Origin of the sequence: Chryseobacterium sp. JV558, from assembly GCF_033712365.1 — a bacterium.
Classification (GTDB): Bacteria; Bacteroidota; Bacteroidia; order Flavobacteriales; family Weeksellaceae; genus Chryseobacterium.
Window position 1 is genome coordinate 1 of sequence record NZ_WJHU01000005.1, and the last position, 57,671, is coordinate 57,671.

Genomic DNA, 57,671 nt, shown 5'->3' on the forward strand with positions numbered 1-57,671 from the left:
TAAATTTAAACTTATCAAAAACAAAACGAGTAATAATACTGTTGCAGCCTATTCTTTTAGATTATTTTCTTTGTAGATGGCACTCAAAAATTCGGCATAAGACTTTTCCAGACCAATAATATCTCCGGATTTAAGATTCAAACCTCCTACTCCTGAGTTATCCGGCTTTACTTTTAAAGATGAAACCTGAAAGTATAGGTTGTCATCATTCGCTTTGGGCTGAACTTTTATCGTAGAGCCTAAAAGTTTTTTAGTTGAAATTGTATAGACTTCGCCAGGAACAATTTTTAATTTTAAAAATGATCTTGGAGAGATCGTATAATCTTTACGATTGATACTTATTTTCTGATCTTTTTCAGAGGATGCAAATACATACATCATTCCATGCTGGGCTGCCAACTTTTCTTTAGGTGTATAGTATAAAGCAATCTTATAATTGGCAACATTGAATGACTGAGCTGTCCCATCCACATTTTCGAAAGGTTTTAACTCAAAGGTATTAGCACCGATTTCTTTTGCTTTTTTATAGACTAAGGAAAAAACGAGTGCATCGTCTTTTGAAAATCCCTGGACTTCAACTTCTCCTAAATATATGACATCTGTAGTGGCTGCTTCTTTTTTATATAAGAATTTATCCTGGTTATCATTTGTTTTTTCAACCTTAGTGAGATAAACATTCTGTGCATTCCATAGCTGGATACACAATACGGAAAAGATGATTGCAATATTCTTCATATATATTATTGTTGTGAAAGTGTTTCAACACATTCTTCAAGACTGTTTTCCCAATGTTTGGGTTCTATTTTGTAAGTCTCTTCTATTTTGTCTAAAGACATCGTACTTCTTACAGGCCTTTTCGCGGGTGTTGGGTACTGTTCGGTTGTTAATGGATTCAATTTTACTGAAGATTTTGAAAATTCAGCAATTTTTTTTGCAAATTCAAACCAGGTTGTCTCCGGATAGTTTGAGAAGTGAAAGACTCCATAGGTTTTATGATGAGCTGCAATGATCTCCATAACAGCTTCTGCCAGATCGTTCGCGTTGGTTGGCTGTCCGAACTGATCAGCAACAATTCCCAATTCTTTTTTCTGAGAGAACAGATTCAGCATTGTTTTCACAAAATTCTTATTGAACTCAGAGTACAGCCATGAAGTTCTCAGAATAATTGTTTTAGGATTCAATTCAAGTGCAAGTTCTTCTCCTTTTCTTTTTGATTCTCCATACACACCTATTGGGTTCGTAAAATCGTCTTCAGAGTATGGAAGGTTTGTAGTTCCATCAAAAACATAGTCTGTAGAAACATGAATCAGGGTAGATTTATTATCTGCGCACGCCTGGGCAAGATGAGCTACCCCGTCAGCATTTACTGCAAAAGCTTTTTCTTTTTCAGTTTCTGCGAGATCTACTGCTGTGTATGCTGAAGCATTGATGCAGTAATCAGGTTTGTTATCATAAAAGAAATCGTTTACCTGGTCTTCATTGGTAACATCAAGAGTGGATGAGTCTGTAAATAAGAATTCATATTGATGTTCAAAGTCCGGGGCTATTTTTCTAATGCAGTTTCCTAATTGTCCGTTGCTTCCTATTACTGCTATTTTTTTCATTTATATATTATTAATTTTTAAGTTGGAATCTTCAATAAGAGTTGCTGATTAAGAATTTTTCGCGTTTTGACTTCTTAAAAACTTCACTCTCGACTGGAAGTCTTTCTGTATCAAATCTACATAAAACTTATCGAAAATTTCTTTGATATCTTCCGGATGAACTTCAGATTTTCTTGTTTTGACATTGAAATAGATAATAGTTACCCAAAGTACAGCATGAGTTGTCTTTTCATCTAAACTTTTCATCAGGATTTCAACTTTTGCAGTTCTATCCTGTACATCGATGGTTTTGCTGCTGATGACAACCTGCGTATTATATCTTACTTCTTTTAAGTATGCTATTTCATTTTGAATCGCAATCCAGGTACAGCCGGTTTTCTTGGTATATTCTTCGTATGTAAATCCATAAAATGTTTCTACATGATCTTCTCTGGCATTGAACATATAATCAAGATATTTTACATTATTCAAATGTCCTATCGGATCACAGTCACTAAACCTAACTTTTACCGTAGTTGATACTTCTTTTTCCATTCCGCAAAAATAAAAAAACCACCTCTAAAAGAGGTGGTTAGTTTTATAAATCTTTGTTAATTTGCTGAAATTATTGAATTCCTAATTCTTTCTTTACAGCTGCAGTAGCATCAGCTCCTGCTTTATAAAGGAATGCAGGTGAATTTGCATCCATAATGTAATCGTATCCACTAGCTTTAGCTACTTTCTCTACTGCATCATTTAACTTTTTCTCAACTGGTCCGAAAGCCAGGTCTTGCTTAGCTTGTAGATCTTTTTGAGCTTTGTCCTGCATTTGCTGGATTTCTTCAGCTAATTTTTTCATTTCAGCTTCTCTTGCTGCGTTTTCATCAGCTGTTTTTTTCGGAGCTTCTGTCTGATATTGCTGATATTTAGTCTGAGCAGCATCTGCTTTTTTCTTAATCTCAGCTTGTTTTGTATCTAAGAATGTTTTAAGATCAGCATCTGCTTTCTTTTTCTCCGGCATAGCGTTAAGAACTCCCATTACATCTAAAGTAGCAATTTTTTGAGCTTTTGCCATACCTACAGATACAACCATCATTACTGCTGCAAATAATACACTTAATTTTTTCATAACTGGTAAATAAATAATTTAATTTGTTTTTAGATTTTAAAATATAGCAAAAGTTAATTTTTATAATTTATTTTTTGCCTTTGCTATTTGTTTTTTCCTTCTTATCTGTTCCTTTTAGCAAAACAGACAATACTTTCTCGGTGTAATCATATTTTGACTGAAGGAAAATAACACTAATGTTATTGCTTTTATCAAGAACTATGCCCAATCCATTTTTCTCGGACATTGTTTTGATGGCTCCCCAGATCTGATCCTGAAAAGGCAAAACAAGGTTTGTTCTCAGTTTTGTAATTTCACCGTTAGCTCCAAAACGTAAGCTAGTAGTAGTTTTAATATTTTTATCAAGGTCTACAACTTCTTTTTCTCTTAGTTTAAGCTGATCTCCTATTAATAATATTTTTTCGCTTTCAAATGCAGCCTTTTTTCTTTCATATTCAGATTGAAGACTTTGAAGTTCAGACTCCCAGGTATCGATCTGAGAATTCAGTCTTGCTTCTGCTTCTTTATACTGAGGTAATTTATTTAAAATTTCATTAGTATCCACCACTCCTATTTTCTGGGCATTGCTGAATCCAAAAAACAAAAGTAATGCGAATGTAAAAGTTATTTTAAGGTGCTTCATATCTGTAATTATAATGTTTGGTTCATCAAGAAGTGGTTACGCCATCCTGACTTATCACCTGATAACGTTTTATCAAGACCAAGTGCAAAGTCGAATCCGATCAATCCAAATGCTCCCATATATACTCTTACTCCGATTCCGACTGATCTTTTCAATTGGAATGGACTGTAAGAACTCCACGAGTTCCATACGTTACCTCCTTCAGCAAATGTCAATGCATAGATTTTTGCAGTCTGGCTCATTGAGATCGGGTACCTTAATTCTAAAGTAAATCTGTTATAGATTGTACCACCACCTGTCTGAGTAATATCTTCTGCCTGCCCACCTTCTGTAGTAGCATTTTCATATCCTCTTAAAGGGATCAATTCTCTACCGTCATATCTACCTCCGAAAAGACCTGTACCTCCCATATAGAATCTTTCGAATGGCGGAGCTCCCAATTTACTGTTATATCCATCCATGAATCCCATTTCTGCAGAAGATCTCAAGACAAGTTTTCCAATGATTTCATTATAAACATCTGCCTTGAATTTAATCTTATAGAATTCCATCCACTTATACTTGTCAATAGCTGACATTGTGGAGTAATCTTTCTTTTTAAACAATGAGTATGGAGGCGTCAGTTTTGCTGAAAGCTCAATATTGGATCCCATTGTAGGGAAAATCGGGTCGATACCTGCTGAGTTTCTGCTCAACCCTAAGTTGATACTGAAGTTATTGGCAGTACCATTATTTTCTGTTGTATTTCCAAACTGGAACGGATAGTTATTGAAGTCATACTTCTGGAACTGTAATCCTGTATAAAGTGAGAAATAGTCATCCGGCCAGTTCAATAGTCTGTTTAAACCTGCTGAAGCTGAGAAAATGTTCAATTTCTGAGCTGCTCCGTATTGATCTGTATATCTTACTCTGGAGTTATTCAAACTTACTGAAAGGGCTGTTGCTCTTGTACCAAATAACCATGGTTCTGTGAATGACACTCCATAGTTCTGGAAGTACTGTCCTGCCTGAACCTGAATAGAGAAGGTTTGTCCGTCTCCCTGAGGTACTGGTTTGAAGTCTTTAAACTTAAGGAAGTTCTTTAATGAGAAGTTATTGAAAGTTAATCCTAAAGTACCAATGAAGCTGTTACCACCGTAACCAGCCTGCAGCTGCACCTGAGAAGATCCTTTTTCTACCAGTTTCCAGTTAATATCAACGGTATTATCTACCTGATTTGGCTGAATATCCTGTCCAATCTGCTGAGGGTCAAAGAATGACATCCCTGCCAGATCGAAGTATGTTCTTTTAATTTCCGTTTTCTTGAACAGCTCTCCCGGTTTTGTTCTTAATGCTCTAAGAATTACGTGGTCATGAGTTGTTGTGTTCCCCTGCCATGATACTTTGTTCCAGGTAGCCTGTTCTCCTTCGTTAATTCTAACTTCAAGGTTGACGGCATCTCCTGACACTGATTTTTCAACAGGTGTTACATTGGAGAAAAGGTAACCATTGTTCATGTAAACAGATTTGATATCTGAATCATCTTCTTTACCACCGTCTTCTCCTACTTTTTTGTTGAATCCTACAGCATCGTAAATATCTCCTTTCTTATATCCCAGCAATCTTTGTAAATATTCTGTAGCGTATACTGTATTACCTGTGAACGTAACGTCCCCGATGTAATATTTTTTACCCTCGTTAAGTTTTACATTGATTTCGTAGTTATTTCTTTTGTTTCTCCATACTGAGTCTGAAACGATTTTGGCATCTCTATATCCCAAGGAGTTATAATAATTGATAAGACCTTGCTTATCTTCCTGATATTTATCTTCAATGAATTTTGAGGATTTCAAAATACCACCAATACCGAAACGTTTTTGCTTCGTTTCTTTGAAAGCTTTATTTCTAAGCTTACTATCGGTTACACTTTCGTTTCCTTCAAATTCAATATGATCAATCTTAATTCTTTTCCCTTTCTCTACATTAATAGTCCAGTCTACTAAAGCAGGATCTCCTGCGTTTACTTTATCCTGAATACTGATTTTAGCATCTGCAAAACCTTTTTTAATATAGTCTTTAGGGACATTCGTTTTAAGGCTAGAAACTAAGTTTTGAGTAATCTTAGTTCCTGGTTTAAGGTTGTTATCCTTTGCCAGTTTTTCACTTTTAGATTTACCAATTCCTTTTCCTGCGAATTTCACTTCTCCAAGTTCTTTCAGATCCTGCAGGTGAAATTTCAGAACGATTGTCTGTCCTTCAATGCTTTGAACATACACTTCCACTTCAGAAAAAGATTGGGTATCCCAAAGTTTTTTAACAGCATTGCTGATTTTCTGTCCTGGAATATCTACACTTTCTCCTTTTGTAAGGCCTGTAAATCTTAAGATCTGAGCTGGTGTATATTTTTTTACCCCATCTACGACGATGTCTTTAAGTGTATAAGTGCCTGCCTCATTTTCTGCATGAACAGCATTATTTACTTTTGTGCTGTCTTGTGGAGTTACTTGTCCATAAAAATGTGCAGAAGCAGCAAACATAATGATGGGTAATAGTCTAAACTTCATTTTATCGAGTCTTTCTTTTCTTAAAATTTTATTGGCCTTTTACTTGCTCACCGGTTAAACCGTATCTTCTTTCTTTGTTTTGATAATCAACAATACATTGGAAGAAAATATCTTTGGTAAAATCCGGCCACAGAACATTTAAAAACTGTAATTCTGCATAAGCGATCTGCCAAAGCAGGAAATTGCTTATTCTTATTTCACCGCTGGTTCTGATCAGTAGGTCTACAGGAGGAAAATCTTTTGTATAAAGATAGCTTTCAAATAAACTTTCGTTAATATCATTTATCTCTACTTTTCCTTCTTTTACATCAGAACTTATATTTTTAACGGCTTCCAACATTTCATTTTGTGAGCCATAGCTTATAGCCAATACAAGGTTCCCCTTTGTGTTTTCTTTTGTGAGTTCTACCACACGTTCCAACTGCTCTTTTACTAAAGTGGGCAGTTTTTCCAGATTCCCTATCACATGCATTCTCAATCCTTTGCTGAAGATCTCTTCTGCCTCAAGCAGTAAGGTCTCTACCAACAGATTCATCAGTGTATTCACTTCTTCAGTTGGACGGCTCCAATTTTCTGAAGAGAATGTATAAAGTGTTAGGTAAGGGATATTAATCTCATTACAAGCATTAATGGCATTTCTTACTGCATTAATGGCATTTTTGTGACCGAAAGTTCTTTCTTCGCCACGAGATTTTGCCCATCTTCCATTACCATCCATAATGATGGCTACGTGTTTTGGTAAATTCTCAGAATTTATTTTATCTTTAATCAACGACATATTATTCACAATAACATGGAGGTCTTCCGAACGAATACGTGAGTCCTAAACTGAAAGTATTCATCCAGTCGTTCGATCTCGTATCTCCAATATTTCTCTTTTTAATAAACTCTGCTTCTCTTTCTTTAGAAACTGCATAATAATTTCCTGACTGCAATAATGAACCTCCTGTAGCAGGGTCCAAAATATCCGCATTAAAGGAAGTCTTTACATCTTTGTCAAGGATCTTACTATGATCCAACTGATCTGTCAATGTATATCTTAATGTAGCTTCTGCAAATATTGCCCAAGAATGGTTGAATTTATACTTCAAACCTACCCCAAAAGGAATATGCATGGTTACTTTTTTTCCTAATGAATATTCTGTTTTCGTAGTAAAATCCAATTCATTGATTGGAGCCTGCGCAACACCATCTGCATCTCTTCTGAAGTCATTCACAAGATTTGCTTTAGGAGCATCAAACATTAAAGCACCAACACCTCCAAAGATATAAGGGCTTAGCATGCTGATCTGCTCATTATTCACCGGGAAAAAGTTATATTCAAACATTAAACTCGCCTCATACACGTTATTTTTTCCGTATGAGTTTCTATTTCTTCTATAATCCTCTTTGGCAGCTTTATCACTAAACTGAACCTGGTTGTATCCTAAATCCAATCTAACGGTCTGATGTGGGTTAAAATTAAATCTATATAACAAACCTCCATAAAATGGGACGCCCAAATCTGACACTCTGTTTAAATCCAACGGCTTCTGTAAAATATAATTTGTCCTTCCTACATCTCCCACTAGGTTACTCATACCTAGACGAACTCCCAATTCGTTTCTTTGTGCTTTAACACTTACCACTCCAAGGAAGGCAAGGAAGCTAAACAATAGTTTTTTATTCATAAAAGAATATGGATTTATGGTTATTTTAAAATTTAATTTTTGCAAATATAAAACTTTTTTATATTAATGATAATCTTAATGTTTAGTTAAAAATAAACAAAAAAACATAATTTGTTATAAAGTAAACGGCAAAGTGGCAAAAATATTCTTTTTTTCATAGAATGAAAATACATTAAATATGAAAAAACCCCCATTAAATGAGGGTTTAATGCTTTATTTTTTATTAAATAATACCTGTACCTTATTTCTGATCCTTATTAATAAAGGCTCTTTATAATTTTTATCTTCATCAAAATATCCGTAACCATAACCATATCCGTAGCCATAACCGTAACCTTGTTTCGTATTATAATCATTATAAACAAGTCCCAGATTTTCAATTTCATCATTATGATACTTTTCCGTAATCATTTTCAGCATGTACTTTTCTGTGTATTCATGACGTACAACATAAAGGTTGGCATCAGAATACTTCATCAGTTCATATGAGTCTGCCACTAATCCTACTGGTGGTGAATCTATAATAATGAAATCGTATCTTTCTTTCAGTTCTTCTATAAATCTGATATTTCTCTGGCTCATTAAAAGCTCAGAAGGGTTTGGCGGGATAGGTCCTGAAGTGGCAACATCAAGATTCGGGATTCTTGTTTTATTGACAATCTGATCAATTCCTACTTCTCCTGTCAGATAATTTGAAATACCATATTTATTATCAATCTTGAAGTCTCCAAAGATTTTTGGTTTTCTAAGGTCCATCCCCAATAAGATAGTTTTTTTATCACTTAAGCCTATTACGGATGCCAGATTAATGGAAATATAAGTTTTTCCTTCTCCTCCGATGGAGGATGTAATTAATATGACTTTGCCTTTTTGATCATCGTTATCCATCAAAAATCTCATATTCGCTCTTATTCCCCTGAAGGCTTCTGATACTGACGATTTTGGTTGTTCCAGAACAGTAAGCATATTTTCATTATTGTTATTTCCGATAACCCCAAGAAGTGGAATTTTCGTAGCACTTAAAAGCTCTTTGATATTTCGGATCTTGTTGTCAAACACTTCACCAATCAAGATAAACAATAGTGGGAGCAACAACATTCCTGAAACAATAGCTGTTTTTGCCAGTTTTACATTAGGGCCAATTGGTCTTTGTCCTAAATTTTTAGCCGGGTCAATTACTGTTATATCAGACTGATTGGTAGCCATTCTCATCTGGGTATCACTCTGTCTGCCCAAAAGACTGTTATAAGTAGCTTCAATCATGTTATAGCCTCTCTCTGCATCCAGATATTTTCTTTCTTTTTCAGGATAAGTTGCTAAATCAGAATTGGCACCAGCCATTTCACGATCTATTTTATTGATCTCTTCATAATATCTGTTATAATAGCTTCTCAAACTATTAGATGACCCCATTCTTGCTTCATCAATAAGCCTGTTGATTTCTCTCATAGGCTCTGATGACGGCTTATAAATGGTAGCCATCTCCGCTTTTTTGGTATATAAAGCTTTAAGTTCAGAAACCGTTGCTGAGAAAATACCATCTTCAAAACCGGCTGCATTTGTTCCGATCATTTTATCGAAATTCTGAGACTGAAGCGTGTTCTTGATATTATTTAGAGAACTGATTTTGCTTATAATATCAGCTTTTTTAGCTTCAAGTTCTTTTATTTTTTCAAGAGATTTTTCGTCTCTGTCTTTAATATTATAAAGTTTTTCTGAAGTCTTTAAATAATTAAGCACATTTGCACTTGAATCAAGTTTTTTACGGATGTTCGCAAGGTTGTCTTTTAAGAAAATATCTGTATTCTTATTAACAATATTTTTATCAGCAAGTCTCTTTTTCTGTAGTTCTGCAACAGATTTATTAAGAAAATTAACTGTACCATTAAGGTTATATCCTTTTTTAGTAATAATCATAATAGACCTGATTTCTTTATCAAAGTCTACTCCTGTTGTAGAAACAATTTCATCTACACTCTGGTTTACAGAGTTTAGATTAATAATAATATTATCCAGCTTAATTTTGGTAGCAACAGGGTTTTGAAGCAGCCTGAATCTCAGGTTAGGAGAATTATACCACTCATTAATTTTGATGACCTTATCTGCTGGTCTGCTATAAGAATTAATACTCTGGAATCCTTCCACTTCATAACTATATAAACTTGTAGATTCTCCTTCTTCAGGCAAAACCACTTCATAAGTCCCATTCCCTTTCGGTATCAGAGTAATAGGATAATTAATCTGCTGAAGGTGCTTTTTATCAATCTGAAGAAAGACCGGTGAATCATCTTTGTCCAGATAAGTAGATTTTATAAGTCCTTTGGTAGAATAGTTCACAAAAAGGTCTAATTCTTTTACCAAAAATTCGTTATGGGATCTGGATAGAAGCATTTTCTTTAAATAAAGCCCATCCTGATTTCCTGTATCTCCCCAAATGAAGTTAATAGATTGGTTAGACTGAGTGGGTAGAAACTCGGAAGCTTTACTGGAAGTACTTAATGATAAGTCTGATGCATAAATATTTTGTGCATAATATTTACTGTACACCCAAGATATGGCATAGCCAATGATCAGCATCAATACAAACCAGTACCAGTTTTTTAGAATCCTTCTTAAAAAGTGCTCTAAATCAAATAATGCGAATGTCCCAGATTTATCTTTCTGAGAATTATTCTTCTCTGCAGCGTTTGCTCTTTCCGGAATCATGACTAAAGATTTTTAAGGAGTAAATAAATAGACAATGCAGTAGTAATTACAGAAACTCCTGTAGTCAAAGTCTGGATTGGGTCTTTTCCGAATCCATTCAAGCTTTTCGCTCTTGTATTCAGATAGATCTCATCTCCGTTTTGTACATAGTAGTAAGGAGAGTTCATAAGATCTTCGCGGGTAAGATCTATTTTGGCAATTTTGATTCCTTCCGGAAGTTTTCTGTGGATAACGACTTCTTTTTTATCAATCGTTCTGTTTAATCCACCATTAATCGCCAATGCTTCAGTAATGGTAAGGGTATTTTTGTGGGCTACTTTTTCGCCTGACAGTCCTGTAGTTTCCACATCCCCAAGAATATAATAAGTAATACCGTCCGTATTCAGTCGTACTTCAGATTTACCTTCCTGGAAGTTTTCGTTTACTTTATCCTGTATCTCTTTTGTAATATCATCAAGGGTTCTTCCTTCAGCTTTTATATATCCTATTCCGAAAACATTGATATCACCATTGGAATCAACTTTCAGTCCGTTAAAATAAAAATTCATATTCCCACCTCTGTTTCCTCCGGAGTTAGCACCAATTACACCTCCTACGGATCCTCCTCCTGATATAGCAGAACTTGTTGCACCTCCACCAGAAATTCCGCCTGAAACATTGTAAGAGGAATAAAATTGTGCTGCATCACCTTTAGGAGTTGTCACAATATTAAGATTAAGGATGTCATTTTTGGTAATCCTGTACACGGGAATATTGTAAGGAATAAGACCTTCTTCGTTAATGACAAGGCTTTCGCTTGGCTGCAAATATCTCACATCCTTTGTTGTGATACATGAGGTAACTAAAAAAGGGAATATTAAAAATAAATACTTAAAATTCTTCATCATATTTGAATATTGTTTACAAAAGTAATATTTAATTGTTAATTTTTGTTATTTCTTAATCGATATAGCAAATCTGGAAGATAAGCTCCGAAAAAGCCTAATGAAAGAATCACCAATAATAAAAGATTGACATTAATATGTCTTAAATAATAAGCAGCCCCCACAATCATTAAATAGTACAGAATGATATAAAAAGTAGATCTTCTGTGGGTAAGATTTAGCTTCAACAGCTTATGGTGAATGTGATTTTTATCTGCATCAAACGGTGATTTCTTGTTGTAAAGTCTCACCACTATTACATTTAATGTATCTACAATGGGAAGAATAAGGATAGCTACAGCGACTACTGGAGCAGACTGAAGGTGATACCGTGGCACATCTGCCAGGTTTTTATCAATAAAAATATCTATAAAACAAATGGAGGTAAAGGCCAGTAAAAAGCCAAGCAGCATGGATCCGGTATCTCCCATAAATATTTTAAGGGTACGATAGTTGGACAGGTTATAATACAGGAAAGCCAATACAGTCCCAATAATAATAACAGACAATACTACCAGCGGATAATTATATTCTCCCAACCGATAATAGCTTATTCCAAATAAAGCACTGCAGATTACAGAATAACCACCTGCCAAGCCATCAATCCCGTCGATCAGGTTGAAAGCATTAATCAGAATAATAAAGGTGATAATACTGAACAGGACACTTACAAAATACTCCAGCTCATACACGCCCAATATTCCAAACAAGCTTCTGATTCTAATATCCGAACCAATAACCACCAGTGAAGACACCACAATTTGTGCAACAAGTTTTTTATAAGCCCTCATCACAACAATATCATCCATTACCCCTACATAAAGCAGAATAATTAATGAAGCAAATAAAAATTTGTAGAGATCAAAAAGCTCATAAGCAAAAATAGAAGCACAGATTCCTATTGAATAGAAGATGGCTATTCCGCCAAGATTAGGAATTTCTCTAAGGTGCGAACTTCTTATTCCAGGCTCATCCATCAGGTTCTTTCTTCTTGAGATCTTGACAATGGTAGGAATGGAGAAAAAGGTAATTAAAAAAGCGAATACGAAACCAAGTCCTATTTTTATGTAGAAAATAGGTATTCCTGATCCGCTTAAGAACAATTCAAAATTTTTCATTCTTTTCTTATTCAGCACTTGTATCTCCCAATAAAACTCACAATGCAGAACTTATAAAGAACTTCATCATCATTTTTCTATTGCTCGAAACAACAGTACATACATTTGTGTTTATTAAACCAACTTTCTTATCAATCTTTTCTGTCCTCCAAAAAACAAGAGATAAAAAATTTTTTTCTTCAAAGGCAAAGATAAAAGATAATTCTTACCAAAACGACTATACTTCAATATATCTTGAATTTTTATTTGTCTTTCCTTCATAAAAAGAACCAACTGATCAGACATACTATAAAATAATTCTTCTTTTTTCACAAACGCCAGATAGGCCAGAAATGAATAAACTCCTTCAAAGATCTGGAAGTTTTTCAATTCCTCTTTTTTGTGGGAATATTGAGATTCATTGAAAATATTTTCTACATCAGCCACTGCCTTCAGCATATCAAGTCCCTTTTCTGTATGGGTTTTTGTAATAGAATCAGTACGTTCAAGATATTGATAATGGAAATTCTGGGTTTGAGCGATGGTATCACATTCCAATAAAAGCTGCGGAATCAACTGAATATCTTCAAAATGAACTCCTTTTTTGAATCTTCTCTGATTAAAAAGTTCTTTTTTGAACAGTTTATTGCATGCAAAGTAACTGATATCTGAGAATACTGAAAAATTACTTTCAAGAGCAATTTTCTCGGGCATGTTGGGAAGCTGAGTTAGTTTTTGAGTAACCTTCCCATTTTCATCCACTTTCTGAATATTGCAGATTACCATTTTTGCCTGATGTTTTTCTGCTAACAAAAACATTTCTTCAAACATCGTTTCGGAAACATAGTCATCGCTGTCTACGAAACCTATATAATCTCCAGCAGCTCTATCAATTCCAAAGTTGCGGGCATCACTTAATCCTCCGTTTTCTTTGGTAAAAGCTTTTATTTTTTCCGGATACCTTTGTGCATATTCTTCAATGATTTTTTCAGAATTATCTTTGCTTCCATCGTTTACTACAAGAATCTCGATATTAGGAAGACTCTGCTTCACCAGGGAGTCAAGGCATTTTGTCAAATAATTTTCGACATTATAAACAGGAACAATAATGGATACTTTTGGGGGAACATTTGTCATACATTAAAATTTCGTCAGTCTTGCATTCAGCCATCCTTTTTTAGCTTCATCAAAATCTTTTCTGGAGCATGGAATGCAGTTTTCTATATTTTCATCATCACCAAAATACCACAAATTACTGAAAGTATCACGCTTGAAAGCATATTGTCTGTCGTCTATCAAAACATAGAACAGTTCATAATGTCTTTCCTTCGGATGCGAGTGCTGGATATTGATTCCTTCAATCAGATACCATAACATTTGGGCTAAAAGCTGGTGGTTCAGCTGATTTTCTGAATAAATATTATAATTAAAAATCCCTACGGATTTCAGATTTTCACTTAATCCGATTTCTTTCATGTAAGCGCAAATTTCTCTTCTGTTTAATCCATTTACCTGTGGATTCATAGAAAAAGGTTCACTGAAGCTTTCCACAGCATCACAGTTTAAGGTAACCAGATCTGTTTTTCTGAAGAAAGGTTCTGTCTTTTCTGTAGAATTCATCATTTCAGCAAGACGGATAATATCAAACTCTACTTCTTTGATCAATCTTACAGAATCCATTTCATTCAAATGTTTTTGGTATCCTAAATGATGATAATTTTTAATGGAGAAATTCTTGGCACCGAAAATTTTGCCTAGAAAAGTATGTTCATTGATTGTTTCCCCTTGTTGAAGGGAGATAATATTACTGATCTGGGTATAATTGATATTTTTCTGATGAAAATTCAAGGCAGAAAATAATGAAAAGGCAAAATCATTGGATCCGCCTACAATCACCGGAATTGCTCTTTTGTAATGACATGCCGAAAGGACTTCCTGCAAAATATAATGGGTATCCTGAACAGATTTTCCAGACACCAGATCTCCAAGATCCACAACAGGAATTTCGAAGTCCATCTGTGAAAGTTTATAAAACTCATTCCTTACGGCTGTAAAATCCTGCACTTCTGCATCTCCGCCCACTCCTCTGTAATCTGACACAAACAAAAGAACAATACTGTCTTCTTTGATCTCTTTTGTAATCCGATTTCCTATCTGCCAGCTTTCTGTTTTGAAATTCCTTGGTGAAATGATAAAGTCTTCGAAATCCATATTTTAATTTGAATGTAATAATTTATTAATTGCTTGATGTAACAAACATACAAAAAACATAGGAACTTAGTGAAGCGTGTTTCTTTCTGTTCACAAAAAAGCCGTCAACAAATTGTTAACAGCTTTGCATTTTCATCAACCTTGTCAAAGTTTAAAACTTTGAAGGTTTCATTCATGAAACCTGTAAAAACAAATCCGCCTCATATATGACATGAGGCGGACTTTTATTTTAATTCGTGTACTTGTTAATTAGCACTTTCCGAATGACTGGCTAATAATCGTTATTCCCGCTATAATAATAGTAACTCTGATTCCTGTTGGAATTCCCCAGGTAGTACAAATAGATAAACAAGCCTGACCAGCCGTTCCATTAGGAATACTTAATGGTATACTGAAACAATATTTCCCGAAACCTAATGGTAAGTTGATACAAACTTTGTTGTTCTCAACAGTAATTGAAATACACTCTGCTGTTACAAGAAGATAACCTGCGCTGGCGTTGGCAAGGCTTAAGTCTGATTCTGCCCCAGATGAACGGCGACTTGCCTGACTGTCTTCGTGTGATCTTTTTGCTGCTTCTAATGCGTGCGAAATAGCTTCTTCGCTAAATTTAAATTCTGCCATGATTTTATAGTTTTGTTTTCTTACTCGTTTGGCTTTTCAGAATCCGCCTCGTTTTTAAAGTGGTTTCTGAACTCCACCGTTTGTAATATTACGATGTAAAACTAAAGAATTAAAACACTGAAAATCATAGTTTTATTACTTATTTTTCAATTTCCGTATTTATACTTAGAGCTAAGTAATCATCGTCATTCACAAGATTAAATCCCAGTAAAGGGAAATTAATTTAACATATTATCCTATGTAGTTTTATTTTTTTTAAACGATTTCAATGAAAATCATAAGACAGAAAACTATGTTATCACTTAGCAGCTAACTTTATAAAAACAAAAAAAGCACAGACCTAAATCTGTGCTTTCCTATTTTATTAAAAACTATTTATTTTTTAGCTGCCGGTTTCTTAGCCGCAGGCTTTTTCGCTGTTGTAGCTGCCTTCTTGGTTGTGGCTGCTTTTTTCGCGGCAGGTTTTTTCTTTTCTGCAAAGGCTTTAGGATCCTGATCTGTAATCCATTTTTTAACCTCATCTAAAGAAAGTTCTTTCAAATCATCAGCTTCGTATTTTGTATCGTCTGCTTTCTTCGGAATTTTGAACATTGCTTTTCCGAATTTGATGAAAGGTCCCCATCTTCCATTTTCAATGGAAATTTTTTCTTTTTCCCACTGCTGGATATATCGGTTGGCTTCTTTTTCAAGCTTTGCATCAATTAATTCATTGATATCGCTTTGAGAAAGATTTTCAAAGTCATATTTCTTTGGAACATTTACGAAGATAGCTTTATACTTAATAAATGGCCCGAATCTTCCTGTTCCTTTCGTTACCGGCTCTCCTTTATAAGTTGCGATAGGAGCATCTGCAATTTTCTTTTCGTTGATAATTTCCTCTGCACGTTTCTGATCTACAGAAAGAGGATCTTCCCCTTTCGGAATGCTGATATAAGTTTCTCCCCATTTCACATAAGGTCCAAATCTACCAACCCCCACAGAAACCGGCTGTCCGTCAACTTCACTTAAATCGAATGGCAATTTGAATAGTTCTAATGCCTCTTCAAAAGTAATCGTTGCAATATTCTGCCCTGTCATTAATGAAGCAAAAACTGGTTTTTCTTCATCATCTGTTTCTCCCATCTGGATCATCGCTCCAAATCTTCCGATTCTTGCATGAACATTTTTACCCGTCTTTGGATCTACTCCTAATAATCTGTCTCCTGTTGCACGGTCTGCATTTTCTTCTACGTCTTCAATTCTCGGGTGGAATTTTGAGTAGAAATTCGTCATCATTTCTTTCCATTTCTGGTCACCACTTGCAATTTCGTCAAAGCTTTCTTCTACTCTCGCTGTGAAACCGTAGTCAAGGATTTCTCTGAAGTTATCTGTCAGGAAATCATTCACCACTTCACCTATATCTGTAGGAAGGAATTTATTTTTATCTCCTCCAAATTTCTCTTCAAGAACTACTTTTTTGATCTTATCTTTTGCTAAAGACATTTTGACCACTTCACGGGTATGCGGTTCAACTTCTCTCTTATCCACATATTCTCTGTTCTGAATCGTTTGAATCGTTGGAGCATAAGTAGATGGTCTACCAATCCCTAATTCTTCAAGTTTTCGCACCAATCCGGCTTCAGTATATCTTGCACTTGGTCTTGTGAATTTTTCAGTAGCGGTAATGGTTTTATAGTTTAAAACCTCTCCTACGCTTACTTTTGGCAACAATTTATCATTGTTCTCTTCATCTTCATCCTCTGTCTTCACAATACCGTAAGCTCTCAGGAAACCATCGAATATGATCACCTCTCCCTGTGCTTCAAAATGATGGGGTAATGATGCATTTCCAATTTCGATCACAGTCTTTTCAATTTTGGCATTAGCCATCTGAGAAGCTAGTGTTCTTCTGTATATAAGTTGATATAATTTATTCAGCTGTACATCACCAATGCTTTTTACTCCAAAATCCGTAGGTCGGATTGCTTCGTGAGCTTCCTGTGCTGAAGCAGATTTTGTAGTATAATTTCTTGGAGAAGAATATTCTGCTCCGTATTCTGATGTGATTTGTTTTTTTGCTCCTTCAATTGCTTCCTGAGAAAGGTTTACGGAGTCTGTTCTCATATAGGTAATGTACCCTTCTTCATACAGCCTTTGTGCCATACGCATGGTATTGGTTACATTATATCCAAGTCTTGAGGAAGCCTCCTGCTGTAATGTAGAAGTTGTAAATGGAGCTGAAGCGGAACGTGTACCCGGCTTGGTTTCAACATTCAGAACTTTAAATTCTGTAGTTTTTGCCTGCTCCAGGAATTTTTCTGCATCTTCTTCTTTTTCGAAGTCTTTCTTTAGTTTAGCAGCTATTTCCTGCTCTGTTTTATTTAAAAAGATTCCGTCAAGTTTAAAACTTGCTTTTGGCGTAAACTCACGGATCTCCTTTTCTCTTTCAACGATTAATCGTACTGCTACAGATTGTACTCTTCCTGCAGATAGTCCCGGTTTTACTTTTTTCCATAAAACAGGTGACATTTCAAAACCTACAATTCTGTCCAGCACTCTTCTGGCCTGCTGGGCATTTACTAAGTTCTGATCTATATCTCTTGGATTGTCGATTGCTTTTAGAATGGCGTTTTTGGTAATCTCATGGAAGACAATTCTTTTTCTGTTTTCAGGCTTCAATTTCAATTCATCCGCCAGGTGCCATGCAATAGCTTCCCCTTCACGGTCCTCATCGGAAGCGAGCCATACCATATCGGCTTTCTTTACTGCAGCCTTTAATTCGGTTACCAATTTCTTCTTGTCTGCTGAAACTTCGTAATCAGGACTGAATGTAGTAAGGTCTATCCCCATCCCTTTTTTAGGAAGGTCTCGGATGTGCCCGAAACTGGATTTCACTTCAAAATCCTTTCCTAAATATTTCTGAATAGTTTTTGCTTTTGCCGGGGACTCTACGATTACTAAATTTTTCGACATTCTAACTAAAAATTTTTGCAAAAGTAAAGCTTTTTTATTATATACTTTTTGTAAAACGGGTTTAATTTAACAATTCAGATGGTTTATACCTCTTTTCAACACCCATTTTTTAAAGATTCAAGTCCTTTGTAGTATAGGTTTTAGACCTTTATGTAGATTAAACATTTATTATATAGAATTTTTCATCAACCATAATAGATGTAAGGTATATGCCTATATATGAAAAAGCAGAACAAGAGACCTTATTCTGCTTTTTGAATCCTCATATTCAGGATTTATCGTTTTATAATTTTAACAACTGCTTCTGAATTATTTATTCTTATCAGATACACTCCTGCATTCAAAGATGACAAATCCGCCTGATTATTTATAAAATGTCCGGATTTTACAAGCTGACCCAATGCATTAAAAATCTGGAAATGATATTCTTTATTTTGCGTAGCCTTGATATACAGAACATTGGAAACCGGACTTGGGTATAAAGTAATCCTGTTCTCCATCTCTTTAATCTTGGTATTAGCAGTACTCAATGTGGGACTATCAGGGATTACTGTAATTCTGGAAGCAGGCCCTTCTTCATTACCATTGGCATCATATTCTATTTTCACACATCGGCATCCCACAGCAAAATACGGATCATTATTATCATGAAAGACCATAATCCTGTTGGTAGTAGAAGCTGCATCAAAAAGTACATTAACCGGTCTTCCCAGATAATTTGAAGTTAAAGCAGCCGTCCAGACAGCCGGATACTGAAAATTGAGAACATTGAATCTTCCCTGTGCGGTCTGATTGGCAATCACACTCCTGAATCCTCTTGATCCTGAATCCGGATAGTTTCCTAAAGGATAGACAGGATTATTAAATAGATATCCTATGGTAGAATTGGTAGAATTTCTCACTCTGGTTCCTGAATAATCTGTAGCAATACTATATGATGTGGCTACATTTTTATCTTTCTTATACCAAGGTGTCTGCCCAAAATCATTTCCTGAAACCAAAGCTGCATTCGTCAGGTCAGGAATTCGCCAGCCTTCCGGACAAGGATCGAAAGGAGATTTTTCACCTCCTCTTCCCCATCTGTCAGGAGCCAGGCTTGGCTCTGTGGCCAGCCAGTCTGTCCCGTTGGTATAATTGGGTGTTGCACTGTTAAAAGGAGCAAACGTACTTGGAATCATATACACCAAAGGGTTTTTAACGGAATAAGACAGTATCTTGGAAATCTTATCTCCCAGCTTGTCTGTAATCTGTACATTTGATGCAGCAGCATAGGTATTGTAAGGAACTATATAACTACCTGAAAGATTGTTGTAATCAGCTGGAGTAAGGACAGCGTATGAAACTGTTCCATTGGCGGCAGCAGTTCCTAAAGAAATATTGTAGAAGCTTCTGTTATCTGCATTCTGGAAGGCAGGAATAGGATCTTTTCTTCCCCATTGATAGTGCAATCCCGTAGAAGCGCGTATCTTCAGGAGTTCATCAGCACTAGGTGTAAGGGGATTTGCAACATTGGGAAAAGCATCTGTTGCCCCAAGATTACGATCCATAAAAGTAGTCTGCAATATCACATCCGCTTTGTTTACATAATTCACATAATTCGATACTAATACAGGAGGTTCTGTAGTATAGGTGTAAGATTGTATAGGAGAATCTGTAACCCAGATATGCCAGCTCCAATATACCGGAGCTGATATACTGCCGTTATGCAATGTCACTACAGCATTTCCACTCTGATCAGGAGCTATTTCTACAGCTATTTTTGAACTAACAATGTTTTGCACTGAAGAGGGTGATGGATTTATTATTGAAATTCTATTGATAAGACCAGTATTTGTAGTCCAGAGAACGTTTCCTTTTAAATTATTAAAATTGGAAGGGTTTAATATCTCTGAATTATTCAGCAATTGACTTTGTACCGAAAATGCCTTACTCACTGGAATTTCAATAACAACCGCTGTTCCGCTTTTTACAATCTGGTAGGTATTTGGATTATCAATTCCTTCTCTATATTCTGTTACTGCAGGCAGATATTCCGTAGGAAAATCATAATCATTCACGAGATATAAAGGATCTTTTATACATCTGCATCCATTCGCATCTGAGGTATACATTACTGACATAGGAAAGTAATAATAACGCCCTTTAATATTGGGGTAGTTAGCATCCGGAATATCAGGCTGTGTCTTATCCGGAATCATAGAAAGTCCTCTAACGGTAACAGCAGGGGAAGCATCAAACTGCCGGGCCATGGTAGCCGTCCACAATGCAATATGATGCTGGTCACTATACTGTCCCAAATGCGCTCCTCTGATAAGCTGCCCGTTTCCCGGAAAGATTCCCATATTGTAACCTCCAACTGCAGAAAGATCAAAACCGAGGTTAGGATACACCTTAACCCCTGTCATAAATGCGGGAACTCCGGCATTAGTAGGCTTTATAATATGGTATTTATTGGTTTCAAAAACATTTTTCTCCATATTGGTTTTCACTCCGAATGGTGAAAAGTCTATTCTGATATCATCAATATAGGATCCTGAGGCCAGATTCGCAACCAGCATAGACGGTATACGCCATCCGTTGGGACATGGGTCATAAGAAGATTTATCCCGATAAGGTTTTGCTTTGTCATCGGTATTATAAACAGCTTCTATTTTCCCTTGTGCATTATCAGACCAAAGATTAAGCTCTGAAAGCCGGTTGGTAGGCAAAGTTGTAGACTTCCCAAACCAATTGACAGGTAAATTAACATTATTATTGTAGTAAGCCTGACCGGAGTTATCCTCTTTATTGACATAGATAAGGCTGAGTGGATTTTTTACAGAAAGTCTTAAATTATTGGTAACCTCTGCACCAGAAAGTAAAACGAATTTTCTAAGATCATCAATACTTACAGCATTGGTCATATTTTTTGCTCCTCTATGTCTGACTCTTCCTATAGATCCTGAAGCTTCGTAGAAATCATTCCCTCTGGTGACCAATGGTGGAATTGGGTCTTTTCGTCCCCATTGATACAGAAGTCCTATACTTCGATTCCAGTCTGAAGCGGTGATAGAACTGGTAAGTGCGCCAAGATTTCTATCCATCCATTTCCAATCTGTATCGGGGATGACTTCAGTTGTGCCGTCTGATTTCATCCTTTTAATGTTATTGAAGCTTCTATAGACTGTTCCATTGGTAGGATCATCAGTAACCCAGATATGCCAGCTCCAATAGATTTCTCCATTTACTTTAAAGGCAACCACGGCATTTCCTTGTTTTGTTTTGTTGATGGGAACTTTTATTTTAGCATCCTGCCCTGTTCCTATTATTTCGAGAGCATAATTTACTCCTGATTTTATCAGGCCATGAACATCTTCCCACAATACATCTGCAGTCACGGTTCCTGCCGGAATACCATTCCCGTTGAGATAGCCACCTCCTTCCCACATCGCATATGCTTTCTTTACCGGAACAAGCAACCCTTCACTATTCTGATTAGGGTCAAAGATGTAGCTGTTAGGTGCTTTTTTCCAATCCGGAAGTAATATTTTTTTCAATTCACTCACTGGTCTGGTGAGTGAGTCTATACGATGATTAATTAATACATTATGCTCAGCTGAGGGAATACTTTTCCTGACACTACCTTTAGAATATATCCCCAACGATATCAGGCAGATAGCTGCCGCTAATTTTCCAACTAACTTTTTCATACCTTATTGATTTGAGTGCTATTAGCAAAATGCAATTTTTAAGCCCACATCAACAAAAATAGATTTATTTTATAGATAAAAATAAAATATTTAAATTATGTTATTAATAACCCAAACAAAACCCTTATAAACAGTACAAATCCCAACAATCTCATTCCACAAAAAAAAGACAGCTAAAAAGCTGTCTTTATATTTTTACTACCAAAAATCTTATGGAAGAATATGATTTCTATAACGCTCTATTGAAAATCGTCCCGCCTTGATATTATTGAAGAGTGAGAAGACAACAAAATTGAAGACAACGAGCGAAATAATAAATGCATAAATCATGTTTTTGGTCCTCGCCGAAACCACATACATCGCATTCGGAATAATGATATACGAGAATCCAATGAACGCTCCTGCAAGTCTCGATGAGAAAATAGGGTTATTTCTAAAGATAAAGTACAGACAAATACCTATCACAGCATAGTTTCTATGGTATTCATAATAAGGGTAAAGCTCTTTCATCTTGGTATCGAAAACAAAAAGGAAAAAGGTCAGGATCGCCATCATTACCTCCGGAATCCCGATACCACCATTCAATCGCTGTACTGTTTCATCGATATATCCGTTGAAACCTTCTACAAGTGTACTATTCGACGCCATCCCATCCAGGAAACCACCAAAGCTCCTGTATATCTCAAACGGGGACAGAAAGACAGAGCCAATGATCATAATCAGCATTATTGTTTTGTTCAGCGGAACACGGGCCAGCCAGTACATTGGCAGGAATAAATAACAGACACTGTGTATACCAGATCCTATGAATATGAAAAATAAGTAATGCCAGAATTTCCGTTCTTTGATATACCGTATCGCAAAGTAAACGATAAAGGTTCCCAGGTTTTGTCTGATCTGCCCGCTTTCTCCGATAAAGAAATTGGGAATAAACATAAAAAGGGTAAAGGTAAATGGATAAAATGTATTGTCTTCTGTATATTCTACTTTAAAGATCATCGCAACAATAGCAATGACCAGAGTCAGCATATAAAAAGGTGCATTAAAAAAATTGAGAAGTATTTTATTAATCAGCGTATACAGCCACTCTACATCCAGGTTTTCAGACCCTTCCATATGGAGCATCTTCATAAAGATACTGTAATAGCTTTTGGTGTCAGAGTAAATATAAATCCCTTTGTAACTTCCGTAGTCAGGACCTACCTCATTTCTAAGCCCGACAATAATAATAAAATAAACAGCAAGGAACCAGAACCATTTTTTATCAACCTTTTTCCCATACACCTCCTGAATACTGAAGAACAGCATATAGAGGATTGCAATAATATAATATGGATGTAGTAAACTCATGCTAATTCTCTGATGTTTTTTTAAACTGATGATATGCTGTGATAATTCCTGTCAGAACTAAAGGCAGAAAAAGCCTCACCTCCCAAAAAAGACCTACTAAAGTGATCATGATAAGGTAAGGAATTGAAAAGAAGAAATATTTTCCAAAAACGTTTCTGTTTTCCTCGTCAGTACAAAGCCTGTATATAAAGTAAATCACTATGATCGCAAAGACCAATCCTGCAAGATTGAAGGGACTTGAAAAATTTCTATTAATATAAAACCCTTCTACAAAGGTAGTTTCATCCTGTACAAGCAGAGCTCTCAATCCCAGATAAGGAACAATAAAAGCAATAACCAGAGGTATTATTTTCCAGATCACCTGATAATTTCCTTTCTTCAATTCGTCAATATTGAAAAATACTGCAGCAAAAAAAGCAATATTCAGACAGGCTGTCTCTCTTACCAAAGTGGAAATTCCGATAAGGCCAATGAGAATAAAATAGAAGATTTTTTTATTGGTATCTAAATATTTCAGGGTTAAAAACACACCTGCCAGATAGCAGAAAAGTGCAATCGTATCACAATTTGTTGGTGCATACTGAGTTATTACGATAAAAAAAACGGATAAAAGATGGATAATCCTTCTTGCATTAAGATTCAGAAGAAGACCTGTCGACTTCAGTTTAAATACAGCATTTAAGATCAGTGAGCATCCAATAAAAAACACACTATTCATAAGGAAAAGCCCGTGATAGAACGGCGTTCCGTTTTTTGATAAAAAATCTTTAAAGAAAGAAAAAGGGCCGTTGATCAGATGGTACATCAAATCTGTCATCTGCACACTCAGGTAATTGGGAATCACCCTGTAGGCATATACCGAGGAAAATAAGAAGTCGGGAGTTGTTTCTGATGTTTTCAGTCTTGTATAGGAAGATTCAAATCCATAATAAGACATCGCAAACAGAAGAAGCGGAAGTACTATTACAAATAGAAATCCGTTTATTTTTTCATCATTTCTTTTCAACATATCTAAAACAGATTCTTATTTTTTAATAATAATTGTGATTTAAAATACATTTTTTTAAAGGGGAACTTTTGCAAAAGTAGAATATTTTTTCATTCTTCCTAGAATATTTTATTGATTTTCAGTCAAAACTTATCTCTAACTATTTTGAACTAATGCTTAAAAATTTAAATTTGCAGACTTGATTTACATGCAATGCATCGCTTTTTTATATTTTTATATTATCTGATTTCCAGAAATAAAATCCTATCTGTAGTTACAGCCTTAGGAATTGCTGTTTTATGCCTATTTTTTGCTTCCAAAATCAATTTTGAGGAAGACATTAATCAGATCATTCCTAAAAATGAAAAATCTGATCTTACAGCAAAAGTTCTTAAGCAGCTTAATTTTTCGGATAAGATCATCGTTATTATTGAGAATAAATCTGGTGAAGACAGCTTCCAGCTTTCTGAAACGGCAGATACTTTTTTGAAAAAGATAGAACCTTTACAAAAGTATATAGGTTCTGTTCAGGGCAAAGTGAATGATAATGAAATATCGGAAACATTTGATTTCGTCAGCCAAAATTTACCATTATTCCTCAATGAAAATGATTATAAGGAAATTGACAGAAAGCTTCAGAAAGACAGCATTGCCAAACAGGTAGAGAACAATTACATCTCATTGGTTTCTCCCACAAGTCTTGTTACAAAAGAATTTATCAAAAAAGATCCTTTGGGGCTTACTTTTTTAGGAATCAAAAAACTGAATGCCTTAAACATCAGCAAAGATTTCAAGCTTGAAGACAGCTATATTGTAACCAAAGACGGAAAAAATCTCTTACTTTTTATTGATCCGAAAAACAAAAGTAATGACACGAAAGCCAATGAAGTTTTCGTAGATCAGCTTAACTTAATAAAAGACGGCATTAATAAACAATTCAAGGGAAAAACAGAAATCAGCTATTTCGGTTCTCCGGTGATTGCCGTAGCCAATGCCAAACAGATCAAAAAAGATATTCAGAATACGGTAGTAATTTCTATGACGGTTCTTTTGATCCTTCTGATCTATTATTTCAGGAATTTCTTTACTCCCATCATTGTCTTTTTACCAACAGTATTCTCGGTACTTCTCGCCTTATTGGTTCTGTCTTTTATTAAAGATAAAATTTCAGCAATTTCATTAAGTGTGGGAGCCGTTCTGATCGGGATTACGATAGATTATGCCCTGCATATTCTTACCCACTACAAGCACAATAATAATATTGAAGAGCTTTACAAAGAAATTACCCAGCCTATTATACTGAGCAGTGCAACGACAGCTGTTTCATTCTTATGTCTGGTTTTTGTACGTTCCGAAGCATTGAAAGACCTCGGGCTCTTTGCAGCAATCACCGTCATTCTCTCTTCAATTTCGGCATTGATTATTGTTCCTCAACTATATAAACCAAAAGAAAAGGGAAAAGATCTCAATACCAATTTCATCGACAAAATAGGATCTTATCCTTATGAGAAAAACAAACCTCTGATCATAGGATGCTCTATTATCATTCTTGCCTGTCTGTTTGGATTCAGACATGTAGGTTTTAATGAAGATATTGGTGATCTTAATTATATTCCAAAAGACCTGAAAATCAGTGAAGCCAAACTACAGAAGCTTTCGGATATTACTTCAAAATCTATTTATACAATTTCTTATGGAAATTCTGAAGAGGAGGCATTAACCAGAAATTCTGAACTAAGCAGCTTCCTTGAAAAAGAGAAAAAAGAAGGAAAAATATTAAGCTACAATTCTATAGGAAGCATTGTACTCTCAGAAAAAGACCAGCAAAAAAAGATTGAAAAATGGAACAGCTTCTGGAATGACTCTAAGAAAAATCAGACTATTTCTGAACTGATCAGCAATGGAAACAAATTTGGGTTCAATGGTTCAGCATTTGACAACTTCAATGAAGCTCTGCATAAAAATTACACTGCATTAAGCCTTAAAGATTATGAAAAGGTAAAAGCTCTTCAGATTTCAGAATTCATGAGCAGTGAAAATGGTTTTTACACCGTTTCCAATGTAGTAAAAGTAGACGAAAATAAAAGAGATATTTTCATTAAAGATATCGAAAAGAAACATGATGCTCTTGCGATTGACCGCCAGCAGATGAACGAAAATTTTCTGGGCCTGCTGAAGAGAGACTTCAATACGTTAATCAATTATTCTCTTTTAGCAATTGTTCTTACGATTATTGTGTTCTTCAGAAATCTTGAATTAACTATTCTTACGATGTTCCCGATTGTTCTGACGGGAATTGTAACAGCAGGAATCCTTTATTTCTTAGGATTAGAACTCAATATTTTCAGTACCGTAGTATGTACATTGGTCTTTGGAGTAGGAGACGATTTCAGTATCTTCCTCACACAAGCTATGCAAAAAGAGCACACAACGGGGAAAAATGAATTACCAACCTATAGAACATCCATTATTCTTGCGGTTTTCACCACCATTCTCTCTATTGGATCTCTGATCTTTGCCAAGCATCCGGCGCTGCATTCATTAGCATTAGTAGCTCTTATCGGAATGTTCTCTGTCATTATTATTACGTCTACCCTCTATCCTTTCTGGTTTAGATTATTCATTACCAACCGGGCGAGAAAAGGTCTCTCTCCCATTACTTTCAGATTATTTTTACGGGCAGTATTTTCGTTTTTATATTACGGATTGGGTGGATTGGTATTTTCAGCTTTCGGAAGTTTATTTATTAAAAATTCGAAAGGAAAAACGTTAGATATTATCAAACTGATCCTGGCTAAATTTTTAACATCAGTACTTTATTTAAGTCCTTTTGTAAAGAAAAGAGTCATTAAAAATACAGCTGAAGATTTCAGCAAACCGGCTGTTATTATTGCCAATCATACTTCTTTCTTAGACACACTGGCCATTGCCATGGCAACCCACAAAATCATCTATCTGGTGAATGACTGGGTATATGAATCTCCCGTTTTCGGAAAACTGGTAAAAGCACTGGGCTTCTATCCAGTTTCACAAGGGATTGAAAATGGAATGGATAAGCTGAAAGAAAAAATTGCACAGGGATATTCTTTGGTGGTTTTCCCTGAGGCAGAACGTTCATATACCAATGATGTTAAAAGATTCCATAAAGGAGCATTCTATCTTGCTGAGCAATTCGAGCTGGATGTCCTTCCGCTTTACATTCATGGAAATTCTGAAGTATTACCCAAAGGAGATTTCATTATTTATGACGGAAGTATTACCGTAAAAGTAGGCAGCAGAATCAGCAAAGACGATATGAGTTTTGGCAAGAATTATTCTGAAAGAACAAAGAAGATCAATGCTTATTTCAGGGAAGAATTTGCCAAACTGAGAGAAGAGATTGAGGATGAGAATTATTTTAAAAAGAAACTGTTCCTGAGCTTCCTTTATAAAGACAGTGAAGTGGTAAAAGAAGTAAAAGAAGACTTCAACACCAAAAAATCAGTATATTTCGAACTGAATAAGCATATTTCCAATGAAGCCAACATTCTTCACATAGCAGATGACTTCGGACAAAAAGATGCTTTATTGACTTTATATCAGGCCAGCCGAAGAATTTTTTCTCTGATGAAAAATGATGAAAAAAGAGCAATAGCGGCGCACAGCTATCTGGTAAAAAGAAGAAAGATACAATATATAAAAGACCTTTCGGAAGTGAGTAAAAAAATTGATGTTCTTTTGATCTCAGATGATACCTTTACCATGAATGATATGCAGGACCTTCCTGAGACCATCATTTTTGTCAATACAAAGAACTCTTCTTTTGAAAATGATAATTATACATTGGAATTTAGTTCTGAATCATTAAAAGTATTTAAAACTAAATAATAAATATGAAAAACATATTTTTGTAAACGCTAAAGAAAACTAATGAAGAAAAATATACTTGTCATATATTATTCGCAAACCGGACAACTCGAAGATATCGTGAGGAACATTGCTAAACCTTTTGAAGCTCAAAAGGAGAAATACGATGTAACCTATTATAACATTCAGCTTAAGGAAGATTTTCCTTTCCCCTGGCCAGGTGATGTTTTTTTCAATACTTTTCCAGAGTCTTATTTACAGATTCCGAATGAAATTCTGCCGCCTTCGGAAGAAATTCTGAACAAAAAATACGACCTTATCCTTTTCGGGTATCAGGTATGGTATCTCACACCATCCATTCCTATCATTTCATTCTTAAAGAGTGGTTATGCAGAACGCATCCTTAAAGATACACCTGTAGTCACAATCTCCGGAACCAGAAATATGTGGATGCTTTCCCAGGAGAAATTAAAGGTATATTTAAGAGATTTACAGGCTAAACTTATTGGGAATATTGCACTGGTAGACAGACACGACAATTATACGAGTGTATTGACTATTCTTCGATGGCTTACAACAGGCCAGAAAGAAAAATCAGGAATGCTTCCTGCAGCAGGGGTTTCTGACGAAGAAATTACAGGCTCAGTAAAGTATGGCGAGATTATTGAAAGACATTTTAATAATAATGACTTTAATAATTTACAGCCGGAACTCGTTAAAAACGGAGCCATTGAAATCCGTGCGTTTTTGGTACGGGTAGAGAAGGTAGGAAACAAAATTTTCACAGTATGGTCTAATCTGATTATCAAGAAAAAAGAGAAACGTCCATTGCTGATAAAATTCTTTAAGGTATATTTGATGGCAGCGATATGGATTATCTCACCTGTCGTTTTGGTTTTACACCTGCTTACAACCCCTATATTTTGGTTTAAAAGACAAAAACAAAAAAGATATTTACAAGGAATTAATTTAAAATAGAATGTACGACGTATTTATAACAAAAGCATCAAAATACTTACCCAATGAGCCGGTAGCGAATGATGAAATGGAGACTTATCTTGGGCTTATCAATGATGCGCCATCTAAAGCAAAATCACTTATCCTAAGAAATAATAAAATCACGACAAGATACTACGCTTTAGACAAAGAAGGAAACCCTACACACTCTAATGCGCAGCTTACTGCAAAAGCAATTGAAGGACTTTTTGATGAGAATTTCAAAAAGGAAGATATGAAATTATTATCCGTAGGAACTACTTCACCAGACCAGATCCAGCCTTCTCACGCTTCTATGGTACATGGTGAACTGAACATCGGAAAATCTATTGAGATTAATACTTCAACGGGTCTTTGCAACTCTGGGATGAATGCACTTAATTATGGATTCCTTTCTGTAAGAGCTGGTGTACAGGAAAGTGCTGTATGTGCAGGTTCCGAAAGAATGTCTGCATGGATGACTGCTGATAAATTCAACCATGAAGCAGAAAATTTAAAATTACTGGAAGAAAGACCTATCATCGCTTTCAAAAGAGAATTCCTGAGATGGATGCTTTCTGACGGTGCAGGTGCTTTTCTGCTGCAAAATAAACCAAGAGAAACCGGTATTTCTTTAAAAGTAGAATTCATTGATTTCTATTCTTACGCTCACGAAATTGAAGCATGTATGTATGCAGGATGTGACAAACTGGAAGACGGAAGCCTGAAATCATGGGCAGATTACCCTTCTGATGACTGGTTGAAGCAATCTATCTTCGCCATCAAACAGGATACTAAAATCCTTGATAAATATATCCTTGTAAAAGGAGCAGAAAGCTTAAGATCTTCTTTTGATAAACATAATCTGGATCCAGAAAAAATTGATCATGTATTGGCTCATATTTCTTCAGGATACTTCAAAGACGGACTGAAAGAAGAGTTTGCTAAAAAAGGAATGGATTTCCCTGCAGAAAAATGGTTCTATAACCTGTCTGACATTGGAAACATTGGTGCTGGATCTATCTTCGTTGCCCTTGAAGAATTAATGAATTCCGGGACATTGAAAAAAGGAGAAAAAGTACTTCTTTGTGTTCCTGAAAGTGGAAGATTCGCTTATTCTTGTGCTTTATTAACAGTTTGCTAATGGAAAACAGACTGCCGACCTCCGATAGAGATTTTGTAGAAAGTCTAATCCCGCAACGTTTTCCTTTTGTGATGGTGCATGAACTATCAGAATATTCTGAAAGCCATCTTTTATCTGGTTTTGAGATCAAAAAAGATAACCTTTTCATCCAGGACGGATTATTTCAGGCTTCCGGACTGATTGAGCATCAGGCACAGAGTGTAGCGCTGCATACCGGATACAAATATTATCTGCTGGGAAAAGATGCTCCTACCGGATATATCGGAGCCATCAAATCTTTTGAAGCTGAAATATTGCCCAAAATAGGAGACCATCTACAATCTGAGGTAACCATCCTCAATGAAGTAATGGGAGTTACTCTGGTAGATATCGTTACCAAACTAAACGGTGAAGTGATTGCAAAATCTCAAATGAAAACCGCTGTAAAATAAACTGGAAATGGAAATAAAGGAAGAGAATATCATCAATATACACAACTTTTTACCACATCGCGAACCGATGCTTATGGCAGACTATATTCTGGAACTGACCAAAGAAAAAGTAGTGACTTCCTTTGAAATAAAAGAAGACAATATATTTGTTCACAACAATGAGTTTGCTGAAGCCGGATTAATTGAAAACCTGGCGCAGACCTGCTCATCCATCCTTGGACAAAGCTTCTTTGAAAATCCTGAAGCAGATACAAAAGTGATCGGGTTTATTACCAATATCAAGAAAATTGAGGTTTTTGCCCTTCCAAAAGTGAAGGATAAAATCATTTCCAAGGCATCTCTTATTTCACAATTTGAAAACATCTGTCACATCTTCTGTGAAACATTTCATAATGATGAATTATTGATCAGGGCGGAAATCAACCTGTTTATTCAGGAGGTAAAGTCGTAAAGATCAATTCAACATATAATAAAAGCTGTACCAACGTACAGCTTTTTTGTTTTTAAGCCATTCAGTATTTAATGCTTTCAATAGATCCGTGAATATTTGTATAATTTATTGGTGTCATTTGTGTTTAAAATATAAGTTTAGGCTAAAGCCAGTTGATTTTTCCATCTTTTGAAAGTGGGCTTAGCCCACTCCTATTGAGTTGATTACAACCGCCTTAGAATAAAAAAATATTCATTTTTTATTTATTTTCAAACTTATAAAACCCATCATAACATCACTGATAACCAATTTGATACAAACAAAAAACCTCATCATAAGAGGAATTATTTCACGTGAAACATTTTACAAATCCGTGAAACTCTGATCATCAGGGAGAAACAAATTTAAATCAAAAAAAAAGCGGAACATTTCTGTTCCGCCTATAACTTTCTACTTGAAGGTTTTATTTTTTATAAAACAGTAAAAGTAGGACGAGATTTAATCTAATGCCTAAATACTTTCTTAGATAATCACTTCATAGTCATTCCCGCCACAAATCTGTTCCGCCGGAGTAGCAATATCAGTATTGACATTCACATTACGTATTTGACCAGTAGTTCCATTAGCACATGAAATGTAAACAGTTATTCCTCCTTTCACTTGCTTTAACTCATTCTTTGTAAGTAACTTCAAATTTTTCATGAAATTTAATTTGTTTTTAATTATTAGTTTTTGTTGTTTAACACAAACAAATATAAATAAAACAATCAAATAATAAATATATTCTCCATAATTAACAAAACTTTATAAATATTCGCAATTTAACATCATTGCATCTGGCCATCAGGATCTGTAGAATATTTTTGATAGAGCCTCTGTTTCAAAGCAATAGCGCTCTCAGATTTAATATGATTTACATATAATGTATTTTCACTATTTTAGCCACCTGATTAAAAGAATCAAAAAACAGGTGAACTTTATTTCATCTGGAATCTAAAAAAATTGACATTATTTAGATGAAAAAACAAGACCTGCCTCAAGACGAAAGTAACCTAAAATCCGCCAACATGACTGAAGTTCTGTATGTGACGGATGAGAATGACAACTACACGACAGCAAACAGTACAGGCTGGGATGCCAAGAAAGCTGCTCTGGATGAATCAATGGAGCTTATTTATGAAAGAATTGAGGAAGCAAAACAAAATGTTGCCAATCAAATAGTAAGTCCTATTGTTTATTTTATGGAATTGAATAAAATGGACCTGGGTGTTCTTGCATCTTATGTAGGAATGTGGCAATGGAGGGTAAAAAGACATTTTAAACCCAAAATATTTAAGACACTAAGCGAAACTGCACTGAAAAAATATGCCGAAGCATTCGGGATTTCAGTGGATGAATTAAAAAACTTCAACGGGAAATAAATGAAATGAGGTATATAAAGTGCCGGATTCCATTTTGCCAATGAAAAGATACAATCTGCAAATGAAATTAAACTTTGAACACCATCAGACTGCGCATTGCGAAAACGGTGTTGCTTCTAATCTACTGCTTAATAAAGGCCTGAAACTAAGTGAGCCGATGATCTTTGGGATCGGTTCAGGATTGTTTTTTGTCTATCTTCCTTTTTTAAAGGTAAATTTCGCTCCGGGCTTCAGCTATCGTCCGATGCCGGGTGCTATTTTCAGTAAAGCAGCCAAAAGATTAGGAATTAAAATCAAAAGAGAAAAATTCTCAAATCCTAAAGATGCTCAAAAAGCTCTTGAAAGAAATCTGGATCAAAATATACCTACAGGACTTCAGGTAGGCGTTTTCAATCTGACCTACTTCCCGGAGGAGTACAAATTCCACTTCAATGCCCACAATCTTGTGGTATACGGAAAAGAAGACGGAAAATTCCTGATCAGTGATCCGGTAATGGATTATACAACATCCCTTTCTGAAGCAGAACTGGAAAAGGTAAGATATGCCAAGGGAGCACTTCCTCCAAAAGGACATATGTACTATCCTATTTATGTTCCTGAAAATGTAAACCTTGAAGAAGCCATAAAAAAAGGAATTAAAGATACCTGCAAAAATATGCTGGCTCCGGTACCGCTTATCGGCGTAAAAGCAATGAGATGGGTGGCTAAAAGTATCCCGAAATGGGCTGAAAAGAAAGGTACAAAAGTGACCAATCATTATTTGGGACAGCTAATCAGAATGCAGGAAGAAATTGGAACCGGAGGCGGAGGCTTCAGATTTATCTACGGAGCATTTCTTCAGGAAGCATCCGTTATCCTTAAAAATGACGAGCTGAAAGAATTATCAAAAGAAATCACTTCTATTGGTGACCTTTGGAGAGATTTTGCCGTGGATATTGCCAGAGTGTATAAAAACAGAAACTCAAAAAGCAATATCTACAATGAACTTTCAAAAACGATGCTGCACATTGCAGATCTGGAAGAAGCTTTCTATAAAAAACTGAGAAAAGCGATCTGATATGGCAGAAAATATGATTGAGATCAAAAACCTATATAAGAAGTACAAAAATTCTGATGATTTTTCTGTAAATGATATTTCTTTGAATATCAGCAAAAATGAAATTTACGGAATTCTCGGACCTAACGGAGCTGGAAAAACGACTTTGATTTCCATGCTTTCGGGACTGATAAAACCTACTTCAGGCCAATTTACAATCAATGGATTATCTCCCCATTCGGATGGATTCAAAATAAGACAGATTATCGGTATTGTACCCCAGGAATATGCATTGTACCCAACACTTACAGCTAAAGAAAATCTGATGTTTTTCGGAAGCCTGTATGGTTTGAAACATAAACAGCTTATCAAAACAATTGATGAATCTCTGGAAATTATGGGACTTTCAAAATTTGCAGATAAGCAGGTAGGACAGTTTTCGGGAGGAATGAAGCGCCGCTGCAACCTCATCGCCGGCACCCTTCACAATCCTAAAATTCTATTCTTAGATGAACCCACCGTTGGTGTAGACGTTCAATCTAAAAAAGCAATTATTGACTATCTTCTGGATTTAAATAAGCAGGGAACGTGCATTATTTATACTTCCCATCACTTGTCGGAAGCAGAAGAATTCTGTACAAAAATTGCCATCATTGACCATGGAAAAATTCATGCTGTAGGAACTCCTGAAGAGCTGGTTTCACAAATTGCCAATGCGGAAAACCTTGAAGATGTTTTCATTTCATTAACCGGAAAAGAACTAAGAGATGTTGTTGTATAAACTATGGAGAAGCTTTATTAAAGAAATTCTTCTGCTAAAAAGAGATATCGGAGGGATTGTCATCATCTTTGTGATGCCGCTGCTTCTGATTGTCACCATTACCCTTATTCAGGATTCTACCTTTAAAAACCTTGAAGGATCAAAGATTCCGATTATTTTCATTGATAATGACAAATCTGATGTTTCAAAGAATATAAAAGCGGAACTGGAAAACAGCAAAACATTCCAGCTGCTGACCAATTTCAATGAAAAGTCTGCTCAGGATGCTGTTTTCTCTGGAGATTATCAGATGGCAATTGTTATTCCTTCCAATTTAACAAAAGATTTAAATTCCAATATTGATTCTAAAGTTCAAACCATTGTAAGTTCATTTGGACTGGAAGGAGATTCAGCAAAAGTAAAAGCGGTTGCTCCGAAGACAAAAGAGATTCATTTGTACTTTGACCCGGCCACCAATGCAGGATTCAAAAACTCAGTGATGAATTCTGTCAACAAAATGGTTTTTGAGATTGAAAATAAAAAGATCTACAAAGCATTCCAGGATCAGCTGGGAACAACGGAGAATCTTAATGAAAATAAAAACCTGATCAGCTTTAAAGAAATCACACCCAAGAAAGGAGCAATGGACGTCATGCCGAATTCCGTTCAGCACAATGTTCCTGCATGGACTCTTTTTGCGATTTTCTTTATTGTAGTTCCTTTATCCATCAACCTGGTGAAGGAAAAAAGTCAGGGAACAAGTGTAAGAGCAAGAATAAGCCCTACTCCCTATTTTGTACATATTTTAGGAAAAACATTTACCTATCTTATCATCTGTATCATTCAGTTTTTACTGATGGTAGCGGTGGGAATTTATCTTTTCCCTTACATGGATCTTCCGGCCTTTGATGTATCCGGAAAAATGTTCCAGCTTATCACTGTAACGCTGTTTGCAGGATTGGCGGCCATCGGATTTGGAGTTTTATTGGGAACTATTGCTGATACACAGGAACAATCTGCCCCATTTGGAGCTACTTCTGTAGTGGTTTTGGCTGCTATCGGCGGTATTTGGGTTCCTGTATTTTTAATGCCGGAATTCATGCAGACCGTAGCCAAGTTCTCTCCAATGAACTGGGGACTAAATGCTTATTATGATATTATTTTAAGAAATAGCGGAATTGGTGGAATAGCTAAAGAATTAGCATTCTTATTATTATTTTATTTTGCCACCGTAGCAATTTCCATTTTTTACGAAAGAAAACAAAATGCAGTCTAAAGAAAATATATTAACCTGTACTGAAGAAGTCAGAGTACGATTCAATGAGACAGATCCACTGGGAATTGTCTGGCACGGGCATTACATTGTTTATTTTGAAGACGGAAGAGAAGCTTTTGGCCGCGAGCATGGCCTCACTTATCTTGACATTCAGAATGCAGGATATGTGACACCAATCGTAAAAAGTACCTGCGAACATTTTCTTCCTTTAAAATATGGAGAAACCTTCAGAATTGTAACGACTTATGTAAATTCGATATCTGCCAAGCTGATCTATAGATATGAAATCTTCAATAAGGAAGACCAATTGGTATGCAGTGGTGAGACCATCCAGGTATTTCTGGACAGTAACGGAAGCTTATGTTTGTACAATCCGGAATTTTTTCAAAACTGGAAAGATAAAATGGGATTATCATGAAGAAGGAAATTTATATCACAGACTACAATTGTGTAACTCCCCTGGGTTTCGATGCAGATTCCAACTGGAAGGCACTTTCAGAAGGAAAATCGGGAGTTGCTTTACATAAAATTATAGACAATCAGGAGGCTTTTTATGCTTCTAGGATTGATTCTGAAAAACTGAACGAAGAATTCAGCAGATTCTTTGCTCAGAATACTATTGATTTTACAAGACTGGAAAAGATGCTTCTTTTAAGCCTCCTTCCTCTTGTTGAAAAACACACCATTTCGGAAGACACAGCTTTTATCCTTTCAACAACAAAAGGAAATATCAGCCTGTTAAAAAAACAGACTGAATTACCGGAAGGCGTTTATTTATCAAAATTAGCACAGAAAATAGCAGACTTTTTTGGGTTTAAAACAAGACCAATCATTGTCTCCAATGCCTGTGTTTCAGGGGTAATGGCAATTGCAGTTGCCAAGAATATGATTCAGGCAGGGAAATATAAAGATGCTTTCGTTATTGCGGGAGATGAACTTTCTGAATTTGTTATTTCAGGATTCAATTCATTTCAGGCTATAGGATCAGGACATTGCAAGCCTTATGATAAAAACAGAGACGGGATTAATATTGGTGAAGCAGCAGCAGCAGTTTATGTAACTGGATGCCTTTCTGACGAAGGAGGAATCTCACAAAACGAAAAATTCAGGTTTAAAGTTCTGGGAGATTCTGCTATAAATGATGCTAACCACATCTCCGGACCTTCAAGAACGGGTGACGGTTTGTATGCCAGTATTAAAAATGCAATGACAGAAGCCAATGTTTTGTCAGAACAGATTGATTTTATCTCAGCTCACGGAACAGCGACTTTATATAACGATGAAATGGAAGCCATTGCCTTCAACAGAATGGAACTTCAAAATGTTCCTCTCAACAGTATGAAAGGCTATTACGGCCATTGTCTGGGAGCATCAGGACTTCTTGAAAGTATTATTTCTATGGAAAGTGCTCTTCATAGCACGCTGCTTCCATCAAAAAATTTCGAAGAAACAGGAGTTACCCAACCTTTGAATATTATCAAAGAAAACCAAACTTCAGATATTAAATATATTCTGAAAACAGCTTCAGGTTTTGGAGGCTGCAATGCCGCAGTTGTGCTGGAAAAATGTTAAAATGAAAGTGATGAAGAAAATAAACAGCTGTACTATAGAACATTCAAAAATAACCGTTGACGGAAATCTTATTTTTGAAAGCCCAAGCGAAACTTTTCAGGAATTTGCTAAAGAAGCTTATAAAAGTTTAGACCTTAGCTATCCCAAGTTTCATAAAATGGATCATTTGAGTAAACTGGCTTTTCTTTCTGCTGAAACCATATTGAAAGACGAAGATCACAGCAGAACGGCCATTGTTTTCGCCAACAGATCTTCCAGTCTGGATACTGATTTCAAATATCAGGAAAGCATCAACGATCAGGATAACTTTTATCCGAGTCCGGCAGTATTTGTCTACACTCTTCCTAACATCTGTGTAGGGGAAATCAGCATTAAACACAAAATGCAGACAGAAAATGCTTTTTTCGTTTTGGATGAGTTTGACGAAAAATTTTTAAACGATTATTCTGAACAAATCCTCTTGTCTGGGAAGGCTGACAAAGTATTGTGTGGCTGGGTAGAATTGTATCAGGAAAATTATAAAGCTTTTGTATATTTGCTAACCTTATAAAAATGCAACAATATAACAGTGTAATTAGTTAACAGGCTTCATTGCTGACTGACACGTAGATTACACTGATAAATCAACTAAATTATGAAAAACTTAAAAACAGAATTGAAACACAAAATTATTGAAGTTCTTAATCTTGAAGATGTATCTGTAGAAGAAATCAAAGATACTGATCCATTATTCGGAGGAGGATTGGGACTAGATTCTATAGATGCTTTGGAACTGATCGTTCTTCTTGATAAAGACTACGGAATAAAATTAGCTGATCCTAAAAAAGGAAAGGAAATCTTTCAATCTATTGATACGATGGCAAAATTCATCGAAGACAACAGAACGAAATAAATTAATATAACAATCTAACAGTGCAGCAATGTAGCAATTATTGATAGGTTGGTACACTGTTACATTATTTAATACCATGAGTCAAAAAATTGCCATAACGGGAATGGGCATCATTTCCTCCATCGGAAACAATGTGGAGGAAAATTTTATTTCATTGCAATCCGGAAAACATGGAATTTCAGATATTGAAATGTTTGAAACCAGACATGCCGGAATCATTAAAACAGGTGAAATAAAATTATCCAACGAAGAACTTGTACAGAAACTTCAGCTTGATGAAGACAACAACGTAACAAGAACTTCTCTATTGGGTATGATTGCTGCGAAAGAAGCTTTAGAAAGTGCAGGAATTTCAGATATCAATGGTTACAGAACCGGATTGATCTCTTCCACCAGCGTAGGTGGGATGGATATTACTGAAAAATACTTCTACTCTTACGAAGACTTCCCTGAAAAGCAAAAGTATATTGACGCTCACGATGCCGGAAGCTCCTCATTGGCAATTGCTGATTATTTGGGATTAAAAGGCATGGTTTCTACCATCAGTACAGCCTGTTCATCAGCAGCTAATGCTATTATGATGGGTGCTAAGCTGATCAAAAACGGAGTTCTGGACCGTGTCATTGTTGGAGGAACAGATTCTCTTTCAAAATTCACTTTGAATGGATTCAATACGCTGATGATTCTTACGGATTCTTACAATACTCCTTTTGACAACGACAGAAAAGGACTGAATCTTGGAGAAGCTGCGGCTTTCTTAGTTCTTGAGTCCGAAGAAGTAGTCAAAAAAGAAAATAAAAAGGTTCTTGCTTATCTTTCCGGATACGGCAATGCTAATGATGCACACCATCAGACGGCTTCTTCCGAAAATGGGCAGGGAGCATTTTTAGCCATGCAGCAGGCTTTAAAAATCTCAGGATTAGCTAAAGAAAATATAGATTATATCAACGTTCATGGCACAGCAACTCCTAATAATGATCTATCAGAAGGAATTGCTATGATCAGAATCTTTGGAGAAAACCAGGTTCCTGAATTCAGCTCTACAAAAGCATTTACAGGACATACGCTGGCAGCGGCAGCAGGAATTGAAGCGGTATTTTCAATTTTAGCGATGCAAAACAGCGTTATCTTCCCGAACCTGAATTTCAAAACAAAAATGGAAGAATTTGATCTCACTCCTGTTACCGAATTGAAAGAGAAAAACATCAATCATGTGCTTTCCAATTCATTTGGCTTTGGAGGAAACTGTTCAACCTTAATTCTTTCAAAATCATGAGTTCAGTATACATCAACAGTGCATCCTGTATCTCAGTTCAGGACACTTTAAACGAAAATATTCTTCAGAACCTTACCCCGGAGAATTCTTCCAATATCATCAAAGCGATAGAACCTAATTACAAAGAGTTCATACCACCTGCCATGATCAGAAGAATGTCCAAAACGGTAAAAATGAGTTCTGTAGCATCACAATATGCCTTAAAAGAAGCAGGTATTGAACAGCCGGATGCCATCATCGTAGGAACCGGAATGGGCTGTTCTCAGGATTCTGAAAAGTTCCTGAAAAATGTGATTGATAATCATGAAGAGTTCCTTACGCCAACTTTTTTCATCCAGTCTACCCACAACACGGTAGCAGGACAAATTGCTCTGGGATTACAGTGTCATGCTTATAATTTTACCTATGTAAATACTTCTTCTTCACTGGAGTTTTCATTATTGGATGCTCAGCTTCAGATCAATGACGGAGAAGCAGAAAATGTTTTGGTGGGTTCTACAGACGAGCAAACTGCCAGAACAATGGAGCTTTATTGTTTAAATAATACCATAAAAAAAGAAGAAGATCTTCCTGCCGATTATTTACATTCCACCACCAATGGAGTGATCTGGGGTGAAGGAGCCAGCTTCTTTGTTCTAGGAAAAGATAAGACCGAAAATTCTTACGCAAAGCTTAAAAATATTAATATCACTAATAAAGTAGAGTTGAATGAAGTGCAGGATTTTATCCAGAATTTCTTAACTCAGAATAATCTCTCTACTGGTGATATTGATGCTGTTATTTTAGGATTCAGTGGAGACGCAGATTCTGATGTGTACTATACAACAGCAATGGATCTGTTTCCGGACTCATCTTTGCTTTATTACAAACATCTGAGCGGAGAATTCAATACAGCCAGCGGCTTTTCAACGTTTATGGCCTGCCATATCCTTAAAGAACAGCAGATCCCGGAAATCATGATGATCAATGCAGAGAAAAAAGAACACGTAAAGAATATACTTCTTTACAACCATCTTGCGGGTAGTGATCACAGTCTGGTATTATTGGAAAAGGCATAATTGTTGAAATTGAAAATTACACGTTCTATTTGTCATTCAGAGCGAAGTGAAGCGTGGAATCTAAATTAATCCAGACTCCTACGGAGTGACAATAATAGATATCATGACCATAACACTCATAATGACAAGTTTAACATAAAAACAGCCAGCAATGAAACACTATCCATTCATCCTGTTCTATCTTTTCTGTAACGTTTTTATTTATGCGTTCCACGGAAGTTTTTGGGTGTATCTGTTTTGTTTTTTTGCTTTTTCAGCGGTTGTAGTCTGGGGTTCATTTGACATTGAACTGGGATATTTTGTCAACAGCATTACTCATAAGCGGACCAGAATCAAAGAAGTTGCCCTTACTTTTGATGACGGCCCTACAGAGTTTACCCCAAAGTTTTTAGACTTACTTAAAGAACATCAAGTAAAAGCAACCTTTTTCTGTATTGGGAAACAGATTGAAAAATATCCTGAAACCTTTCAGAGAATCATTGCGGAAGGTCATACGATCGGAAATCATACGTTATCACATTCCAATTCCACGGGGTTTTTATCCACTTCAAAAATGATTGAGGAAATTGAAAAGTGTGATGAGGTGATTAAGAATATTGGAAATATAACGACTCATCTTTACAGACCTCCTTTTGGGGTAACGAATCCCAATATTGCAAAGGCAATCAAAAGAACGCATAAAGAAAGTATCGGATGGAATATCCGGTCTTTAGACACCATCATTGATGACGAAAAGAAAATCTACAGCAGAGTAACCAAAAGCCTGAAAAAAGGCAGTATTATCCTGCTTCATGACACTTCGGAAAAGACCTGTCGTGTGCTGGTAGATTTATTAGTATTTTTGAAGGACAAAAAATATTCAACCTTTACTGTTGATACAGTTACAAATTCAAATAGAAATGATTAAAAATATTGCTTTCGGAGCATTCTTACTGGTTTCCGGTTTCTTTTTTGCCCAAAATACGGTAATGTCCGGCGCGGAAGCTAAAGCGTTTGTCTCGAAAGTTTCTTCGGAGACCAAAGAGATTAAAACTTTACAGAGTGACTTTACTCAGACCAAAAAAATGGACTTTCTGGATAAAAGCATTGTAACTTATGGGAGAATGTCACTGCAGACTCCCAATATGCTGAGTTGGAAATATACCAAACCTTATCAGTACAGTATTGTTTTTAAAAGCAATAAGATCTTCATCAATGATCAGGGGAAAAAGTCATCTGTAGATGCAAAAAGCAAAACATTTGAGAAGATCAACAAACTGATTGTAGGAAGTTCAAACGGAACAATGTTCAATGACCCTGAGTTTACGGTAACCTATTTTAAGAACGGAAATTACAATGTAGCTAAGTTTATTCCTAAAACATCGCAGCTGTTGAAATATATCAAACAGATCGAACTATATTTCCCGAAGAACCAGTCGACGGTTTCTCAGGTTAATATGACCGAGGCTTCCGGAGACACCACCAATATTGTTTTCAAAAATACCAAGATCAATGCTTCAATTCCTGCGTCAGAGTTTACTTTATAGCCTGATTCTGATTCTGGCTCTTTCCTGCAAAACTTACAAGCTGGCTGATGTCAAGCCTGTTTCTGCCTCTGAAAAAACGGTTGAAAACTTATATTTCTCTTCCAGCGAAGATTATGTATACAAATGCCAGATGGATATTTATAAAAACCATGTGAGCGGTATCCTGATCGTCAAAAAATTGAATGAAACGACACACCGGGTCGCCTTAACCTCTGATTTCGGGAATAAACTGATTGATTTTGAGGTTTCTGACAATAATTTCAAACTGAATTATGTACTTCCTGATCTGGATAAAAAAATCGTGATCAATTTTCTGAAGAATGATTTCCAGCAGCTACTGAAAAGACAGTATCCCGTGAGCGAAAGTTTTGAGAATGACAATGCTAAAATCTATCTTTCAAAAATTGAGAATAAAAGCTATTATTTATTCTTCAACAAAGAAAACGGTTTACTGAAACAGATCATTTACACGAAAAATAATAAGGAAAAAATCGATTTTACTTTTGATGCAAAAAAACCTATCTTCGCGGATAGCTTAAATCTACAGCACAAAGATTTTAAGATCAATATAAAACTATTTCAAATAACCGAAACAGAATAATTTCCAACATGAAAAACTATAAGCACACAGCAGTATAGTTTTCCAGAAAGAAGTTGCTTACCTATTCAATCTTAAAAATAAGATCATGCAAACTATTCTTACAGATTTTTATACATTAACATCTTATGAGAAAGCAGAAGACGGAAAGTTTACTGCCCACATCAATCTCAATAAAGACCACGATATTTTCAAGGGCCATTTCCCTGGAAATCCGGTGACTCCCGGTGTTTGTATGATGCAGATCATCAAAGAACTGACAGAGGAATTTATGGGTTCAAAATTATTCTTAAAAACCGCATCCAATGTAAAATTCATGGCCATCATCAATCCTTTTGAGACTCCTGACTTACAACTTCAACTGGATATTAACGAAAATGAAGATGATGTTAAAGTAAAAAATATTACTTCTTTTGGCGAGACTATTGCATTAAAACTGTCTGTAAGCTATAAAAAAATATCGTCATGAATCTTATCTTCTCATTCATAGCAGCATTTGTTTTTTTCTTTCAGTCTGACCTTGAAACGCTGAGAAACAGCTATGCTAAGGCCAACGAATCTAACAGTAATACACAAAACTTCATTGAAACTGCAGAAAAACAATCCGGTTCTGATGCTGTGACTGTGGGTTATAAAGCAGCAGCGAAGATCATGGAAGCAAAAGTTACCAAAAGCAATAGAAAGTCGCTGGTAAAAACAGGAGCTACAAGTCTTGAAGCTGTTATCAAAAGTAATCCCAATAATGTAGAGCTTCGCCTGATCAGAATGAGTGTTCAGGAAAATATTCCGAAAATTGTTGGATACCGTGGAAGCCTGAAGGATGATAAAGCATTTCTATTAAGTAATTACAGCAAACAAAATACAGCATTAAAAGGCTATATCAAAAGGTTTGCAATGCAGTCTAAAACCATTACAGAGGCGGAAAGAGCCACTTTAAAATAAAAGAATGTCCCTTGCTGAAGTACAAAATGCAATTTCTGAAAAGAAGATATGCGTTTTAATACCTACCTACAATAATGAAAAGACCCTGAATAGGGTTATTGACGGTGTTCTCGAGTATACCGGAAGTATTATTGTGGTTAATGATGGCTCCTCAGATTCTACGCCTCAGATTCTTGCCCAATATCCTCAGATCACGGTAATCTCTTTACCGGAGAACAAAGGAAAAGGAAATGCCCTTAAAACAGGTTTTAGAGCAGCAAAGAAGTCAGGGTATGATTATGCCATCACTATTGATTCGGACGGACAGCATTATCCGGATGATCTTCCTATATTTGTAGAAGCCCTACTTCAGGAAAAAGAAGAGGTTCTTTTGATTGGGAACCGAAATATGTCTCAGGACGGTATTCCCAAGAAAAGCAGTTTTGGAAACCGTTTTTCCAATTTCTGGTTCTGGTTTGAAACCGGTATCAAACTGGAAGATACACAGTCTGGCTACAGGCTTTATCCTTTACATAAAATTCCAAAGAAATATTTTACACCTAAGTTTGAATTTGAAATCGAAATCATTGTAAGAACTGCATGGAGACATGTTCCGGTAAAAAATGTTCCAATCAAAGTTTTGTATGATCCTGCAGAACGTGTTTCCCATTTCAGGCCTTTTAAAGATTTTACAAGAATCAGCATTCTGAATACGATTCTGGTAACAATCACCCTATTTTATATTATTCCGAGAAATTTTCTGAATAATTTCAAAAAAAAAAGCTTTAAAAAATTCATCCAGGAAGATGTCTTAGAAAGTGACGGAAGCAACCGTACAAAGGCATTTTCTATTGCGCTGGGAGTCTTTATAGGACTTTCGCCTTTCTGGGGATTTCAGACACTTCTGGTCATCAGTTTATCTGTACTTTTTAAACTTAATAAGGTCCTTGCTTTCGTAGCCTCTAATGTGAGCCTTCCTCCTTTTATTCCTTTTGTCATTGCAGCCTCTTTATTTCTGGGAGCGCCATTTGTAGGTGGTAACAGCGATATTTTAAGTCAGGATTTAAATTTTGAACTGATCAAGAACAACCTGCTGCAATATATCATTGGCAGTTTTATTTTAAGCACTACACTTTCTGCTTTGTCTGGAATAGCTGTCTTTTTATTTTTGAATAAAGTAAGTCCGGAAAACAATTAAAAAAGCCCGGAATAAAATTCCAGGCTCATTACAATTAGTTATTATAATTTCTTATTTAGAAACAATAATCTTTTGAGAATAATCAATTGAGTCATTGCTCACTTTCACAATATAAGCTCCATTGATTAATTTTTCTGCATTGATCGTATTTTGTTTATTAAGGTTGATACTTTCCTTAGAAATCAATTTACCTGTAAAGTCATAGATAGCAACGGTAGTAATTCCTGATAAATTGATATCAGATGGCGTTTTTATCGTGAATTCGTTTCTTACAGGGTTCGGATAGATGGAAATTCCCTTAGTATTGTTGATTTCTTTTACTGCCAATGTTGCGCATTCTGCAGGAATAGTAAAATCTTCAACCTGATCACTCATTTCCGGCAAAGGCTGGTTGGCTCCAAATGCTAAACCGTTAAGAGCGCCAGCAGAAGCATTTACCCCTAATCCTCTTTTCGCAAAGGTACTCCAGATCATACATTTATTTTGTCCTCCAGTAGATGCCTGGTCAGCAGCAAGAATAGCATCTCTTCCCTGCACAAACGTAGGATTACATGGCTGTAATTTAAGAGCATCCATTACCAGCTGTAAAACTTTTGCACTTCCGCTGTTCGGATCTGCCAGAACATTACTGTTGTACCCATACTTATCTACATATTTCCAGTTAAGATCCCAAAGCATTGAAGCCCAGATAAATCCTATACTATGAACATCAGGAACAGTAAGTGCTCCAAGAACTGGATTATTTGCAGTTACTTTCATTCCGTTAGTACGACCATATGTATAATCATTGATTGTAAAATCAGGTGAATATTTTGCAGGTCTTATTCCCAATCCTGTAGTTCCCTGCCCTGAAACAAAAGTTCCTACGCCTCTTGCAATGGTAGAAGTATCTCCAGGTCTGGTTGTCATCATCAAGGCGAAGAAATCAGACCATCCCTCTCCCATCTGTTCATTAGAAGAAATATAAGATAAACAAGAGCTTCCAGTTCCGGTAAGACGATTGGAAATACCATGACCATATTCGTGGCTGATTACTCCATTATCCAAACTTGCATCTTTATAAACGGCATCAGTTTTTATTGTTGCATTTCCAACAATACCATTAGTTAAATCATTTACCAAAAACTGGCCTTCTGACATACCCACCATAATGGTAGGAATTGTAATGGTAGCATCAGCTCCTCCCATTCCTATAGGAGTATTGCTTGATGGGTGGTATTGTATAACCCCTACTGCACCTGCATTCTGTAAATTCTTTGTTTTAACAGCAAAACCACATCCTGCTGCATTCACCACTGCAATCTTTCCTATAAGACTTCCGGCTGTAACTGCAGTACATGCATCAGCTGGAGTAGAAAGGGCAAGATCTCCTGTCACAGGTGGATTACCCATAATCTGCGGACCAAAATTCGCCGTAGTAGCTATTGGAGCCCTGGCAGTATAAGTTGATGGTGAATTATAATAAAGATATCTTACATTTCCCGCAGGTGAAAAAAGGAACATCTGCATTCTTCCGCTTGTTCCATCAGTACCCGGATTAAAGTTTGCATTATTAAAACCACTTCCATCTCTTGCTTCTGCAAGAACAGGGTCATTACCCGTACCTCCGTTTCCAAAATTATTTACCTGATAATTTCTCGCAGATTCCGTAAATCCGAATTTATAAAATACATCATGCATTTTATTCGAATTATAGAATAAATTGGTTACTGCTGCTGAAGTATAGGTAGTGTGGGCAGCTGTTATATCTAAAGGAAAATCAAATGTTCTGGTTGCTCCTCCATCAGGAGAGAACTGCGCTGTATTGGTATTATTTTCGTCAGTATATGCAAAGGCATTATTACCTCTTGTTATTGTGTAATGGTTAGTCCCATCAGAGTGCCATCCTTCCGGTGAAGCTGTCAGATCCCATGGATTTGTAAGCAGTGTTCTGGCTCCAAATGTAGGTGCTTCTGTAGGGAAGGCGAACACATTATAAGAAGCATTATCTGGTAGTAACACCAAATTTGCAGAATTCTGAAGGTTCGCAGCTGCTATATTAGCAGGGAAAACAGCTTGAGCATTTTGTAATGGAGATCCGGCGTGATGATCGAAGGATTCATCGTGAAAGTTACATGATAAAGTAGTATTTTCCTGGTATAAAAGAGTACCATCCTCTGTACTTATAATAGTATTCCATACATTCCCCGTTCCTTTTTCTTCAACAGAAAACTGATAACCAAGAATCAGCTCTCCTCCTTTTGCAAAATAAACAGTATTAGCTACTATTGGACTTTCTTTTCCATCAATATTCTTTACGGAAGACAATCCGTTCAGTTTTTCAATTGTTGATGCTACTAAAGTACCTTTTCTACCACTTTCTTTACCTTTAACAGCAGAAGGATAATTCTTAATAAAAGTATCCGCAAAGTTTAAAACTTTTCCATCTCTGATTAAAACATTGGCAGAACTTCCGAAAACAGGGATTCCGTTAATCGTTTGCTGTATGCCTACAACATCTCCATTTAAACTCTTTGAAGGATCTACATTAATGATTTTAAATGTTTTCAGTTCTGGGCTTACTCTCTGGAATGATCCTTGGGCAGAATTGACATAATCCTTAATTGTTTGCTCATATTTTTGTGCAGATACTACACCTGCGCTTAAAAGTGAACAAAACAACAGAAGCTTAACACTAAGTCGAATTTTTTTCATTTAGATTACTTTTAACAAATATTAATAGTTAGATTTTAACAGTTAGTAGGGAAATAATCTGAAATGTTACACAATTACATGAAATCTATTTGAAATAAACAAATCATACCAAATGAATATATCCATTTGGTATTAACTTCATAAAAAAGGTCAAGAAATTATTTCAGAATAAATTGTGTCAGGTCTTTCAAAAACTGTTCATCAACTTTTCCTTTTGTTTCATAATCTTTTGGAGAGGGTTTTCCGGAACCGGTTATGAATAAGTGACTTAATGTTGGGTACAATTTAAATATTGCTGTTTTATCGTTTTTCAATGCTTCTTTCCAAAGGTTGAAATCTTTCTCTGTTACCTGATAATCTCTTCCTCCCTGGGCAAAAAACATTGGAGCTTTTATTTTTTTAACCTCATTAAGCTGACTGTATTCTTTTAAATATTTCCAATACGCAGCAGATTGTCCCAACGGAAGTTCTGATGCCGGTGAGCTTAGGGTGAATTGGGATGAGTTTAAATAGGCAACCTGTTTTTTTATTTCCTGAACAGCTTCAGCAGGAACTTTAGACGAATCCAGAGAATGAAGATAATCATACTGTTCTACCAACAGATCCTGTAACGGTCTGGCATTTCCAGCCATAAAAACATATTTTGAAACCTGAGCTTTTTCTACAATTTTAGGCATCATATACGCTCCCTGGCTATGTCCCAAGATAATGATTTCATATCCTTTATAATCTGCATTGTTTTTAAAATATTGAGCAGCATTTACTGCATCATTGATGGTTTCCTCCTCTACAGTAGACTTTTCATTGAACGCTTCCGGGTAAGAATATGTTCTTTTATCATATCTGTAGGATGAAATTCCGTTGTTGAGAAGGTATTCTGCTATGTCTTTGAACGGTTTATTTTCTCCAATAGTCTCATCCCTATCATGTGCTCCCGAGCCATGAACAAAAATGACCAATTTCTTTTTGTTGTTGGAAGGAGGAACCAATAATGTTCCATTCAATTCAATAGCATCGCTTTTGATTTTCAATGTAGTCTTCTCGTCCGGTTTTTCAATTGTTTTGTGGGGAACTAAAAAGAAACCGAGCATTTTATTATTTTCTCCGAAAGTAAGCTGAACATCCAGTTTGGTCTTTTCAAATTCGGAATAGTAATAGTAAATATTTCCTTCGTTGTTTACTTCAAGAATAGTTTTCAAACTTCCAATCTGTCCCTGAAGTTGTTCTGTAATGGCTTTAAGTTGTTCCACCGGAATCTGCCCTGCTATGGAAGGATCAAAATAAGAATGTGCTTTTTCTATGTTTTTATCGATTAATAAAGTTTTGATAAAAGTTTTCCCTATTTCTTTTCTGTCCTGAGAAAATGATAATAGAAACCATGTGGTAAGGAAAAGGGTTAAAAGTTTTTTCATAATCAATTATTTATAAACAATATCAGAAAATGCTAATGGCGTCATCATGATGGTGACAAATATCGCAATAATTACCAGGGCCAACTGTGTTATATGATATATTTTTTCTCTTTCGTCTTCTTTTATTTCAAAAGTAAATTTTATCTTATCCGGTCGTCTTATAATCAACCAGATAAAGAGAAGAACGGCCAGATTCATGAGTACCGGGAACACAACAAATATTTTACTCCCATAGTTATCTTTCATATTTCCATAGCCGTGAATGGGTATGACGGCAGGGATGGAACTGTATATCGTACACAGATACACCGAATAGCCGATAATAATAACAAAAGGGATGCAGAACAGCAGTTTTATATATTTAGGAATCATTTCAGTTTGTTTAAAGTTTTCTTCAGATATTTTTCTACATTTTTTCTGTCCGGAACCGTTGTAATTTCTTTCGTTAAAGCTTTTTCAAATGCTTCTTTTGCCTTTGAGTATTCTTTTTTGCTAAAATAATATTTTCCTGATTGATAATAGACCAGCCAAAAGTCAGGGTTCATAGATTGATAGGAAGGGATAATACCATTTGTCAACAGTGTATTTTTATCGTCTGCAGCTTCATTTATTTCTTTGCCGTACATCTTAGACAGCTCATAGTTTTGGAATTCTTCAGAATCTGCAAACGGATCACGGGCAATATTCAATTCTGATTTTGAAAAGTCATCAGGCTGTAATCCTTTTTCTGAAAAGATCTCGTTCAAATCATAGCATACAAATTCTCCCAGCTGATAAGGATTTGAAGATACCCAAACCAGTTTTTTCTGTGGTGAAAATATAATAGCATGATGTGCAAGAAGCTGGTTAAGAGCTTTTTCATTACCATAGCCGATCTTCTCTCCTTTTAATCCGGATCTGTCTCTTAAAACAGAAGCCATCTTTTCCGGAGTCATTTTTTTTTCTTCCTGCAAAAGCTCCTGAAGTTTCTCATACCGATATTCCGAATGGCTTTCTTCAATATGCTTCTGATTTCTTTTGTCATCTTTATAAGCTTCTGACTGGAAATGGTTAGTACAAAGAACCTTGCTGGTGTTTTGTACTCTGTACACACCGAAATTCTTAGGTGACACTTCAATAATTACGGCATTCTTATCATTAGCACTTCCTACCAGAATAGATTCAGATACAAAAACCTTCCTCTTTTTAGCAATGGCAATCGCTTCATCAATATTTTTAGCATACTGCAGAATCTCTCTGGTAACAAGGGAAATAGGCGTTTTTGCAGTCATGGGAATTTTTGATTTTCCTGCGTTAATGGTTACCGTAATTCCTTCTTTATTCATCCCGGACACCACCCCTATCATTCCCGGCCAGCTTACCGACATATAGGGAATTCCTTCTTCCGGCTGAACAAATTCTACCAGTTTATTTTTTGCAAAATCGTCTCCCACATAAAAATCGAAATTTCTTCCGATCAACAGATCGCCATCTTCAGTATTTTCGTTCCATACCGCAAGGGAAGTACAGCCAACCATGGCCAGATCCTGCATCGCATGCCCAATATCATGAGCTCCGTGCAGATAAAGATTCCTTAAATATTTGGGAGCAATAAAATCATATTGATCGGATGAGTATTGTGATAAACCGTATAATTCTGCCTGATAGTCTTCTCTTACATTGAGGTACATTTTTCTGTTGTACCATTTTAAAAAGCCTCTCAACAACCTCTGTTTAAATTTTGACGGTACAAATCCCTCAACTTTTGAAAAGAAGATTCCTTCCTGTTTCTGCATTAAACTTTGAGTCAAAGCTCCATTATTATATCCCAACTGCAGAGGATTTCCTTTGATATAAAGTTCCCAGAGCTGCTGTTTATTTTTTGTAAGGTAATTCTGGTTATAACTGAAAGTGCTGTCATTGATCTGGGATACTTTCGGAACCTCCAGCGGATATTGTTTTACATCCGGAATATGATGGATAGATTTTGATATTCCGCAGGAAGTGAGGAAAAAACAAAAAGTAAGGTAAAAAAGAGTTCTTGTATAAGATGAATGAATGGTTTTCGTTTTTTTCACTTTAGTTTTTATTAATCATTTGTGTCAACCGCATATCTATCTTTTCTTTTCCTAAGATCTCTGCGCAGGTATTAAAAGCTCCAATGGTGACTCCTAAAATCCCATGCATATTGACGGATTGCCCTGTCAGAAACAGATTGTCTATCTTGGTACGGGGAGAAACCATTGTTTTAAGAGGATTCTCCGAGTTTTTCATGTATCCGTACATATTCCCTTCAAAATTCCCGATATAGTCTCTGTAAGATAAAGGAGAAGAAGTATATATTGTTTTGATGGCGTGCCTTAAATTTGGAATTTTCTTTTCCAGGGCATCAAGCATCTTTTCTGTTTTTTCAAGTTTAAATCTTTCATAAGCCTCTCCTCGTTCATGCTCATCTGCTACGGTATTGAATGTATTTTCCCATTCTCTAACCTCATCAAAATCCATATAGGAAATTGCGGTAAGACTTTCTGCAAATTCAGGATGATGTTTTGAGGGCGTGGATGAAAGCATATAAGTTTCCGGCCATGCTTCTTTCCGGTAACGGAATGCATTCCAGACCTGTTCTTCTGATGAATAGTGATATCTGTTGTAATTGAAATTCGGAAGACTGTGAGGTCTTAAAACCAGATAAATACTAAAGCATGATGAAACCGGTTTCCAGCTCAAAACCCTGTTCAGAAAGGACTTTTTAAGCCTTTCTTCTCCAATTAGTTTAATAGTGGAACGAATCTCTATATTTGAAATAAACTGTTTTGCTGAATATTCTTTTCCTTCTTTCGTTTTTACGGATGTCAATACATTATTTTCATTAAAAACAAAGTCAGACACTTCTGAATGCTTGTGAATTTCCGCTCCATATTCCCTAAGTTTTCTGATCAGAAGTTTAGAGATCTGGCTTCCGCCTTTTACACATTTGTAAGCGCTCTGGATATAAGAATTTACGGTTAGAGCATGTACATAAAAAGGAACATCTTCGGAGTCTCCGGCATATAAAAAGTTGGAACCCAGTAAAACAGCCTGGAGTCTTTTGTTCTGGGTAACGGATTCTATAAATCTTTTGGTATTAAGATGCAGAATTTCCTCGTTGTAATTGTCTTTTCCTACTACATGATATCTTGGAAACTGGCTGCAGACATACTGAATCTCTTCACAGTAGTTTTCAAGGTTTACTTTTTCTTCAGGAAAATACCTGGAAAGCTGTTCAACGAAATTCTGATAGCCCTGTGCATGCGGATATTCTATTTCGTCCTCTCCAAAACTTATCCTGTCATACCCATCTTCATCCATCAGCTGAAGCTCAAGATCATCCATAATTTCCAGATAGGAAAAAAACTGGTTCAAATTCTGGCCTTTGGATAAACCTCCAAGATAATGAACACCTGTATCAAAAATCAGTTTGTCGCGTGAAAAAGTCTGCAGATTTCCTCCATATTGGTTATTTTTCTCAAGAACACACACTTTCAGACCTTCTTTCGCCAAAATAAGAGCCGAAACAAGACCTCCCAACCCGCTGCCGATTACAAGTATGTCGTATGCTTTCTTCAAAAGAAAATGTGCTTATAATAATTAAGAATAAGGGAATTTAAGATATTTAAAGATTACTTTGGTACAGTAGACAAAGAAATTTTATTTGGAAAATACTATTTAATGATCTTAATTCTCAGTAAATCTTAATGGTTTTTAGTTTTTCGTTAGTTTTTAGGGGATAAAAATAGAAAAATTAATCTATATCGTCCCAAAAATCAAAATAATTAAACCATTGAAGCGGATATTTTTTCACCATGGTTTCAAGATTCTGAACATATGATTGCAAAAGCCCCTGTGAATCACGGTTTTTTATATTCTGAGCCACTCTTGCATACAGGTGGTAATGAAGATTATTTTCCTTCATCACATACACATATACTACGGGCACTCCTAATCTTGAGGCAATTAAAAACGGACCAGCCGGAAACTTGGCACTTTTCCCCAGCAGTTCTGCTTCCAGATATTTTGAACCTTCAAAATAGCGGTCTCCGGTGAAGCAGATCAGTTCATTATCTGACAAAGCTTTGTTGATCTCAAAGATATGCGACATATCTTCTTTTACATAGATAAATTTGATATTACTCTCTTTTACGGCAACACTTTCCAGATATTCCTTAATGACGGTAACTTCCTGATCTGTAGTTACAAGATTGATCTGACAGTCGAAGTCGATATCGGCGAAAAAATGTTCAGCAATTTCAAAATTACCGATATGAGCACTGATGAGGACACCTCCTTTTTTAGCTGCCAAAAGATCTCTGAGATTTTCAATACCGTCAAATTCATAAGTGTATTTACCTCTGAGCCCGGCAGAAATAGCGGTTTTATCAATCAGAATTTTTCCGAAGGTAAAATAGCTTTTAAATATAGAAGCTTTGGATTTCCAGTATCCGTAGTTCAGTCTTTTCTGAAAGTAATAGAGAATATATTGATTACTCTTTTTCTGAAACAGCGAGTAGTAGGCTGCCACAAAGTAAAGCACGCCATATGAACTTCTGATCCCGATATTTCTAATACACCAGACGAATATTCTGTATCCGAGTACTGTTCCTTTAGATTTACCTTTCCACTTGTTCATATATAGAATTTAATATAACAGAGAACCAATGTAATACTATCTTTTTTTAAAGCGTTCTTTACCGGAACACAGTGATATTATTACATTGGCTCATTTTTTATAGAATAAAGATGTACTCAATAACTACGCGTTTTTTTCAGCAATCTTGTTTTCAATCGTTGTATAGAAATCATCAAATGTTATCATTTTCTTGAAATCTGCTTCTCCTAATTTCACTCCGAAATTGGATTCGATCACGACGACCATGTCGATATAGTCCAGGCTGTCTAAGCCCAGTGTATTTTTAAGGTTGGCATCATTACTGATTTCGTCTCCGTCTACCTCGAATTCATTTACCAGAAAATCATTAACAATGGCAACAATTTTTTCCCTTTCCATGTTTTTAATCAAATTTTTTAACTATTAGTGCAGAATTGGTTCCCCCAAACCCAAAAGAATTCGACAAAAATACATCAATTTTTTGATTTTTTGTTTTTGCGACCAAATTTATCTTTTGTGCTTCATTATCAGGATTTTCCAGATTAATGTTAGGAGCAACGAAATCATTCTGCATCATCAGAATAGAGTAGATCACTTCACTTGCACCTGCCATCCAGCACTCATGTCCGGTCATAGATTTGGTAGAACTTACCGGAACTTCACCTCCGAAAATCTCATAGATTGCTTTTGCCTCATTGGCATCACCAATAGGGGTAGAAGTTGCATGAGCATTAATATAATCAATGTCTGAAGCTTTTAATCCTGATTGTTTAAGCGCTCTGTCCATTGCCAAAGCAGGCCCATCTACATTGGGTGTTGAAATATGACCTCCGTTTGAAGAGAAACCATATCCAATAATTTCTGCAAGGATCGGAACACCTCTTCTTTGGGCAGATTCCAGACTTTCAACAATCAGACTGGCAGCACCTCCGCTTGGAATCAATCCGTCTCTTTCTGCATCGAAAGGTCTGGAAGCTTTTGTAGGCTCATCTTCTCTGGCTGAGAAAACTCCCAATCCGTCAAAGCTCGCCATAGAATATTTGTTGGTTTCCTGAGCTCCTCCACAGATAATCATATCCTGAAAACCATTCCTGATCATCATATAAGCCAGTCCCAACGAGTGCGAACCGCTTGCACATGCCGCGCTTATGGTAAGGTTAATTCCTTTCAGTTTAAAGATGGTGGAAAGGTTCATTGTCACCGTTGAATTCATTGATTTGAAGATCGCTCCCGACCCCATCAATGTAGTATCTTTCTTTTCCCTTGCAATATCAATAGATTCTACAACTGCCTGGGAAACACTGTCATTTCCGTATAAGATCCCCACTTCATGAGAATCCAGGAACTCTTCATCCAGATTCGCCTGCTTCAATGCATCCATGGTCGCCAGATAAGCATATTCGCTTTCTTCTCCCATACTGACACGCTGGCGTCTGTTTAAAAGGTTTTTAAGATCGGGTTTGGGAACAACGCCTGTAAGACCTGACCTGAAACCAAATTCTTTTCTGTCCGGATCTAAAACAATACCGGATTTTCCTTGATATAGGGATTCCCTGACCTCTTCTAAAGACGTCCCGATGCAGGAATAAATTCCCATTCCGGTAATTACAACCCTATTTTCCATGTTATGAATAAATTCCTCCGTTAATATTAATCACTTCTCCTGTAATGTAAGAAGATTTTTTAGATGCTAAGAATGCAACAAGATCTGCCACTTCTTCTGCTTCTCCAAATCTGTTGGCAGGAATCATAGCTTTCAATTCTTCTTCATTGAACTCCTGAGTCATATCTGTTTTGATAAAGCCCGGAGCTACTGCATTTACAGTAACGTTTCTTTTGGCAACTTCCTGCGCAAGAGCTTTTGTAGCACCTACTACAGCACCTTTTGCAGCTGAGTAATTTGTCTGGCCTGCTGTTCCTTTTACTCCGGATACTGAAACCATATTGATGATTCTTCCGTATTTGTTACGAAGCAGCTTTTGAATGAAGAAATGGGTTACATTGAAGAACCCATCCAGACTTGTATTGATTACACTGTTCCAGTCTTCTTTCTGCATCCACATAAAAAGACCGTCTCTTGTGATTCCGGCATTATTGACAATTACTTCTACTACTGCGTCAGGGTTTCTCTCCTGCCAGTCCGTTAAAACAGTCTTTGTCTCTTCGGTATTTCCTACATCAAATTTAAGGATTTCTCCGGTAGCACCCAATTCTTCTACTTTAGCCAATGTTTCTTTAGCTGCGGTTTCGTTTGAAGCGTAGTTGATAAGGATGTGATAGTTTTTCTCTTCAGCCAGTTTTATACAGATTGCCCTCCCGATTCCTCTGGAGCCTCCTGTTACAATTGCACATTTCATGCGTTAGTGTTTATATCGTTTTTAGTTTTTTTAAGTTGAAAGAGTGTCTTTAATTGAATAGACAATCCATGACAGCTAATAGTTACATTCCTTTCAGATATTTCTTCACTTCCTCCAAGTATGGATACATCACCATATCATCTGAGAAAGCAGGAATTATTTTTCTGATTTCATCATACAATTCTTTTGTAGAGGACGAAACCTTATCCTGGAACCCAAGATATTCAACAGCCTGAATGATTGTAATGGCTTCAATCGCCAATACTTCAAAAGCATTTTCAATGACTTTTCTGCAGATCACCGCGGCATTGGTTCCCATGCTAACGATATCCTGGTTGTCATTATTATTTGGAATACTGTGAACATACATAGAATTCGACAGCATCTGGCTTTCTGCCGTAGTAGAAGTTGCCGTAAACTGTACTCCCTGCATCCCGAAATTGAAACCTAATTTACCTAAATTTACAAAAGGAGGCAAAATTTCATTGATTTTAGCATTCAGAAGATAGTTCAATTGTCTTTCCGCAAGCATTGTCAGCTTGGTTACCACAATCTTAAGTTTGTCCATTTCCAGAGAGATATAATCTCCGTGGAAGTTTCCTCCGTGGTAAACGTGCTGGTCTTCAACGTTGATAATCGGATTATCATTGGCTGAATTGATCTCATTTTCAAGTACTTTCTCCGTATATTCCAAAGTGTCCAGTACCGGACCCAAAATCTGAGGAACACATCGTAAAGAATAATATTCCTGAACTTTTTCTTTGAATACCTTTTCCTGTTCTTCAAAATGGGTATAAAGGTGATCTTCTCTTTTTCTGATCAGTTTACTGTCTGCCAGGTGAGCACGCATTCTTTCTGCTACTTTCTGCTGACCGTAATGTCTTTTGGTTCCGTTCAGCGCTTCAGATAAATGATCATCGTAAGCCTGTACAATTTCATTGATGGCACAAGAAAGTCTCAGGGAAATATCTGTAAGCTGATTGGCTTTATAAGCATTCACAATACCAATTCCTGACATCACGGAAGTTCCGTTCATCAAAGCAAGTCCTTCACGGATCTCTACTTTTATCGGTTCTAATCCTTCTGTTTCAAAAACCTTTTTCGTTGATGTTCTTTCTCCTTTATAAAAGACTTCTCCTTCTCCGATCAGTACCAAAGCCAGGTGAGCCAGCTGAACAAGGTCACCACTTGCTCCTACTCCTCCATGTTCAAAGATCAATGGGGTAATATCTCTGTTGATCAACTCCTGAAGAAGATAAACAACAGACTGGTGTACTCCCGAATTCCCTAATGACAAAGTATTCAGTCTTGCCAGCATACATGCTTTCACCTCATCTGCAGGCAAAGGGTTTCCGATTCCTGAAGAATGGCTTCTTATCAGGTTATACTGAAGCTGGTGGGTGTCTTCATCACTGATTTTAAACTGAGCCATTGGCCCAAAACCGGTGTTTACACCATATATTACTTTATTTTTTGAAAACTCCTTTAAAAACTGAAAACTCTTATCCACTCTTGATAAAAGTGATTCATCCAGTTCTATTTTTTCATTCTCAATGATAATTTTTTGAAAGTCTTTCAGTTCTAAAAAGTTATTTATTTTCATCAATTAAAAGTAATAGTTGATAATTTTGTAAAATATTAATTATTTGTCACTAATTTTGCGGCAAAGATAAAAGTTATTATTAAAATAAAAAATCAAAGATGAGCAAAGAATTTGTTGACGTTCTTGTAATCGGAGCTGGACCTTCCGGATGCGTGTCTTCTTCATACCTGAAGAACAATAACGTCAGCGTAAAAGTAGTCGAAAAGACAAAATTCCCAAGACTCGTAGTGGGTGAAAGCTTAATTCCGAGGGTAATGGATCACTTTGAAGAGGCCGGACTTTTCCCTGCATTAGATAAAATGGGCTTTGAAAAAAAGCTTGGAGCACGTTTTCTTCGCGGTGATGAAGTCTGCATTTTTGATTTCAGCAACAAATTCGGGGAAGGCTGGGACTGGACCTGGCAGGTTCCGAGAGCTGATTTTGATAATACCCTTGCTCAGGAAGTTATTAATAAAGGAGTTGATCTTGAATTTGAGACTGAAGTTATTGACATAAAATTTAACGGAACAGATTCTGTAACGACGGTAAAAAATA

Annotated in this window: 51 protein-coding genes (1 of these 51 running past the window's edge); 22 read left to right on the forward strand and 29 right to left on the reverse strand. The window is 36.1% G+C overall.

The window, feature by feature from the left end:
• Nucleotides 1–48: 48 nt before the first annotated feature.
• The 18 genes from GFU89_RS17265 to GFU89_RS17350 form a co-directional block, all read right to left on the reverse strand.
• Nucleotides 49–735, reverse strand: a complete 687-nt coding sequence (locus GFU89_RS17265) for a hypothetical protein (protein WP_318848319.1) — start codon at nt 733–735, stop codon at nt 49–51.
• 5 nt (nt 736–740) lie between these two features.
• Entirely contained in the window at nt 741–1,604 is an 864-nt protein-coding gene (gene rfbD / locus GFU89_RS17270) for a dTDP-4-dehydrorhamnose reductase (RefSeq protein WP_318848320.1), read from the reverse strand.
• Nucleotides 1,605–1,652: 48 nt separating this feature from the next.
• Nucleotides 1,653–2,138 (reverse strand): acyl-CoA thioesterase, encoded by a 486-nt coding sequence (locus GFU89_RS17275; RefSeq protein ID WP_318848321.1) that lies wholly within the window; start codon nt 2,136–2,138, stop codon nt 1,653–1,655.
• 70 nt (nt 2,139–2,208) lie between these two features.
• A complete protein-coding gene (locus tag GFU89_RS17280; RefSeq protein WP_318848322.1) occupies nt 2,209–2,712 on the reverse strand; it encodes an OmpH family outer membrane protein in 504 nt (167 codons plus the stop codon).
• A gap of 67 nt (nt 2,713–2,779) precedes the next feature.
• The gene (locus GFU89_RS17285) at nt 2,780–3,334 is read right to left on the reverse strand and encodes an OmpH family outer membrane protein (protein WP_318848323.1); all 555 of its coding nucleotides are present in this window, start codon (nt 3,332–3,334) and stop codon (nt 2,780–2,782) included.
• A gap of 8 nt (nt 3,335–3,342) precedes the next feature.
• Nucleotides 3,343–5,877: an outer membrane protein assembly factor BamA gene (gene bamA, locus GFU89_RS17290; protein WP_318848324.1), complete on the reverse strand. Its 2,535-nt coding sequence runs from the start codon at nt 5,875–5,877 to the stop codon at nt 3,343–3,345.
• Between the two features lie 28 nt (nt 5,878–5,905).
• A complete protein-coding gene (locus GFU89_RS17295; RefSeq protein ID WP_318848325.1) occupies nt 5,906–6,655 on the reverse strand; it encodes an isoprenyl transferase in 750 nt (249 codons plus the stop codon).
• A 1-nt stretch (nt 6,656) separates the two neighbouring features.
• Nucleotides 6,657–7,547 carry a DUF6089 family protein gene (locus GFU89_RS17300; RefSeq protein WP_318848326.1) on the reverse strand — a complete coding sequence of 297 codons (891 nt, stop codon included), beginning with the start codon at nt 7,545–7,547 and terminating at the stop codon, nt 6,657–6,659.
• Between the two features lie 213 nt (nt 7,548–7,760).
• On the reverse strand, nt 7,761–10,253 hold the full coding sequence (locus GFU89_RS17305; RefSeq protein ID WP_318848327.1) for a polysaccharide biosynthesis tyrosine autokinase: 2,493 nt from the start codon (nt 10,251–10,253) through the stop codon (nt 7,761–7,763).
• 2 nt (nt 10,254–10,255) lie between these two features.
• Nucleotides 10,256–11,137, reverse strand: coding sequence for a polysaccharide biosynthesis/export family protein (locus GFU89_RS17310; protein WP_413228612.1), 882 nt, complete (start codon nt 11,135–11,137; stop codon nt 10,256–10,258).
• A gap of 38 nt (nt 11,138–11,175) precedes the next feature.
• Entirely contained in the window at nt 11,176–12,294 is a 1,119-nt protein-coding gene (locus tag GFU89_RS17315) for an MraY family glycosyltransferase (protein WP_318848329.1), read from the reverse strand.
• A 114-nt stretch (nt 12,295–12,408) separates the two neighbouring features.
• A complete protein-coding gene (locus tag GFU89_RS17320) occupies nt 12,409–13,410 on the reverse strand; it encodes a glycosyltransferase family 2 protein (protein ID WP_318848330.1) in 1,002 nt (333 codons plus the stop codon).
• Nucleotides 13,411–13,413: 3 nt separating this feature from the next.
• On the reverse strand, nt 13,414–14,484 hold the full coding sequence (locus GFU89_RS17325; protein WP_318848331.1) for a formimidoylglutamase: 1,071 nt from the start codon (nt 14,482–14,484) through the stop codon (nt 13,414–13,416).
• A 249-nt stretch (nt 14,485–14,733) separates the two neighbouring features.
• Complete coding sequence (locus tag GFU89_RS17330) at nt 14,734–15,108, reverse strand: hypothetical protein (protein ID WP_318848332.1); 375 nt, start codon at nt 15,106–15,108, stop codon at nt 14,734–14,736.
• Between the two features lie 375 nt (nt 15,109–15,483).
• Nucleotides 15,484–18,060: a type I DNA topoisomerase gene (topA, locus tag GFU89_RS17335; protein ID WP_318848333.1), complete on the reverse strand. Its 2,577-nt coding sequence runs from the start codon at nt 18,058–18,060 to the stop codon at nt 15,484–15,486.
• Nucleotides 18,061–18,335: 275 nt separating this feature from the next.
• Nucleotides 18,336–21,749 (reverse strand): T9SS type A sorting domain-containing protein, encoded by a 3,414-nt coding sequence (locus GFU89_RS17340; protein ID WP_318848334.1) that lies wholly within the window; start codon nt 21,747–21,749, stop codon nt 18,336–18,338.
• A gap of 210 nt (nt 21,750–21,959) precedes the next feature.
• On the reverse strand, nt 21,960–23,099 hold the full coding sequence (locus GFU89_RS17345) for an EpsG family protein (RefSeq protein WP_318848335.1): 1,140 nt from the start codon (nt 23,097–23,099) through the stop codon (nt 21,960–21,962).
• 1 nt (nt 23,100) lies between these two features.
• Nucleotides 23,101–24,108 (reverse strand): hypothetical protein, encoded by a 1,008-nt coding sequence (locus tag GFU89_RS17350; RefSeq protein WP_318848336.1) that lies wholly within the window; start codon nt 24,106–24,108, stop codon nt 23,101–23,103.
• Between the two features lie 192 nt (nt 24,109–24,300).
• Between GFU89_RS17350 and GFU89_RS17355 the strand changes: the two genes are divergently transcribed.
• The 5 genes from GFU89_RS17355 to GFU89_RS17375 are packed head-to-tail and all read left to right on the forward strand — an operon-like array spanning nt 24,301 to nt 30,934.
• Nucleotides 24,301–27,954: an MMPL family transporter gene (locus GFU89_RS17355; RefSeq protein ID WP_318848337.1), complete on the forward strand. Its 3,654-nt coding sequence runs from the start codon at nt 24,301–24,303 to the stop codon at nt 27,952–27,954.
• A gap of 42 nt (nt 27,955–27,996) precedes the next feature.
• Complete coding sequence (locus GFU89_RS17360; RefSeq protein WP_318848338.1) at nt 27,997–28,911, forward strand: dialkylrecorsinol condensing enzyme DarA; 915 nt, start codon at nt 27,997–27,999, stop codon at nt 28,909–28,911.
• Between the two features lies 1 nt (nt 28,912).
• A complete protein-coding gene (locus GFU89_RS17365; protein WP_318848339.1) occupies nt 28,913–30,052 on the forward strand; it encodes a beta-ketoacyl-ACP synthase III in 1,140 nt (379 codons plus the stop codon).
• Entirely contained in the window at nt 30,052–30,483 is a 432-nt protein-coding gene (locus GFU89_RS17370; RefSeq protein WP_318848340.1) for a hypothetical protein, read from the forward strand. The genes GFU89_RS17365 and GFU89_RS17370 overlap by 1 nt, the downstream gene beginning before the upstream one ends.
• A 7-nt stretch (nt 30,484–30,490) precedes the next feature.
• A complete protein-coding gene (locus GFU89_RS17375; protein ID WP_318848341.1) occupies nt 30,491–30,934 on the forward strand; it encodes an ABC transporter permease in 444 nt (147 codons plus the stop codon).
• 501 nt (nt 30,935–31,435) lie between these two features.
• On the opposite strand, the gene GFU89_RS17380 is transcribed toward GFU89_RS17375, so the two are convergent.
• Nucleotides 31,436–31,606: a bacteriocin gene (locus tag GFU89_RS17380; protein ID WP_318848342.1), complete on the reverse strand. Its 171-nt coding sequence runs from the start codon at nt 31,604–31,606 to the stop codon at nt 31,436–31,438.
• Between the two features lie 323 nt (nt 31,607–31,929).
• On the opposite strand from GFU89_RS17380, the gene GFU89_RS17385 reads away from it, so the two are divergent.
• From GFU89_RS17385 to GFU89_RS17460, 16 genes are all read left to right on the forward strand, one after another.
• Entirely contained in the window at nt 31,930–32,334 is a 405-nt protein-coding gene (locus GFU89_RS17385; RefSeq protein WP_318848343.1) for a hypothetical protein, read from the forward strand.
• Nucleotides 32,335–32,395: 61 nt separating this feature from the next.
• Nucleotides 32,396–33,391: a BtrH N-terminal domain-containing protein gene (locus tag GFU89_RS17390; protein WP_318848344.1), complete on the forward strand. Its 996-nt coding sequence runs from the start codon at nt 32,396–32,398 to the stop codon at nt 33,389–33,391.
• A 1-nt stretch (nt 33,392) separates the two neighbouring features.
• Nucleotides 33,393–34,151, forward strand: coding sequence for an ABC transporter ATP-binding protein (locus GFU89_RS17395; RefSeq protein ID WP_318848345.1), 759 nt, complete (start codon nt 33,393–33,395; stop codon nt 34,149–34,151).
• Entirely contained in the window at nt 34,138–35,406 is a 1,269-nt protein-coding gene (locus GFU89_RS17400) for an ABC transporter permease (RefSeq protein ID WP_318848346.1), read from the forward strand. Before GFU89_RS17395 ends, GFU89_RS17400 begins: the two co-directional genes overlap by 14 nt.
• Nucleotides 35,396–35,824 (forward strand): acyl-CoA thioesterase, encoded by a 429-nt coding sequence (locus tag GFU89_RS17405; protein WP_077419547.1) that lies wholly within the window; start codon nt 35,396–35,398, stop codon nt 35,822–35,824. Before GFU89_RS17400 ends, GFU89_RS17405 begins: the two co-directional genes overlap by 11 nt.
• Entirely contained in the window at nt 35,821–36,978 is a 1,158-nt protein-coding gene (locus tag GFU89_RS17410) for a beta-ketoacyl synthase N-terminal-like domain-containing protein (protein ID WP_318848347.1), read from the forward strand. Before GFU89_RS17405 ends, GFU89_RS17410 begins: the two co-directional genes overlap by 4 nt.
• Before the next feature lie 10 nt (nt 36,979–36,988).
• Complete coding sequence (locus GFU89_RS17415) at nt 36,989–37,528, forward strand: 3-oxoacyl-ACP synthase (RefSeq protein ID WP_318848348.1); 540 nt, start codon at nt 36,989–36,991, stop codon at nt 37,526–37,528.
• Between the two features lie 84 nt (nt 37,529–37,612).
• Complete coding sequence (locus tag GFU89_RS17420) at nt 37,613–37,870, forward strand: phosphopantetheine-binding protein (RefSeq protein ID WP_318848349.1); 258 nt, start codon at nt 37,613–37,615, stop codon at nt 37,868–37,870.
• 76 nt (nt 37,871–37,946) lie between these two features.
• Nucleotides 37,947–39,146 carry a beta-ketoacyl-[acyl-carrier-protein] synthase family protein gene (locus GFU89_RS17425; RefSeq protein ID WP_318848350.1) on the forward strand — a complete coding sequence of 400 codons (1,200 nt, stop codon included), beginning with the start codon at nt 37,947–37,949 and terminating at the stop codon, nt 39,144–39,146.
• On the forward strand, nt 39,143–40,204 hold the full coding sequence (locus GFU89_RS17430) for a beta-ketoacyl synthase N-terminal-like domain-containing protein (protein WP_318848351.1): 1,062 nt from the start codon (nt 39,143–39,145) through the stop codon (nt 40,202–40,204). Before GFU89_RS17425 ends, GFU89_RS17430 begins: the two co-directional genes overlap by 4 nt.
• Before the next feature lie 151 nt (nt 40,205–40,355).
• On the forward strand, nt 40,356–41,111 hold the full coding sequence (locus tag GFU89_RS17435) for a polysaccharide deacetylase family protein (RefSeq protein WP_318848352.1): 756 nt from the start codon (nt 40,356–40,358) through the stop codon (nt 41,109–41,111).
• The gene (locus GFU89_RS17440; RefSeq protein WP_318848353.1) at nt 41,104–41,730 is read left to right on the forward strand and encodes an outer membrane lipoprotein carrier protein LolA; all 627 of its coding nucleotides are present in this window, start codon (nt 41,104–41,106) and stop codon (nt 41,728–41,730) included. The genes GFU89_RS17435 and GFU89_RS17440 overlap by 8 nt, the downstream gene beginning before the upstream one ends.
• Nucleotides 41,696–42,331, forward strand: coding sequence for a hypothetical protein (locus tag GFU89_RS17445; protein ID WP_318848354.1), 636 nt, complete (start codon nt 41,696–41,698; stop codon nt 42,329–42,331). The genes GFU89_RS17440 and GFU89_RS17445 overlap by 35 nt, the downstream gene beginning before the upstream one ends.
• A gap of 85 nt (nt 42,332–42,416) precedes the next feature.
• Nucleotides 42,417–42,797, forward strand: coding sequence for a 3-hydroxyacyl-ACP dehydratase (locus GFU89_RS17450; RefSeq protein ID WP_318848355.1), 381 nt, complete (start codon nt 42,417–42,419; stop codon nt 42,795–42,797).
• The gene (locus tag GFU89_RS17455) at nt 42,794–43,270 is read left to right on the forward strand and encodes a hypothetical protein (RefSeq protein WP_318848356.1); all 477 of its coding nucleotides are present in this window, start codon (nt 42,794–42,796) and stop codon (nt 43,268–43,270) included. Before GFU89_RS17450 ends, GFU89_RS17455 begins: the two co-directional genes overlap by 4 nt.
• A 4-nt stretch (nt 43,271–43,274) precedes the next feature.
• Complete coding sequence (locus tag GFU89_RS17460) at nt 43,275–44,447, forward strand: DUF2062 domain-containing protein (RefSeq protein ID WP_318848357.1); 1,173 nt, start codon at nt 43,275–43,277, stop codon at nt 44,445–44,447.
• A gap of 51 nt (nt 44,448–44,498) precedes the next feature.
• On the opposite strand, the gene GFU89_RS17465 is transcribed toward GFU89_RS17460, so the two are convergent.
• The 10 genes from GFU89_RS17465 to GFU89_RS17510 all read right to left on the reverse strand — a co-directional run bounded on the left by GFU89_RS17465 (nt 44,499) and on the right by GFU89_RS17510 (nt 57,137).
• Nucleotides 44,499–47,141, reverse strand: coding sequence for a T9SS-dependent M36 family metallopeptidase (locus GFU89_RS17465; RefSeq protein ID WP_318848358.1), 2,643 nt, complete (start codon nt 47,139–47,141; stop codon nt 44,499–44,501).
• Nucleotides 47,142–47,299: 158 nt separating this feature from the next.
• A complete protein-coding gene (locus tag GFU89_RS17470; RefSeq protein ID WP_318848359.1) occupies nt 47,300–48,553 on the reverse strand; it encodes a DUF3887 domain-containing protein in 1,254 nt (417 codons plus the stop codon).
• A 6-nt stretch (nt 48,554–48,559) separates the two neighbouring features.
• A complete protein-coding gene (locus GFU89_RS17475; RefSeq protein WP_318848360.1) occupies nt 48,560–48,925 on the reverse strand; it encodes a hypothetical protein in 366 nt (121 codons plus the stop codon).
• Nucleotides 48,922–50,610 carry a C45 family autoproteolytic acyltransferase/hydolase gene (locus GFU89_RS17480; RefSeq protein WP_413228602.1) on the reverse strand — a complete coding sequence of 563 codons (1,689 nt, stop codon included), beginning with the start codon at nt 50,608–50,610 and terminating at the stop codon, nt 48,922–48,924. The genes GFU89_RS17475 and GFU89_RS17480 overlap by 4 nt, the downstream gene beginning before the upstream one ends.
• Nucleotide 50,611: 1 nt before the next feature.
• A complete protein-coding gene (locus GFU89_RS17485) occupies nt 50,612–52,138 on the reverse strand; it encodes an NAD(P)/FAD-dependent oxidoreductase (RefSeq protein ID WP_318848361.1) in 1,527 nt (508 codons plus the stop codon).
• A 175-nt stretch (nt 52,139–52,313) separates the two neighbouring features.
• On the reverse strand, nt 52,314–53,198 hold the full coding sequence (locus GFU89_RS17490) for a lipid A biosynthesis acyltransferase (RefSeq protein WP_318848362.1): 885 nt from the start codon (nt 53,196–53,198) through the stop codon (nt 52,314–52,316).
• A 123-nt stretch (nt 53,199–53,321) separates the two neighbouring features.
• Entirely contained in the window at nt 53,322–53,576 is a 255-nt protein-coding gene (locus GFU89_RS17495; RefSeq protein ID WP_101240639.1) for an acyl carrier protein, read from the reverse strand.
• A 4-nt stretch (nt 53,577–53,580) separates the two neighbouring features.
• Nucleotides 53,581–54,801 (reverse strand): beta-ketoacyl-[acyl-carrier-protein] synthase family protein, encoded by a 1,221-nt coding sequence (locus tag GFU89_RS17500; RefSeq protein WP_318848363.1) that lies wholly within the window; start codon nt 54,799–54,801, stop codon nt 53,581–53,583.
• Between the two features lies 1 nt (nt 54,802).
• Nucleotides 54,803–55,534 carry a 3-oxoacyl-ACP reductase FabG gene (gene fabG, locus GFU89_RS17505; protein WP_318848364.1) on the reverse strand — a complete coding sequence of 244 codons (732 nt, stop codon included), beginning with the start codon at nt 55,532–55,534 and terminating at the stop codon, nt 54,803–54,805.
• A gap of 82 nt (nt 55,535–55,616) precedes the next feature.
• The gene (locus tag GFU89_RS17510) at nt 55,617–57,137 is read right to left on the reverse strand and encodes an aromatic amino acid ammonia-lyase (RefSeq protein WP_318848365.1); all 1,521 of its coding nucleotides are present in this window, start codon (nt 57,135–57,137) and stop codon (nt 55,617–55,619) included.
• Between the two features lie 98 nt (nt 57,138–57,235).
• Between GFU89_RS17510 and GFU89_RS17515 the strand changes: the two genes are divergently transcribed.
• Nucleotides 57,236–57,671 carry the beginning of an NAD(P)/FAD-dependent oxidoreductase gene (locus GFU89_RS17515; RefSeq protein WP_318848366.1) on the forward strand. Its footprint extends 821 nt past the window's final position, so 436 of the gene's 1,257 nt are visible here — the first part of the coding sequence; the start codon lies at nt 57,236–57,238; its stop codon lies beyond the right edge, outside the window.

Excerpts from the sequence above, each read along its gene's own strand:
- GFU89_RS17470 (WP_318848359.1), bottom strand. The coding sequence starts at position 48,553 with ATGAAAAAACTTTTAACCCTTTTCCTTACCACATGGTTTCTATTATCA.
- GFU89_RS17465 (WP_318848358.1), bottom strand. The coding sequence starts at position 47,141 with ATGAAAAAAATTCGACTTAGTGTTAAGCTTCTGTTGTTTTGTTCACTT.
- GFU89_RS17405 (WP_077419547.1), top strand. The coding sequence starts at position 35,396 with ATGCAGTCTAAAGAAAATATATTAACCTGTACTGAAGAAGTCAGAGTA.
- fabG (WP_318848364.1), bottom strand. The coding sequence starts at position 55,534 with ATGAAATGTGCAATTGTAACAGGAGGCTCCAGAGGAATCGGGAGGGCA.
- GFU89_RS17510 (WP_318848365.1), bottom strand. The coding sequence starts at position 57,137 with ATGAAAATAAATAACTTTTTAGAACTGAAAGACTTTCAAAAAATTATC.
- GFU89_RS17315 (WP_318848329.1), bottom strand. The coding sequence starts at position 12,294 with ATGAAAAATTTTGAATTGTTCTTAAGCGGATCAGGAATACCTATTTTC.
- GFU89_RS17475 (WP_318848360.1), bottom strand. The coding sequence starts at position 48,925 with ATGATTCCTAAATATATAAAACTGCTGTTCTGCATCCCTTTTGTTATT.
- GFU89_RS17330 (WP_318848332.1), bottom strand. The coding sequence starts at position 15,108 with ATGGCAGAATTTAAATTTAGCGAAGAAGCTATTTCGCACGCATTAGAA.
- GFU89_RS17440 (WP_318848353.1), top strand. The coding sequence starts at position 41,104 with ATGATTAAAAATATTGCTTTCGGAGCATTCTTACTGGTTTCCGGTTTC.
- GFU89_RS17395 (WP_318848345.1), top strand. The coding sequence starts at position 33,393 with ATGGCAGAAAATATGATTGAGATCAAAAACCTATATAAGAAGTACAAA.
- GFU89_RS17360 (WP_318848338.1), top strand. The coding sequence starts at position 27,997 with ATGAAGAAAAATATACTTGTCATATATTATTCGCAAACCGGACAACTC.
- topA (WP_318848333.1), bottom strand. The coding sequence starts at position 18,060 with ATGTCGAAAAATTTAGTAATCGTAGAGTCCCCGGCAAAAGCAAAAACT.
- GFU89_RS17300 (WP_318848326.1), bottom strand. The coding sequence starts at position 7,547 with ATGAATAAAAAACTATTGTTTAGCTTCCTTGCCTTCCTTGGAGTGGTA.
- GFU89_RS17280 (WP_318848322.1), bottom strand. The coding sequence starts at position 2,712 with ATGAAAAAATTAAGTGTATTATTTGCAGCAGTAATGATGGTTGTATCT.
- GFU89_RS17325 (WP_318848331.1), bottom strand. The coding sequence starts at position 14,484 with ATGGATTTCGAAGACTTTATCATTTCACCAAGGAATTTCAAAACAGAA.
- GFU89_RS17495 (WP_101240639.1), bottom strand. The coding sequence starts at position 53,576 with ATGGAAAGGGAAAAAATTGTTGCCATTGTTAATGATTTTCTGGTAAAT.
- GFU89_RS17370 (WP_318848340.1), top strand. The coding sequence starts at position 30,052 with ATGGAAAACAGACTGCCGACCTCCGATAGAGATTTTGTAGAAAGTCTA.
- rfbD (WP_318848320.1), bottom strand. The coding sequence starts at position 1,604 with ATGAAAAAAATAGCAGTAATAGGAAGCAACGGACAATTAGGAAACTGC.
- GFU89_RS17355 (WP_318848337.1), top strand. The coding sequence starts at position 24,301 with ATGCATCGCTTTTTTATATTTTTATATTATCTGATTTCCAGAAATAAA.
- GFU89_RS17450 (WP_318848355.1), top strand. The coding sequence starts at position 42,417 with ATGCAAACTATTCTTACAGATTTTTATACATTAACATCTTATGAGAAA.
- GFU89_RS17345 (WP_318848335.1), bottom strand. The coding sequence starts at position 23,099 with ATGAGTTTACTACATCCATATTATATTATTGCAATCCTCTATATGCTG.
- GFU89_RS17420 (WP_318848349.1), top strand. The coding sequence starts at position 37,613 with ATGAAAAACTTAAAAACAGAATTGAAACACAAAATTATTGAAGTTCTT.
- GFU89_RS17385 (WP_318848343.1), top strand. The coding sequence starts at position 31,930 with ATGAAAAAACAAGACCTGCCTCAAGACGAAAGTAACCTAAAATCCGCC.
- GFU89_RS17340 (WP_318848334.1), bottom strand. The coding sequence starts at position 21,749 with ATGAAAAAGTTAGTTGGAAAATTAGCGGCAGCTATCTGCCTGATATCG.
- GFU89_RS17415 (WP_318848348.1), top strand. The coding sequence starts at position 36,989 with ATGAAGAAAATAAACAGCTGTACTATAGAACATTCAAAAATAACCGTT.
- GFU89_RS17445 (WP_318848354.1), top strand. The coding sequence starts at position 41,696 with ATGCTTCAATTCCTGCGTCAGAGTTTACTTTATAGCCTGATTCTGATT.
- GFU89_RS17400 (WP_318848346.1), top strand. The coding sequence starts at position 34,138 with ATGTTGTTGTATAAACTATGGAGAAGCTTTATTAAAGAAATTCTTCTG.
- GFU89_RS17425 (WP_318848350.1), top strand. The coding sequence starts at position 37,947 with ATGAGTCAAAAAATTGCCATAACGGGAATGGGCATCATTTCCTCCATC.
- GFU89_RS17275 (WP_318848321.1), bottom strand. The coding sequence starts at position 2,138 with ATGGAAAAAGAAGTATCAACTACGGTAAAAGTTAGGTTTAGTGACTGT.
- GFU89_RS17500 (WP_318848363.1), bottom strand. The coding sequence starts at position 54,801 with ATGGAAAATAGGGTTGTAATTACCGGAATGGGAATTTATTCCTGCATC.
- GFU89_RS17295 (WP_318848325.1), bottom strand. The coding sequence starts at position 6,655 with ATGTCGTTGATTAAAGATAAAATAAATTCTGAGAATTTACCAAAACAC.
- bamA (WP_318848324.1), bottom strand. The coding sequence starts at position 5,877 with ATGAAGTTTAGACTATTACCCATCATTATGTTTGCTGCTTCTGCACAT.
- GFU89_RS17490 (WP_318848362.1), bottom strand. The coding sequence starts at position 53,198 with ATGAACAAGTGGAAAGGTAAATCTAAAGGAACAGTACTCGGATACAGA.
- GFU89_RS17430 (WP_318848351.1), top strand. The coding sequence starts at position 39,143 with ATGAGTTCAGTATACATCAACAGTGCATCCTGTATCTCAGTTCAGGAC.
- GFU89_RS17350 (WP_318848336.1), bottom strand. The coding sequence starts at position 24,108 with ATGTTGAAAAGAAATGATGAAAAAATAAACGGATTTCTATTTGTAATA.
- GFU89_RS17375 (WP_318848341.1), top strand. The coding sequence starts at position 30,491 with ATGGAAATAAAGGAAGAGAATATCATCAATATACACAACTTTTTACCA.
- GFU89_RS17265 (WP_318848319.1), bottom strand. The coding sequence starts at position 735 with ATGAAGAATATTGCAATCATCTTTTCCGTATTGTGTATCCAGCTATGG.
- GFU89_RS17390 (WP_318848344.1), top strand. The coding sequence starts at position 32,396 with ATGAAATTAAACTTTGAACACCATCAGACTGCGCATTGCGAAAACGGT.
- GFU89_RS17410 (WP_318848347.1), top strand. The coding sequence starts at position 35,821 with ATGAAGAAGGAAATTTATATCACAGACTACAATTGTGTAACTCCCCTG.
- GFU89_RS17305 (WP_318848327.1), bottom strand. The coding sequence starts at position 10,253 with ATGATTCCGGAAAGAGCAAACGCTGCAGAGAAGAATAATTCTCAGAAA.
- GFU89_RS17285 (WP_318848323.1), bottom strand. The coding sequence starts at position 3,334 with ATGAAGCACCTTAAAATAACTTTTACATTCGCATTACTTTTGTTTTTT.
- GFU89_RS17460 (WP_318848357.1), top strand. The coding sequence starts at position 43,275 with ATGTCCCTTGCTGAAGTACAAAATGCAATTTCTGAAAAGAAGATATGC.
- GFU89_RS17455 (WP_318848356.1), top strand. The coding sequence starts at position 42,794 with ATGAATCTTATCTTCTCATTCATAGCAGCATTTGTTTTTTTCTTTCAG.
- GFU89_RS17320 (WP_318848330.1), bottom strand. The coding sequence starts at position 13,410 with ATGACAAATGTTCCCCCAAAAGTATCCATTATTGTTCCTGTTTATAAT.
- GFU89_RS17365 (WP_318848339.1), top strand. The coding sequence starts at position 28,913 with ATGTACGACGTATTTATAACAAAAGCATCAAAATACTTACCCAATGAG.
- GFU89_RS17435 (WP_318848352.1), top strand. The coding sequence starts at position 40,356 with ATGAAACACTATCCATTCATCCTGTTCTATCTTTTCTGTAACGTTTTT.
- GFU89_RS17310 (WP_413228612.1), bottom strand. The coding sequence starts at position 11,137 with ATGAAGAATTTTAAGTATTTATTTTTAATATTCCCTTTTTTAGTTACC.